Annotated in this window: 34 protein-coding genes and 1 tRNA gene (1 of these 35 only partly in view); 24 read left to right on the plus strand and 11 right to left on the minus strand. The window is 68.6% G+C overall.

Annotation, left to right across the window (positions count from 1 at the left end):
- The 4 genes in view from AC1RVY_RS03565 to AC1RVY_RS03580 are tightly spaced (at most 34 nt apart) and all read left to right on the plus strand, a layout consistent with a single transcriptional unit that may run on beyond the window.
- A protein-coding gene (locus AC1RVY_RS03565; protein ID WP_255590813.1) for an NAD(P)/FAD-dependent oxidoreductase crosses the window boundary here: on the plus strand, positions 1-1,089 show its 3' portion. The gene continues 60 nt to the left of window position 1, outside the view; only the last 1,089 of its 1,149 coding nucleotides appear in the window; its start codon lies beyond the left edge, outside the window; the stop codon is at positions 1,087-1,089.
- Positions 1,086-2,063 (plus strand): tRNA glutamyl-Q(34) synthetase GluQRS, encoded by a 978-nt coding sequence (gluQRS, locus tag AC1RVY_RS03570; protein ID WP_492805325.1) that lies wholly within the window; start codon positions 1,086-1,088, stop codon positions 2,061-2,063. Before AC1RVY_RS03565 ends, gluQRS begins: the two co-directional genes overlap by 4 nt.
- On the plus strand, positions 2,060-2,827 hold the full coding sequence (gene trmB, locus AC1RVY_RS03575; protein ID WP_492805326.1) for a tRNA (guanosine(46)-N7)-methyltransferase TrmB: 768 nt from the start codon (positions 2,060-2,062) through the stop codon (positions 2,825-2,827). Before gluQRS ends, trmB begins: the two co-directional genes overlap by 4 nt.
- A 34-nt stretch (positions 2,828-2,861) precedes the next feature.
- Positions 2,862-3,914, plus strand: a complete 1,053-nt coding sequence (locus AC1RVY_RS03580) for a GGDEF domain-containing protein (protein ID WP_218295166.1) — start codon at positions 2,862-2,864, stop codon at positions 3,912-3,914.
- Between the two features lie 93 nt (positions 3,915-4,007).
- Here the strand turns inward: AC1RVY_RS03580 and AC1RVY_RS03585 are convergent, their stop codons facing one another.
- Both AC1RVY_RS03585 and alaS read right to left on the minus strand, forming a co-directional pair.
- Positions 4,008-6,986 carry an HD domain-containing phosphohydrolase gene (locus tag AC1RVY_RS03585; protein ID WP_492805328.1) on the minus strand — a complete coding sequence of 993 codons (2,979 nt, stop codon included), beginning with the start codon at positions 6,984-6,986 and terminating at the stop codon, positions 4,008-4,010.
- A gap of 98 nt (positions 6,987-7,084) precedes the next feature.
- Positions 7,085-9,718, minus strand: a complete 2,634-nt coding sequence (gene alaS / locus AC1RVY_RS03590) for an alanine--tRNA ligase (protein ID WP_218338689.1) — start codon at positions 9,716-9,718, stop codon at positions 7,085-7,087.
- A 483-nt stretch (positions 9,719-10,201) separates the two neighbouring features.
- On the opposite strand from alaS, the gene AC1RVY_RS03595 reads away from it, so the two are divergent.
- The 11 genes from AC1RVY_RS03595 (at position 10,202) to AC1RVY_RS03645 (ending at position 21,023) form a co-directional block, all read left to right on the plus strand.
- Positions 10,202-11,116 (plus strand): dihydrodipicolinate synthase family protein, encoded by a 915-nt coding sequence (locus AC1RVY_RS03595; RefSeq protein WP_492805330.1) that lies wholly within the window; start codon positions 10,202-10,204, stop codon positions 11,114-11,116.
- Positions 11,117-11,198: 82 nt separating this feature from the next.
- Positions 11,199-12,341, plus strand: a complete 1,143-nt coding sequence (locus AC1RVY_RS03600) for a branched-chain amino acid ABC transporter substrate-binding protein (RefSeq protein WP_492805331.1) — start codon at positions 11,199-11,201, stop codon at positions 12,339-12,341.
- A gap of 85 nt (positions 12,342-12,426) precedes the next feature.
- Positions 12,427-13,365: a 4-hydroxyproline epimerase gene (locus AC1RVY_RS03605; RefSeq protein ID WP_492805377.1), complete on the plus strand. Its 939-nt coding sequence runs from the start codon at positions 12,427-12,429 to the stop codon at positions 13,363-13,365.
- A gap of 36 nt (positions 13,366-13,401) precedes the next feature.
- A complete protein-coding gene (locus AC1RVY_RS03610; protein ID WP_492255305.1) occupies positions 13,402-14,523 on the plus strand; it encodes an NAD(P)/FAD-dependent oxidoreductase in 1,122 nt (373 codons plus the stop codon).
- Complete coding sequence (locus AC1RVY_RS03615; protein ID WP_492245322.1) at positions 14,520-14,795, plus strand: 2Fe-2S iron-sulfur cluster-binding protein; 276 nt, start codon at positions 14,520-14,522, stop codon at positions 14,793-14,795. The genes AC1RVY_RS03610 and AC1RVY_RS03615 overlap by 4 nt, the downstream gene beginning before the upstream one ends.
- Positions 14,792-16,093: an FAD-dependent oxidoreductase gene (locus AC1RVY_RS03620; protein ID WP_492805333.1), complete on the plus strand. Its 1,302-nt coding sequence runs from the start codon at positions 14,792-14,794 to the stop codon at positions 16,091-16,093. The genes AC1RVY_RS03615 and AC1RVY_RS03620 overlap by 4 nt, the downstream gene beginning before the upstream one ends.
- On the plus strand, positions 16,090-17,136 hold the full coding sequence (locus AC1RVY_RS03625; RefSeq protein ID WP_218295174.1) for an Ldh family oxidoreductase: 1,047 nt from the start codon (positions 16,090-16,092) through the stop codon (positions 17,134-17,136). Before AC1RVY_RS03620 ends, AC1RVY_RS03625 begins: the two co-directional genes overlap by 4 nt.
- Positions 17,137-17,264: 128 nt before the next feature.
- Entirely contained in the window at positions 17,265-17,903 is a 639-nt protein-coding gene (locus tag AC1RVY_RS03630; protein ID WP_492805335.1) for a TRAP transporter small permease, read from the plus strand.
- Positions 17,904-17,919: 16 nt separating this feature from the next.
- Complete coding sequence (locus tag AC1RVY_RS03635; RefSeq protein WP_218295176.1) at positions 17,920-19,185, plus strand: TRAP transporter large permease; 1,266 nt, start codon at positions 17,920-17,922, stop codon at positions 19,183-19,185.
- A gap of 57 nt (positions 19,186-19,242) precedes the next feature.
- Positions 19,243-20,244 (plus strand): TRAP transporter substrate-binding protein, encoded by a 1,002-nt coding sequence (locus AC1RVY_RS03640; RefSeq protein ID WP_492805337.1) that lies wholly within the window; start codon positions 19,243-19,245, stop codon positions 20,242-20,244.
- Positions 20,245-20,348: 104 nt separating this feature from the next.
- Positions 20,349-21,023, plus strand: a complete 675-nt coding sequence (locus tag AC1RVY_RS03645; protein ID WP_218295178.1) for a GntR family transcriptional regulator — start codon at positions 20,349-20,351, stop codon at positions 21,021-21,023.
- Positions 21,024-21,128: 105 nt separating this feature from the next.
- Here AC1RVY_RS03645 and AC1RVY_RS03650 read toward each other — a convergent pair whose 3' ends face one another.
- Entirely contained in the window at positions 21,129-22,547 is a 1,419-nt protein-coding gene (locus AC1RVY_RS03650; RefSeq protein ID WP_218295179.1) for an aminotransferase-like domain-containing protein, read from the minus strand.
- Positions 22,548-22,735: 188 nt separating this feature from the next.
- Between AC1RVY_RS03650 and gabT the strand changes: the two genes are divergently transcribed.
- The 6 genes from gabT (at position 22,736) to AC1RVY_RS03680 (ending at position 30,101) form a co-directional block, all read left to right on the plus strand.
- The gene (gene gabT / locus AC1RVY_RS03655; protein WP_492805339.1) at positions 22,736-24,028 is read left to right on the plus strand and encodes a 4-aminobutyrate--2-oxoglutarate transaminase; all 1,293 of its coding nucleotides are present in this window, start codon (positions 22,736-22,738) and stop codon (positions 24,026-24,028) included.
- Positions 24,029-24,071: 43 nt separating this feature from the next.
- A complete protein-coding gene (locus AC1RVY_RS03660; protein WP_492805341.1) occupies positions 24,072-25,172 on the plus strand; it encodes an ABC transporter ATP-binding protein in 1,101 nt (366 codons plus the stop codon).
- 79 nt (positions 25,173-25,251) lie between these two features.
- Positions 25,252-26,283 carry an ABC transporter substrate-binding protein gene (locus AC1RVY_RS03665; protein ID WP_492805342.1) on the plus strand — a complete coding sequence of 344 codons (1,032 nt, stop codon included), beginning with the start codon at positions 25,252-25,254 and terminating at the stop codon, positions 26,281-26,283.
- A gap of 34 nt (positions 26,284-26,317) precedes the next feature.
- A complete protein-coding gene (locus AC1RVY_RS03670; protein ID WP_492805343.1) occupies positions 26,318-27,583 on the plus strand; it encodes an ABC transporter permease in 1,266 nt (421 codons plus the stop codon).
- A gap of 21 nt (positions 27,584-27,604) precedes the next feature.
- Positions 27,605-28,426 carry an ABC transporter permease gene (locus tag AC1RVY_RS03675; RefSeq protein ID WP_218338699.1) on the plus strand — a complete coding sequence of 274 codons (822 nt, stop codon included), beginning with the start codon at positions 27,605-27,607 and terminating at the stop codon, positions 28,424-28,426.
- A 184-nt stretch (positions 28,427-28,610) separates the two neighbouring features.
- Positions 28,611-30,101, plus strand: a complete 1,491-nt coding sequence (locus AC1RVY_RS03680; protein ID WP_492805345.1) for an NAD-dependent succinate-semialdehyde dehydrogenase — start codon at positions 28,611-28,613, stop codon at positions 30,099-30,101.
- Positions 30,102-30,184: 83 nt separating this feature from the next.
- Here AC1RVY_RS03680 and AC1RVY_RS03685 read toward each other — a convergent pair whose 3' ends face one another.
- From AC1RVY_RS03685 to AC1RVY_RS03695, 3 genes are all read right to left on the minus strand, one after another.
- Positions 30,185-31,411: a YeeE/YedE family protein gene (locus AC1RVY_RS03685; protein ID WP_492805346.1), complete on the minus strand. Its 1,227-nt coding sequence runs from the start codon at positions 31,409-31,411 to the stop codon at positions 30,185-30,187.
- Between the two features lie 173 nt (positions 31,412-31,584).
- Positions 31,585-32,547, minus strand: coding sequence for a sulfurtransferase (locus tag AC1RVY_RS03690; RefSeq protein ID WP_492805379.1), 963 nt, complete (start codon positions 32,545-32,547; stop codon positions 31,585-31,587).
- Between the two features lie 225 nt (positions 32,548-32,772).
- Positions 32,773-32,846: transfer RNA gene (locus tag AC1RVY_RS03695), tRNA-Gly, on the minus strand.
- Positions 32,847-33,062: 216 nt separating this feature from the next.
- Here AC1RVY_RS03695 and AC1RVY_RS03700 point away from each other — a divergent pair.
- A complete protein-coding gene (locus AC1RVY_RS03700) occupies positions 33,063-33,425 on the plus strand; it encodes a hypothetical protein (protein ID WP_492805348.1) in 363 nt (120 codons plus the stop codon).
- 29 nt (positions 33,426-33,454) lie between these two features.
- Here the strand turns inward: AC1RVY_RS03700 and AC1RVY_RS03705 are convergent, their stop codons facing one another.
- Positions 33,455-34,369 (minus strand): pseudouridine synthase, encoded by a 915-nt coding sequence (locus tag AC1RVY_RS03705; RefSeq protein WP_492805349.1) that lies wholly within the window; start codon positions 34,367-34,369, stop codon positions 33,455-33,457.
- 299 nt (positions 34,370-34,668) lie between these two features.
- Between AC1RVY_RS03705 and AC1RVY_RS03710 the strand changes: the two genes are divergently transcribed.
- Positions 34,669-37,041, plus strand: a complete 2,373-nt coding sequence (locus tag AC1RVY_RS03710) for an AsmA family protein (protein ID WP_492805351.1) — start codon at positions 34,669-34,671, stop codon at positions 37,039-37,041.
- A 53-nt stretch (positions 37,042-37,094) separates the two neighbouring features.
- On the opposite strand, the gene AC1RVY_RS03715 is transcribed toward AC1RVY_RS03710, so the two are convergent.
- From AC1RVY_RS03715 to imuA, 3 genes are read right to left on the minus strand one after another with little or no spacing between them, the layout of a single operon-like run.
- A complete protein-coding gene (locus AC1RVY_RS03715) occupies positions 37,095-40,394 on the minus strand; it encodes an error-prone DNA polymerase (protein ID WP_492805353.1) in 3,300 nt (1,099 codons plus the stop codon).
- Between the two features lie 20 nt (positions 40,395-40,414).
- Positions 40,415-41,938, minus strand: a complete 1,524-nt coding sequence (locus tag AC1RVY_RS03720) for a DNA polymerase Y subunit UmuC family protein (protein ID WP_492805354.1) — start codon at positions 41,936-41,938, stop codon at positions 40,415-40,417.
- Positions 41,901-42,779 (minus strand): translesion DNA synthesis-associated protein ImuA, encoded by an 879-nt coding sequence (imuA, locus tag AC1RVY_RS03725; RefSeq protein WP_492245923.1) that lies wholly within the window; start codon positions 42,777-42,779, stop codon positions 41,901-41,903. Before imuA ends, AC1RVY_RS03720 begins: the two co-directional genes overlap by 38 nt.
- Before the next feature lie 167 nt (positions 42,780-42,946).
- Here imuA and AC1RVY_RS03730 point away from each other — a divergent pair, with 167 nt between their 5' ends.
- Positions 42,947-43,567 carry an IPTL-CTERM sorting domain-containing protein gene (locus AC1RVY_RS03730; RefSeq protein WP_492805356.1) on the plus strand — a complete coding sequence of 207 codons (621 nt, stop codon included), beginning with the start codon at positions 42,947-42,949 and terminating at the stop codon, positions 43,565-43,567.
- 66 nt (positions 43,568-43,633) lie between these two features.
- On the opposite strand, the gene AC1RVY_RS03735 is transcribed toward AC1RVY_RS03730, so the two are convergent.
- The gene (locus AC1RVY_RS03735) at positions 43,634-44,944 is read right to left on the minus strand and encodes an HD-GYP domain-containing protein (RefSeq protein ID WP_218295190.1); all 1,311 of its coding nucleotides are present in this window, start codon (positions 44,942-44,944) and stop codon (positions 43,634-43,636) included.
- Between the last annotated feature and the right edge of the window lie 409 nt (positions 44,945-45,353).

Here is a 45,353-nt window from a genome sequence, read left to right on the forward strand (position 1 = left end):
TCCGCCTCCGTGCCGGCCACGGACGCGGCGCCCACCACGTATTCGGGGGCCGCGCAGCGGCACTTCGCCATCATCGGCGCCGGCATGGCGGGCATTGCCTGCGCCCGCACGCTGGTGCAGGCAGGGCACCGCGTGACGGTGTTCGAGAAATCGGCGCAGGCCGGCGGCCGCACCGCCACCATCGACAGCCCGTTCGGCAACTTTGACGCGGGCGCGCAGTACTTCACCGTGCGCGATCCGCGCTTCGCGCGCGCCATCGACACCGTGCCCGGCATCTGCAAGCGCTGGAGCGCCAATTCCGTGCAGGTGCTCGACGCCACCGGCCGCGTGGCCGCCGCCGGCCTGCCCCATCGCGAGGCGCACTGGGTGGCCAGCCCGGGCATGCAGTCGCTGGTGGCCACCTGGGCCGAGCCGCTGCGCCAGGCAGGCCAGCTGGTCACCGGCACGCGCGTGGTCCGCATCGAACGCGACTCCGTGAATGCCCCCGGCTGGCAGCTTCGCACCGAAGGCCCGGGCGGCACCCAGCGCGTCTACGCGGGTTTTGACGCCGTGCTGCTCGCGCAGCCGTCGGTGCCCGCCCAGGCGCTCCTGGCCAGCTCGGCGCTGGACACGCCGCTCACCGAAGCGCTTTCCACCGTCGCCATCGCCCCCTGCTGGACGCTCATGCTGGCCTACCCCCAGGCCGTGCGCCCCGGGCTCACCACGCTGGGCCCGCAATGGAACGCAGCGCGCAGCACCCACCACCGGATTGCCTGGCTGGCGCGCGAATCGTCCAAGCCCGGCCGCAACGTGATCGAGCGCTGGACGGTCCAGGCCAGCCCGGCCTGGTCCGCCGAGCACCTGGAAGACGACGAAGGCCGCGTGCAAGCCAAGCTCATCAAGGCGTTCGCCGAGGTCACCGGCATCCGGGCCGAACCCGCCCATGCCGACACGCGCCGCTGGCGCTACGCGCAAACCACGCACCCGCTGGGCCGCAGCCACCTGTGGGACGCGGGCATGGGCCTGGGCGCCTGCGGCGACTGGTGCCTGGGCCACCGGGTGGAGGATGCCTTCGTGTCGGGCCTGGAGCTGGCACTCGCGGTGGCATGACGGCGGGCGTGGCCGCGGGGCCCCGCTACACCGGCCGGTTCGCGCCCTCTCCCACGGGCCCGCTGCACGCGGGCTCGCTGGTGGCCGCACTGGCCAGCTGGCTCGACGCCCAGGCCCACGAGGGGCGCTGGCTGGTGCGCATCGAGGACGTGGACACGCCACGCTGCGTGGACGGCGCCGGTGAGTTCATCCTGCGGCAGCTGGCCACCTGCGGCCTGGTGCCCGATGCGCCGCCAGTCTGGCAATCCACCCGCGGCGCGCTGTACCAGCGGGCGCTGGACCAGTTGATCGCGCAGCACCATGCCTACCCCTGCGCCTGCTCGCGCAAGGACATCGAAGAAGCCCAGGCGGCCCTGGGCCATGCACGCGAGCGGCATGCGGCACTCCCCTACCCCGGCACCTGCCGCCACGGCCTGCACGGGCGCACCGGCCGCTCCTGGCGCTTCAATGCCACAGAGTTTCAGCCAGATCAGGCCCTGGCGCATACGGATCAATCGCGAGCAGCTACATATTCGATAGCATCGGGCATCCTCGACTGGCAGGACCGCCGCCTGGGCACACAGCGGCAGGACGTTGCCCATGCCGTGGGCGACTTCGTGCTGCGCCGGGCCGACGGGCTCTGGGCCTACCAGCTCGCGGTCGTCGTGGACGATGCGGACCAGGGCATGACCCATGTCGTGCGCGGCGAGGACCTGGCCGACAACACGCCCCGGCAGATCCTGCTGCAGCAGGCCCTGGGCGTGCCCACGCCCCGCTACCTGCACACGCCGCTGGTGTGCGGCGAGAACGGCGAAAAGCTGTCCAAGCAGAACGGGGCCCGGGCGCTGGAGCTGGCCGTCCCCCTGCAGGCACTGGCCGGGGCCGCGCAGGTGCTGGGCCTGCCGCCGCTGACAGATCCGAACACCCGTTGCATCTCGGATGCGCTGACCCTCTGGGTGGCAGCGTGGCGACGAAACTACAATGTCGCACCGTGACCGAACTGACCCACAACGCCTCCACCCCCGCCGCCGCGCCAGCCGCGCCCTCTGCGGCCTCCACGACAACTGGTGGAGCCCCCGCCGGCGTGAGCCATCCCAAGACCATCAAGAGCTTCGTGCGCCGCGCCGGCCGCACCACGACGGGCCAGGCCAAGGCCTTTGAAGACCTGGGGCCCCGCTTCATCCTGCCCTATGCGCCCGCGCCGCTGGATGCCACCGCGGCCTTTGGCCGCACGGCCCCGCTGGTGCTGGAGATCGGGTTCGGCATGGGCGAGGCCACGGCCCATATCGCCGGGGTCCGCCCGGACGACAACTTCCTGTGCTGCGAAGTGCACGAACCCGGCGTGGGCGCCCTGCTCAAGCGCATCGGCGAGCAGGGGCTGACCAACATCCGCATCCTGCAGCACGATGCCGTGGAGGTGATCGACCACATGCTGCCCGAAGGCAGCCTGGATGGCGTGCACATCTTCTTCCCCGACCCCTGGCACAAGAAGAAACACAACAAGCGCCGCCTGATCCAGGCGCCCCTGGTGGCCAAGCTGGCCGCGCGGCTGAAGCCCGGCGGCTACCTGCATTGCGCCACGGACTGGCAGCCCTATGCCGAGCAGATGCTGCAGGTACTGGCCGCCGAGCCCCGGCTCCAGAACACCGCCACGGGCTTCGCCCCGCAACCCGGCTACCGGCCCCTCACCAAGTTCGAGAACCGCGGCCTGCGGCTGGGGCACGGTGTGTGGGATGTTGTGTTCGTGCGACGCCATTGACAACATGACCGCGCCGGCCCACCGTACACCACCCATGAAGCCCATTCTTCAGAACCTGGTTGAGATGACCGGCCACCGCGACCACCTGCGGCTGGAGGTGTCGGTGCTGTCCACGCTGCAAAAGCTCAGCGGCATCGTTGAAGTCAGGGCCCTGGAGCTGTTCACGCATGCCGGCGTGCCCCACGTGCGTCCACGCACCTGGGTGGAAGAGGGGCACTTGGTGTCCACCGACTCGGAAGCCGCCGCAGACCCCCGGCGGGAAACGCTGGACCAGTATCCCGCCCTGCGCGAATGCGTCGCGAGCCACGGCGACAGCGCGCTGGCCTCGCCGCGCAAGGGCCGCCATGTGCTCTGGCTGCCGGTGTGGATGCACGACAAGGTCAACACCTGCCTGGAAATCACGCACTCCCGCCCGTTCTCGGCGCACAAGCTCGAAGTGCTCAAGGGCGTGTTCCAGGTCTACCAGAACTACCAGAGCCTGCTCGACTACAGCGAACGCGACGCGCTCACGGGCCTGTTCAACCGCAAGACCTTCGACGAACAGTTCTCGCGCCACGCCGTGAGCGGGCTGGCCAGCAGCCGTTCGGGGCCCCTGACCGAATCGTTCCCGCCTGAAGAAGGCTCATTGCCCGGCGAACCGGTGCAGCAGTGGCTGGCGGTGGTGGACATCGACCATTTCAAGCTGGTGAACGACCGCTTCGGCCACCTGTATGGCGACGAGGTGCTGATCCTCATTGCCAACATCCTGCGCAGTTCGTTCCGCAGCCATGACCGCATCTTCCGTTTTGGCGGCGAAGAGTTCGTGGTGCTGCTGCGCTCCACCACATTGAGCACGGCCCACCGGGTCTTCAACCGCTTTCGTCTGGCGGTGCAGGAGTACCCTTTTCCCCAGGTGGGCCAGGTCACCGTGAGCCTGGGCTTCGTGAGCACGGCCCGGGGCTCGCCGGTGGAAATACTGGGCCAGGCCGACCAGGCGCTTTACTACGCCAAGGAACATGGCCGCAACCAGGTCTGCTTCTACGATGAACTGGTGGCCACCGGCCATCTGTCCGCCAAGGTCGCCAACGACGACGTCGAGCTGTTCTAGCAAGCGGCCGGCTGTCTCGCGCGGCGTTCCCCGGCGGCAGCCATCGCGCCGCAGCCGCTCGAAGGAGGCAGCGCCCGTACCCGGCGCGCGCCGTCAGTCCAGCGACGCCACGAGGGCCGGCACATCCACCGCATCGCGCTGCGCGGCAGGCAGGAAGCGCTCGGCGTAGTCCAGCCACACCCCGCTGGACAGGAAGAAGCGGAACACCTCGGCATCGATATGGCGGTCACGCACCATGTGGGCCATGATCCGGAGCGACTCGGACAAGGTCTTGGGGGCCTTGTACGGACGGTCCGCCGCCGTCAGCGCCTCGAAGATGTCGGCCAGCGTCATCACGCGGTCCGCCAGTGTCAGCTGCGCCGCCTTGAGGCGCCGCGGGTACCCGGTGCCATCGAGCTTTTCATGGTGCGAGCCCGCGATGGACGGCACACGCGCCAGGTGCGGCGGAAACGGCAGGCCGCTGAGCATGACGATGGTCTGCACGATATGGTCGTTGATCTTGAAGCGGTCTTCCGCGGTCAGGGTTCCGCGCCGTATCGACAGATTGTGCAACTCGCCCAGATGCGCCTCCTGGGACGGCAGCGCCATGTCGAAGCCCCATTTGTTGGCCGGGTTGCCCGCCTCCACCGGCGGGCGCCGGGAACCCCAGGGCACGATGTGCTCGGCCCGGTCGGCCAGCAGGGGCTCGTTGGCGGGCAGGGGGCGCACCGGCACGTCCGCCAGGCGCCCCATCTCCGCCATCGACAGGCCCAGCCGGTCGTCGAAATGCCGCTGCCACACCTGGCGGGCAATCCCGGCGAGCCGCTGCACGTCCGCATCGGCCATGAATTCGCCCCCTACGTTGCATCGCGCCACGAAGGCGAACTCTTCCTGCAGCCGGTCGCGCCGCTGCAGCAGCTCGCGCTGCAGGCGCACCGGGTCCACGCCGGAGACATGCTGCTTCCAGTAGTCCAGCTCGGCATCGCGCCACAGCACCTCGAAGCGCATGCGCACCTCGTGGATGCGGTTGTACAGCGCCTCCAGCTTGGTGGCCTTGTCGATGATGTGCTCGGGGCTGGTGACCTTGCCGCAGTCGTGCAGCCAGGCGCCCAGACGGAACTCGTAGCGTTCGGCATCGGTCATCGCCACCTGCGCGAAAGGCCCCTCCTTCGCCTCGCACATGCGCTGCATGAGGGATTCGGCCAATTGCGGCACACGCTCGCAGTGGCCCCCCGTGTAGGGGCTTTTCGCATCGATGGCATCGGCCAGCAGGCGGATGACGGCGTCGAACAGCTTCTTTTGCCCCTCGATCAGGCCGCGCGTTTCAATCGCCACCGACAAGGTGCCGGACAGCTTCTCGACAAACGCCCGGAAATGGACATCCTCCTGCCGCGGGTCCGACAGGTAGCGCAGCACCAGCAGGCCCAGGGGTTGCCCATCGCGCGTGCGCAACTGCACGCGCAGCACGCGCTGGGGCATGGCGTCCCCATCGCCCTCCTCCTGGTCGCCGGGCTGCGGCTCGGCATGGTTGATGAAATGCACCATGGGCAGGTGGTCCGGGTACCGTGGCTGGTGCTCGGGGTCTTCGCAGTACCGCGCCGTGCGCAGCAGCCCCGCCCGCTGCTCCTCCACCAGGTACACCGCCCCGCCCGTGCAGCTGGTGGCACGCACCAGTTCGTAGAGCACGCTGGACAGCATGAGCTCCATGCGCGACTCGGCACTGATGTGGTGGGTGATGTGCAGAAACTCCTGGATGGTGTCCGACATGCGGTCCATCACCTGGCCCAGTTCGCGCACCTCGCGCACGGGCGACAGGCGGTGCGCTGGCCGCCGGAAATCGAACCGCGCCAGCGCCTGCGCCTGGGTGGCCAGCCCCGAAAGGCTGCGCCCCACGCGCCGCCCGGCCATCCATCCCACGGGCAGCATCAGCACGATGAGCCCCAGGGACAGCCATACCTGGCGCCACAGGTTCTGATTCACATCCGCCAGCAGTTCGGCGGTGGGGATCGCCATCAGGATGTGCAGCCCCTGCCAGCGCTGCGATTTCAGGGGAAGCACCGTGGCGAGCCACTCCTCGTCATCGGCCATGAAGCGGCGCGACGGCCCCTTCGCCGCCCCCCCGCCGCCCAGGGCCTGCAGGCTGGGCACACCCAGCTCCTTCAGCGTGCGCAGCTTGAGGCTGGTCTCCCCACCCTCGCGCAGCAGCACGCGCGACATGTCCGGATACGCCAGCACGCGCTGGGCCGGGTCCACCACGGCGATCTCGGTGCGGGGCATCAGCCGCAGGCTGCCAATCTCCCTCCCGAGGTCGGTGAGCGCCACGTCCAGGCCGATCACGGCGCGCCCGTCCTCGCTGGGCTGGCTCAGCGTGACCCCCACCTCCTGCGTGGTGAAGAACACATAGGGCGCGGTCAGTATCTGTGTGTTCTTGTCTGCCGCTTCGGCGTACCAGGGGCGCGAGCGGGGATCGTAGAGGTAGCCAGGGCGCACGGAGGATTCGAGCAGGCGCAGCTGCGCGTCGTAGTAGCTCCAGCGCCCCACCAGGCCTGTGGTGCCGCGCTCGCGGGCCATCGACTGGAGCAGGAACGCGGCCTGCGCCGGCGCGTCCAGCCGCGTGCGCAGCTGCGCATCGCGCAGCGGTCGCACCAGCAGGAACTGCCCGTCGGCATATCCGATGAAAACCGCCGACAGCAAGGGATTTTGCTCCAGCAGGCGCGCAAACACCGGCAGGCGGCGCAGCCGGGCCTGCAGGCTGGTCGCCGAGGCAATGGGATCGAACGCGAGCAGCCGGATCGTGGCATCGGCGGGGTCCACGATGTGGTGCACCCTTTCGCTGATCAGCTGGCTGATGTGCCGGGCGCTGTCGTCCGAGGCCGCGATGATCGCCTCCCGCGCGCTGGTACCCACCTGGTAGACCAGCACCACCGTGAGCAGCAGCATGGCGGACACCACCACCGAGGCGATCACCACCTCGAACGGAACGGTGATGCGCCGCCACCAGGGCAGTCCGTCAGCCCCCGGGGCTGAGGAGGGGCTGGAGCGGGCGCCATGGCCTGGCACGGGCTCTGGCGGGCTTTCGCGCAGGGTGTCCATGCGCACCAATGTAGGGGGAAAGGCGGTGGCCCGTCATCCCCTATTTCGCCGCTCGGCGGTGGCCGCCCGGACCACCGCTCCGCAGGGCGTCCAGGTCCTCAGATTTTCTGCGCCACCCAGCCGGCCACCGAGGCGAGCGCCGCGGGCAGGCTGGAGGCATCGGTGCCGCCCGCCATGGCCATGTCGGGCTTGCCGCCGCCCTTGCCGCCCACTTGCTGGGCCACGAAGTTGACCAGCTCGCCCGCCTTCAGGCGGCCCACGCTGTCGGCCGTGACGCCGGCGGCGATCTGCACCTTGTCGCCATCGACGGCGGCCAGCACGATCGCGGCGGTCTTGAGCTTGTCCTTGAGCTTGTCCATGGTGTCGCGCAGGGTCTTGGCGTCGGCGCCGGGCAAGGCAGCGGCCAGTACCTTGAGGCCCTTCACATCGACGGCCTGGTTCACCAGCTCGTCGCCTTGGTTGGACGCCAGCTTGCCCTTGAGCGCCGCCACTTCCTTCTCCAGCGCGCGCGCGTTGTCGAGTGCCTGGGCGATCCGGCCATTGAGTTCGCTCACGGGGGCCTTCAGCGTACCGGCGGCCTGGGTCACGGTGTCTTCAAGCTGCTGCAGGTAGGCGAGCGCGTTGGCGCCGGTCACGGCTTCGATACGGCGCACGCCCGCGGCCACGCCGCCTTCGGCGACCACCTTGAACAGGCCGATGTCGCCGGTGCGCTGCACGTGCGTGCCGCCGCACAGTTCGCGGCTGGTGCCGATGTCCAGCACGCGCACGGTTTCACCGTATTTCTCGCCGAACAGCATCACGGCACCGGTCTTCTGGGCCGACTCGATGTCCATCACGCGGGCCTGCGTGGGCTGGTTGGCCAGGATTTCCTCGTTCACGCGGCGCTCCACCTCGCGGATTTCCGCTGCGGTTACGGCGCCGTTGTGCGTGAAGTCGAAGCGGGTGCGGTCGGCATTGACCAGGCTGCCCTTTTGCTGCACGTGGCCGCCCAGCACTTCGCGCAGGGCCTTGTGCATGATGTGCGTCACCGAGTGGTTGCGCACCGTGGCCGCACGCACGGCCGTGTTCACCTGGGCCTGCACGGTGTCGCCCACGTTCAGGGTGCCCTCTTCGAGCGTGCCGTGGTGGCCATACACGTCGGCCTTGATCTTGAGCGTGTCGCCCACCGCGAAGCGGGCCGAGCCACTGGTGATGACGCCTTCGTCGCCCACCTGGCCGCCGCTTTCGGCATAGAACGGGGTCGTGTCGAGCACCACCACGCCGTTTTGACCACTCTTCAGGGCGGCAGCGCTTGTCCCGTCCACGTAGATAGCTACGATCTTTGCAGTTTCCGCCAGGTGTTCGTAGCCGGTGAACTGGTTGGCCGCGCCGGTGTACTCCAGCGCCTTGTCCATCTTGAACTTGCCAGCGGCGCGGGCCTGGGCCTTCTGTTTTTCCATGGCGACCTTGAAACCGGCCTCGTCCACCTCGACGTCGCGCTCGCGGCACACGTCGTTGGTCAGGTCCAGCGGGAAGCCGTAGGTGTCGTGCAGCTTGAAGGCCACGTCGCCGGGCAGCACCTTGGCGCCACCGCCCAGGGCTGCGTCCAGAATCTCCATGCCATTGGCCAGGGTCTCGAAGAAGCGCTCTTCCTCGGCCTTGAGCACGTCGGTGATGCGCTGCTCCTGCTCGCGCAGCTTGGGGTAGGCGTCGCCCATCAGGCGCACCAGCTCGCCCACCAGCTTGTGGAAAAACGGCGTCTTCTTGCCCAGCTTGTAGCCGTGGCGGATGGCGCGGCGCACGATGCGGCGCTGCACGTAGCCGCGGCCTTCGTTGCTGGGGATCACGCCGTCGCTCACCAGGAAGGCGGTGGCGCGGATGTGGTCGGCGATCACGCGCAGGCTCTTGTTGTTCAGGTCGGCCACGCCGGTCTCGCGGCCGGCGGCCTTGATCAGCGCGTCGAACAGGTCGATCTCGTAGTTGCTGTGCACGTGCTGCAGGATCGCGGCCAGGCGCTCCAGGCCCATGCCCGTGTCCACGCAGGGCGCGGGCAGCGGCGTGACCGAGCCGTCTTCGGCCATGTCGAACTGCATGAACACGTTGTTCCAGATCTCGATGAAGCGGTCGCCGTCTTCATCGGGGCTGCCGGGGGGGCCGCCGGGAATGTGGTCGCCGTGGTCGTAGAAGATCTCGCTGCAGGGGCCGCAGGGACCGGTGTCGGCCATCATCCAGAAGTTGTCGGACTTGTAGCGGCCGCCCTTGTTGTCGCCGATGCGGATCACGCGCTCTGGCGGCAGGCCGATTTCCTTGGTCCAGATGTCGTAGGCTTCGTCGTCCTCTTCGTACACGGTGGCCAACAGGCGCTCGGGCGGCAGCTTGTACACGGTGGTGAGAAGTTCCCAGGCCCATTTCAGCGACTCGCGCTTGAAGTAGTCGCCAAAGCTCCAGTTGCCCAGCATCTCGAAGAAGGTGTGGTGGCGCGCGGTGTAGCCCACGTTCTCCAGGTCATTGTGCTTGCCGCCGGCGCGCAGGCAGGCCTGCACCGACACGGCGCGGTTGTAGGGGCGCTTGTCGGTGCCCAGGAACACGTCCTTGAACTGCACCATGCCGGAGTTGGTGAACATCAGCGTGGGGTCGTTGCCCGGCACCAGCGAGCTCGAGGCCACGATGGTGTGGCCCTTGGAGGCAAAGAAATCCAGGAAGGACTTGCGGATGTCGGCAACCGAGAACGAAGGCGTGGTGTTGTGGGTCATGTGCGAAAAGGGGCAACAGGCCTGGATCAGTGAGGGGCCTCGCGCACGCGGCGCGGCCACCCGGTTTATGGGGAGAACCACGGATTCTATCGAGACGGCGGCCTGAACCGGCCTCCGGCCCTGGAGGCCCCTTCATTCAATGCCGCCCGGGCACGGGCTGCCTGCCGATAGGTCGACCGGGCAACCGGGCAACCGGGTGCGGGGACACCTCGGCCAGGCCCGGGCCCTGGGCGCACCTGCGCCGGGCATTCACCCACCCCGCGCACTGCGCTGGGGCCGCCCGCGCCCCGCTGCGGGGCATGCCGACGCCCGGGACACCCGCTTTGGGACCATCCAAGCGCAAATCCGGCTGGCACGCAAGATGCTAAATACCCTGACAAGATATTTTAAATATCTTCTTAATATATTTAAAGCAACGCTACTTCATCGTCACCACCCACCCCCGCCCTTTTCCCATCCTTCTTTTTCCTCAGGAGCCCATCCATGAACCATCCCCGCTGGCAAGGCATCTTCCCCGCCATCACCACCAAGTTCCACGCCGACGAGAGCATCGATGCCGAAGGCACGGCGCGCCACATCGACTTCCAGATCCGCAACGGCATCCACGGCCTGGTGACCTGCGGCTCGCTGGGTGAAGCCAGCACCCTCTCGCTGGAAGAAAAGCTGCAGGTCGCCAAGATCGCACTGGAAGCCGCCGACGGCCGCATCCCCGTGCTGGCGAATGTCTCGGAGACCAGCACCCGGGACGCCCTGCGCTACATCGACGGCGGCAACAAGCTCGGAGTGGCTGGCTACATGGTCATGCCCTCGGTGATCTACGTCGCCGACGCGCGCGAAGCCATGCTGAACGTGCGCACCATAGCCGAGGCCGCGCAGAAGCCGGTGATGGTCTACAACAACCCGGTGGCCTACCGCGTGGACCTCAAGCCCGAGCACTTCGCCGAGCTGGCGGACTGCAAGTGGATCGAAGCCATCAAGGAAAGCACCGACAACATCCGCCGCGTGACCGACCTGCGCATCGCGCTGGGCGACCGCTACCAGATCTTCCTGGGCGTGGACGACCTGGCCTACGAGGGCCTGGCGCTGGGCTGCGACGGCCTGCTGGCCGGCGTGGGCTGCGCCTTCCCGCGCGAGACCGTGGCGCTGTACGACCTGATGAAGGCCGGCCGCTTTGCCGAGGCACTCAAGCTCTACCAATGGATGACGCCCATGCTGCATCTCGACGTCTCCACCAAGCTCGTGCAGAACCTCAAGCTGATCGACCTGCTGGTGGGTGTGGGCACCGAGCACATGCGCCGCCCGCGCCTGCCCCTGATTGGCGAGGAGCGCGCCTTCATCGAGCGCATCGTCAGGAAGGCGCTGGACACACGCCCCGCCGAGTACCAGTCCGTGGCCTGAGACGGTACCGACCGACAGGCTGCCCCCCGGGCCGCAGGAGACAACAGCGGCCCTTCCCCTTCGCACACACAAGAGGTTTCCCATGACACGTGCATCTTTCGGATTTCGGACCCTGACGCCCGCCGCCATTGCGGCGCTGATGCTGGCCACACATGCCGGCGCCCAGGAACAGCTGGTCAAGATCGGCCACAGCGGCCCGCTCTCTGGCCCCAATGCCTTCGCGGGCAAGGACAACGAGAACGGCGTGCGCCTGGCCGTCGAGGAGCTCAACGCGAAGAAGATCGTGGTGGGGGGCAAGACCCTGAAGTTCGACCTCGTGTCCGAGGACGACCAGTGCGACGCCCGCACCGGAGTGAGCGTGGCGCAGAAGCTGGTGGACAGCGGCGTGAAGTTCGTCATGGGACCGTACTGCTCGGGCGTGGCCATTCCCGCCTCACGTGTCTACAGCGAAGGCGGGGCCATGGTCTCCACCGTGGGCACCAACCCCAAGGTCACCGAGAACGGCTACAAGAACCTGTTCCGCATCATCGCCAGCGACACCCAGATCGGCTCGAACATGGCCGTGTATGCCGCCCAGGTGCTCAAGGTCAAGCAGGTGGCGGTGATCGACGACCGCACCGCCTTCGGCCAGGGCGTGGCCGACCAGTTCACCAAGGAGGCGAAGAAGCAGGGCCTGACCGTGGTGGGCCAGGAGTTCACGACCGACAAGTCCACCGATTTCCTGTCCATCCTCACCAGCCTCAAGGGCAAGCAGCCGCAGGCCATCTTCTTTGGCGGCTACGCCCCGCAGGCCGCGCCCATGGCGCGGCAGATGAAGCAGCTGGGCCTCACGGCCAAGCTCTTGGGTGGCGACACGCTGTGCAGCCCCGAGGTCGGCAAGCTCGGTGGCGAAGCGGTGAACGACACCGTGTTCTGCGCCCAGGGCGGCACCATGCTCGACAAGGCCGCGAGCGGCCCGGCCTTCAAGGCGAAATACAAGGCGCGCTTCAAGCTGGATGCCGATGCCTACGCGGCTTCCTACTACGACCAGGTGATGTTCATGGCCGATGCCATGCAGAAAGCCCAGTCCGTGGAACCCGCCAAGGTCGGCGCGCAGATGCTCCAGGGCAGCCACCAGGGCGTGGCGGGCACCTATGCCTACGACGACAAGGGCAACCTCAAGCAGGCTCCCATCACGGTGCTCACGTTCAAGAACGCCGCCCCCGTGCCGCTGGCCAGCTATTGAAACTCCGCCGCGAAATCGTGGCGGCCCGCCGCTACGATGCCTGCACCTTTCTGCGATGTGACCGACCATGACCCACGACACCCGCATGCAACGCATACAGATCCTCGACTCCCACACCGGGGGTGAACCCACGCGGCTCGTGGTGGGCGGCTTTCCCGACCTGGGCACCGGCAGCATGGCCGAGCGCCGCGCCCTGCTGGCCAGCCAGCACGATGCCTGGCGCGCGGCCACGGTGCTCGAGCCGCGCGGCAACGACGTGATCGTGGGCGCGCTGCTGTGCGCGCCGCAGAACCCGGCCAATGCGGCGGGCGTGATCTTCTTCAACAACACCGGCTACCTCGGCATGTGCGGCCACGGCACCATCGGCCTGGTGGCCTCGCTGGCCTACCTGGGCCGCATCGAGCCGGGCGAGCACGGCATCGAGACGCCCGTGGGCACGGTGATGACCACGCTGCACGAGGACGGCTCGGTCAGCGTGCGCAACGTGCCGGCCTACCGGCTGCACCAGGGCCTGTCGCTCACGGTGCCTGGCATCGGCACCGTCACGGGCGACGTGGCCTGGGGCGGCAACTGGTTCTTTCTGATGAGCGGGCACGGCCAGCGCGTGGCCAGCGACAACCTGCAGGCGCTGACCGACTACACCAGCGCCATCCAGCAGGCCCTGAAGGACCAGGGCGTCCGCGGCGACAACGGCGGCGAGATCGACCACATCGAGCTCTTTGCCGACGACGACGTGGCCGACAGCCGCAACTTCGTGCTCTGCCCGGGCCGCGCCTACGACCGCTCGCCCTGCGGCACCGGCACCAGCGCCAAGCTGGCCTGCCTGGCGGCCGACGGCACGCTGCAGCCCGGCCAAGCGTGGCGCCAGGCCAGCATCATCGGCAGCAGCTTCGAGGCGCGCTACGAACCCGACACCCAGGCCGGCAGGATCATCCCCACGCTGCGCGGCACGGCCCACATGAGCGCCGAGGCCACGCTGCTGATCGAGGCCAGCGACCCCTTCGGCTGGGGCATCCGGCTCTAAGCCCCCCTTTTCAGGCACACCCACCCGGCAGGCACCATGCGACACGCGGACGTCATCGTCATCGGAGCAGGCATCGTCGGCGCGGCCTGCGCCCATGTCCTCGCAGGCCGTGGCCTGCATGTGCTGGTGCTGGACGCCCGGCTGGGCGGCGCCACGGCGGCCGGCATGGGCCACCTGGTGGTGATGGACGACAACCCCGCCGAGCTGGCGCTGAGCCAGGCATCCCTGGCGCTCTGGCATGCGTGGGGACCACGGATGACGGCCGACCAGCCTGGCTGCGCCTACACCAACTGCGGCACGCTCTGGCTGGCCGCCAACGACGCCGAGATGGCCGGCGCCGAAGAAAAAGCCCAGCGCCTGCAGCGCCACGGCCTGCCCTGTGAACTGCTGGACGCCGCCACCCTGCGGCGCCTGGAACCCGCCCTGCGCCCCGGACTGCGGGGCGCACTGAAGGTGCCCGGCGACAGCGTGGTGTATGCCCCCAATGCCGCCCAGTGGCTGCTGCAGCAGGCACCGCGCCAGATCCGCGTCGAGCAGGCCGAGGCATGCCGCATCGAGGGCGGCCGGGTGCAGCTGGTGGACGGCAGCTGGCGCGAAGCCCAGGCCGTGGTGCTGGCCGCCGGCATCCATGCCACGCGCTTGTGCCCCGAGCTCCCCATCCGGCCCAAGAAGGGCCACCTGCTCATCACCGACCGCTACCCCGGCGTGGTGCGGCACCAGCTGGTGGAGCTGGGCTACATCAGCAACGCCCACCAGACCGACGGCACCTCCGTGGCGTTCAACCTGCAGCCCCGGCCCACCGGGCAACTGCTGCTGGGCTCATCGCGCCAGTTCGACACCACCGACCCGGCCATCGACCAGGACGTGCTGGCCCGGATGCTGCGCCGCGCCTTGGACTACATGCCCGGCCTGGCCGGGCTGAACGCCATCCGCACCTGGACGGGATTTCGCGCCACCACGCCCGACAGCCTGCCCATCATCGGGCGCCACCCCACCCGCGACCAGCTCTGGCTGGCCGTGGGCCACGAAGGCCTGGGCGTGACCACCGCCCCCGCCACCGCCGAGTTACTGGCGGCGCAGCTGACCGGTGGCCCCCTGCCCCTGGACCCCGCCCCCTTCGCGGCGCAGCGCTTCAGCCTGGAAGGCCTGGCGGCATGAGCACATCCACTCCCCTGGTACACGCCGTCATCGACGGCACCACCATCGAGCTGGCACCGGGCCACAGCGTCGCGGCGGCCCTGGCCCTGCTGCCTCCGGGCTGCGCCCGCACGTCGGTCACCGGCGAGCGCCGTGCGCCTTTCTGCGGCATGGGCATCTGCCACGAGTGCCGGGTGCTTGTGGACGGCCGCCAGCGCCTGGCCTGCCAGACCCTGTGCACCGACGGCATGGTGATCGACACACGCGGCCAGCCGCAGGCAGGCATGCCATGACCCCCCACCAGCGCTGCGATCTGCTGATCATCGGCGCCGGTCCCGCCGGCATGGCGGCCGCCCTGGCGGCGGCGCCCCGGGGCCTTGCCATCACCCTCGTGGACGACAACATCCATCCCGGCGGACAGATCTGGCGCGACGGCCCCGGCAGCACCCTGCCCCCGCTCGCTCGCCAGCACCGCGAGGCGCTGGAGCGCTACCCGAACATCCGCCTGCTGTGCGGCACGCGCGTGGTGGGGCTGGGTGGCCCCTCGGCGCCGCAAGATGCCCCCGCCTTGCTGCTGGAAGACGCCGAACAGGGCTGGATCCAGCACAGCCACCGCCTGGTGCTGTGCAACGGAGCACGGGAGCTGCTGCTGCCCTTTCCCGGCTGGACGCTACCCGGCGTGACCGGCGCCGGCGGACTGCAGGCGCTGATCAAGGCCGGCTTGCCGGTGCAGGGCCAGCGCATCGTGGTGGCCGGCACCGGTCCCCTGCTGCTGGCCTGCGCCGACACCGCCCGCAAGGCCGGCGCCCAGGTCATCCGCATTGCCGAACAGGCTTCCTGGCGGGCCCTGGCCGCCTTCGCGCTGCAGCTGCCGCGCTGGCCCGCCAAGGCGCTGCAGGCAACGACCCTGTTCAACCACCACTGGCGCGCCTCCAGCCACGTGCTGCATGCACAGGGCCAGGGCCGGCTGGAGGCCGTGCGGATCCAGCGCGGCACGCGCCAGGAAACCCTGGCCTGCGACCGGCTTGCCTGCGGCTTTGGGCTGGTGCCCAACACCCAGATGGGCCAACTGCTGGGCTGCGCGCTCAACGATCGCCAAGGCCTGCAGGTGGACAGCCTCATGGCCACCAGCGTGCCCCATGTGTATGCCGCAGGGGAATGCACCGGCTTTGGCGGCAGCGAACGCGCGCTGGCACAGGGCGCCATCGCGGGGCATGCCGCCGCGGGCGACACGGCCCGGGCCCAGGCCCGCCAAGCCGCCCTGGCCCGCTGGCAAGGTTTCGCGGACCTGCTGCGCACCCAGTTCGAGCTCGGCGAGGCGGTGCGCCAGCTGGCCGCCCCGGACACCCTCGTCTGCCGCTGCGAAGACGTGCCCTTGCGCGAGCTGGCCTCCCGCAGCAGCTGGATCGACGCCAAGCTGCACACGCGCTGCGGCATGGGCGCCTGCCAGGGCCGCGTGTGTGGTGCCGCCACCCATGCGCTGTTCGGCTGGACGCCCGCCCCACCCCGCCATCTGCTGGCGCCCGCGCGCATCGGCACGCTGGCGCAATGCCCCATCCCGGTGGACGAATCCACCGGCATCCGCCCATGAACGACACCACTCCCCTTCCCGCCCCCGCCAGCTCCGCGATGGTGCACGTCCCCCTGGACGACCTGATGGCCCTGGCGCGTGCCGTGCTGCTGCGTCTGGGCCTGGGCGAAGCCCACGCGGGCGCCATGGCCCGCGTCATCGTGGCCGGGCAGCGTGATGCCTGCCAGTCGCACGGCGTCTACCGGCTCACCAGCTGTGCCCACACGGTGCGCACCGGCAAGGTGGAGCTGCAGGCCCTGCCAGTGCTGCAGGCGGGCGCCGGCCCGGTGGTGCGGGTGGACGCCCAGGGGGCGTTTTCACCCCTGGCTTTCGAACAAGGCCTGCCCGCGCTGGTGGAGGCCACCCGCCGCCACGGCATGGGTGCGCTGGTCATCAACCGCTGCGTGCACTTCTCGGCACTGTGGCCCGAGATCGAGGCCCTCACCGCCCACGGCCTGGCGGCCCTGGCACTCACGCCCAGCCACGCCTGGGTGGCGCCGGCCGGCGGGCACCAGCCCGTCTTCGGCACCAACCCCATCGCCTTCGGCTGGCCACGCCCGGGGCCCCACCCCTATGTGTTCGACTTCGCCACCAGCGCCATCGCGCGCGGCGACCTGGAGCTGCACCGCCGCGCGGGCCAGCCCCTGCCCGAGGGCTGCGGGGTGGACGGCCAGGGCCGGCCTTCCACCGATCCGGTGGCCGTGGCCCGGGGCGCCATGCGCACCTTTGGCGGGCACAAGGGCTCGGCCCTGGCCACCATGGTCGAGCTCATGGCCGGCACGCTGATCGGCGACTGGACCAGCCGCGAATCCATCGCCCACGACGCGGGCGCCGGCGCCACGCCCCTGCATGGCGAACTGGTGCTGGCCTTCGACCCCGCCCAGTTTGCGGGCGGCGATGCGGCCCCCCACCAGGCGCGTGCCGAGGCGATGTTCGATGCCATCACCGGCCAGGGCGCCCGGCTGCCCTCGCAGCGCCGCTTCGCCGCCCGGGCGCTCAGCCTGGCCGAGGGCGCGGCGGTGCCGCGCGCCCTCTACGAAGAGATCCTCGCGATGGCAGGCTGAACCCGGCAGCGCGGGCGCGCCGACCGGTACGCGCGCCACCCGCGGGCATTCATCTTGCTTCTACATATATCAAGAAGATATTTAAACCGGCGCCCCATTCCCGACACCCAGACCACGGAGTCCACCCCATGTCCACCGCCACCGCCTCTCCCACCCCACCCGGCGGGCCCGCGCCCGCAGCGCCGGCCCGCGCGGTCCTCGCCCTGTCCAGCCTGGTGCTGCGCGCGGAGCGCAACTGCCTCACCGGCCTGATGACCTTGCTGGTGGCGCTGATCCTGCTGAACGTGGCCACCCGCTACACCGGCTTTCCCATTTACTGGATCGACGAAGCGGCGGTCTACACCGTGGTCTGGCTGACCTTCGTGGGGGCCTCGGTGATGACACGGCTGCGCATGGACTTCGCGGTGGGCATGCTGACCGAGAAGCTCTCCGAGAAATGGGCCAAGGCGGCCAAGGTCATCGCCACCACGGGGGTGCTGCTGTTTGGCATCGCCATGCTGGTGATGTGCTGGCTGTGGATGGACCCGGTGGGCATCGCCCGCTACGGCTTCGACGCCAAGGAATTCGGTGCCGAGACCTTCAACTTCCTCTATACCGAGCGCACCCAGACCCTGAACTGGCCCACCTGGGTGCTGCAGCTGATCCTGCCGCTGTTTTCCCTCACCTTCACGCTGCACGCGCTGGCCAACCTCATCGAGGACATGGGCCTGGCACCGCGCCGCAGCCACCCTGGTTTCGACGTCGTCAGCGCCGACGCCGTGAACTGACCCCGGAGCCCGCCCCATGTTCACTTCCCTCTTCTTCTGCGCGGCCCTCATGGTGGGCGTGCCCATCGGCGTGTGCCTGTGCATCTCGGGCATCGCGTACATCTTCAGCACCGGCAACACCGTGCTGTTCCAGTCCTTTCCCATGCAGATGTTCGCGGGGGTGGACAGCTATGGGCTCATCGCCATTCCGCTGTTCATCCTGATCGGCGAGATTATGAACAGCGGCGGCATCACGCGCCGCCTGGTGGACATGTCGATGGCCTTCGTCGGCTCCGTCAAGGGGGGCTTGGCCTACGTGAACATCCTGGCCAACATGCTGGTCTCGTCCATCATCGGCTCGGCCACGGCCCAGGTGGCCATCATGTCCCAGGTGATGGTGCCCGAGATGGAAAAGCAGGGCTACGACAAGACCTTCGCCGCCGGCCTCACGGTCTACGGCGGCATGCTGGGGCCGATCATTCCACCTTCGGTGATGTTCGTGGTCTACAGCGTGCTGGCACAGGTGGCCGTGGGCGACATGCTCATCGCGGGCATCCTGCCGGGCATCCTGCTCACCATCCTGTTCTTCATCATCATCGCGCTGATGGGTTTCATCTACGACTACCCGCGCAGCGAAAGGCGCACGCTGGCGCAGCGGGCCCGCACCGTGGTGACATCCAGCCCCACCCTGCTGATCCCGATCGTGATCGTGGGCTCCATCCTGGGCGGCTTGGCCAATCCGACCGAAGCGGCCGCCGTGGGCGCCCTGGCCGCGGCGCTGGTGGGGCGGTATGTGACCAAGGAATTCCGGCTCGGCTCCATGCCCGCCATCCTGTTGCGCTCGGCCATCTACTCGGCCATCGTGCTGTTCCTGGTGGCCGCCGCCGCGGTGTTTTCCTGGCTGCTGATCTACGGCAAGGTGCCGCAGATGGTGGCGGCCTGGATCCAGACCGTGGCGCACGACCCGATCACCTTCCTGCTGCTGGTCAACGTCATCCTGCTGGTCATCGGCACCGTGATCGACGGCATCCCCGGGCTGATCATGACCGTGCCCATCCTGCTGCCCATCGCCACCGACATCTACCACATCGACCCGCGCCACTTCGGCGTGGTGGTGGTGATCAACCTGGTGCTGGGCCTGATGTCGCCGCCCGTGGGGCTGAGCTTCTTCGTCGCGGCCGCCGTCACCGGCGCCAAGCCCGGCAAGATGTTCATCGTCACCCTGCCCTTCTTCCTCATCAGCTGCGTGGCGCTGGTGATGCTCTCCCTGTTCCCCAGCCTGTCGCTTGCCCTGATCAAGTAAGCGGCTCCATCCCTTCGCCCTCTTCGCATTGCCTCGCACAACCTCCAGGAGTTCACCATGACCATTTCCCGCCGCCACTTCATCCAGTCCACCGCCGCGGCAGCCGCCGCAGCGGCCCCGCTGGGCTTTCCGTCCGTCGTGCTCGCCGCCGATGCCAAGGAATTCCGCCTGGGCCTGATCACCCCGGCGGGGCACTCATGGAACCGCGCCGCGCTGCAGTTCGGCGAAGCGCTGAAGAAAGAGACCGATGGCCGCCTGAGCGTGACCGTGTTCCACTCGGGCCAGCTGGGCAACGAGACGGCCATGATGCAGCAGCTGCAATCCGGCGCCCTGGACATGGGCTGGATCCAGGCCGCAGAGCTGGGCTCGCGGGTGGCGAGCGTGGCGGCCATCAACGCGCCCTACCTGGTGCGCTCGACCCCCGCGGTAGCCAAGCTGGTGCGCACCCCCGCCGCGCTGAAGCTGCTGGAGGTGCTGCCGCGCGAGACCGGCACCATCGGGCTGGGCTGGGGCATCACCGGCATGCGCGCGGTGTTCGCCACCAAGGACATCGCGGCGCCGACCGACCTCAAGGGCATGAAGCTGCGCATCAACCCCACCCCCGTGTACCGCGACTTCTACCAGTTGCTGGGCGCCGCCCCGACGCCCATTCCCACGCCCGCCGTGTTCGACGCCATGAGCAACGGCCAGGTGGATGGGCTGGAAGCCGACATCGAGTTCTCGTGGAACCAGCGCTTCGACAAGGTTTCCAAGACCCTGCTGCAGATGAACGCCCTCTTCATGCCCTTTGCCCCGCTGGTGTCGGGCCGCATCTGGCAGGGCCTGGATGCCAAGGACAAGGAGCTGATCCGCAAGCTGGTGGCCCAGACGCTGGACGCCCAGATCAACGACATCGTCACCACGGAAGCCGGCCTGATCGAGAAGTTCAAGGGCTCGGGCATCGCGTTCAAGAGCGCCTCCAGCTACAACCCCGACGGCATCATCCAGGAGTTCGACAAGCTGTGGCTGCCCAAGGCTCCTCAGATCGCCGAGCTGCGCAAGGCGGGCGCGGGCCTGTAGGAAGGGTGCGGGCGGGAGCGCTCCCCGTGCCACGGACCGCCAACAGGTTCTAAGATGCGGCACCGCGCCCCCGCGGCCAGGACAACGAACGCCATTCCCCCAGCATGAAACCGAGCAGCGCATCCCTCCCGCGAGACCCCGCCCCCAAACGGCGCGCGGCCGACGTGGCCTACGACGCCATCGAAGCCATGATCTCCACGCTGCAGCTGCAGCCCGGCAGTCCGGTGGTCGAGGCCGAGATCGCCGAAAGCACCGGCCTGGGCCGCACCCCGGTGCGCGAGGCGCTGCTGCGCATGGTCTCCATCGGACTCATCGCGCAGCAGCCCCGGCGCGGGCTGCTGGTGTCGCACATCGACCTGGCCGACCACCTGGACGTGATCCAGACACGCCGCGTGCTGGAACGCCTGGTTGCCTCGTGCGCGGCACGCCGCGCCACCGCGCCGCAGCGCCAGGCCATCGTGCGCTGCGCGGAAAAGATGGTGGACGCCGCCGCGCGCGGCCATCTGGACGACTACATGCTGGCCGACCACGAGCTGGACGTGGTGACGCACCAGGCCAGCCAGAACCACTCGGCCGTCAAATGCGTGTCGCCGCTCATCGTGCAGTGCCGCCGGTTCTGGTACGCCTACCAGCACGAGGGCGAGGTGTCCGAGGGCGCGCGCGCCCACATGCACCTGGCCCAGGGCATCGCCACGGGCGACGAAGCGAGGGCCGTGGCCGGTGCGGAGCAGCTCATGGACTACCTGGAGCGGTTCGCGCGGCGCATCATCGACCAGTAAGACAGGGCACAGAGCACCGATTTGCTATAAATAGGATAGCCTCCAGCGCTTTACCACTCTGCGCCTGGGGCCTGAAAGGCACTGAATCCAGCAGCCTGCCGCCAGCTACTCCGCCACCTGCTGCCCCAGCAGGATGCGCTGCTCCAGGAAGCGCCACATGCGCTCGTCCTGGCTGAACGACACGTTGAAGCGCAGCCAGCCCGTGGGGCGCGGCTCCACCAGGAACAACTGGCCCGGGCCGAGCATGATGCCCGCGCCCGTGGCCTCCTTCGACAGCTCCGCGCTGTCGGGCAGATCGGGGTGGCGGGCCCACAGGTACATGCCCGCCTCGGGCTCATGGAAGAGCTCGAAGCCCAGGTTCAGCAACCGCCGCCCCACCACGCCGTGCGCCTCGGCCAGGCGCTCGCGCAGGGACTTGAGGTGCTTGCGCCAGCGGCCATCCGTCACCACGCCGAAGGTGATGCGCTCGGTGATCTCGGACGATGTGAGCCCCGAGATCATCTTGAGCTGCACCAGCTCGTCCAGCAGGTCGCCCCGCGCCGCCACGAAGCCCGTGCGCAGGTTCGGCGAGATGGTCTTGGAGAAGCTGCCCAGGTAGATCACCCGGCGCAGCTGGTCCAGGCTGGCGAGCGAGGGGCGCACGCCGGTGTCCATATCGGCATAGATGTCGTTCTCGACCAGCATGAAACCATGCTGCTCGGCCAACTGCAGCAGGCGGTGCAGATGCGCCACCGAGGCCACCGAGCAGGTCGGGCTCTGCAGGCGCGGCTGCGTGAAGAACACCGTGGGCTTGTGCGCGGCCAGCAGGGCTTCCAGCGCGAGCAGGTCATAGCCCCCCGCCGTGCGCGGCACCCCTACCGGGTGCGCGCCCGCGAAGCGCAGCATGAACAGCAGGTTGGGATAGCCGGGGTCATCCACCAGCACCACATCGCCGGGTTTGACGAGGCGCCGCGCCACGAGGTCGAGCGCCTGGCTGGAGCCCTGCGTGAGCAGCACCTGGTCGGCGTCCACCGCCAGATGGTGCTCGGCCAGCGACTCGGCCACCACCATGCGCAGCGCCATGTGGCCATGCGGCAGGCCATAGCCGTCGAGCTCGGGGCCGTCGGAAGAGAGCTGGCGCATGCTGCGGCGCACGGCATCGCCGAACAGCCAGTCGTGCGGCAGCCAGCCGCAACCCGGTTTCATGGGCAGGTTGCGGTTTTCAAAGATCTGCTTGAGGTACCAGCGTGCGTCAAAACGGGGCACCGGCCGCTCCTGAGGCCCGGCGCCGGGCACGGCGCCTTCTTCGCTGCGGCGCTTCACGAAGAAACCCGCATTGGCGCGCGACACCAGCCAGCCTTGCGCCACCAGGCGGTCGTAGGCCTCGACCACGGTGAACACGCTCACGCCATGGGCGGCGGCAAAGGCACGGATGGAGGGCAGTTTGCTGCCGGGCTTGAGCACCTGCCCGGCGATGAGACCCCGAAGACCATCGACGATCTGGCTGACCAGGGGAGTCTGGAGGTCCGGGCTGAGAGTGAGCATCAGGAGAGCCAAAAAGGGGGCGAATTGTGCACCGACTTGGCGCACACCAGATCAGGGATTGCCTGTACAGGATTCTAGACCTGCACAGTGCGCGCAAAACCGCACTCCGCTGTACATGGACGGTGCGCGGCGCGGCTTCCAGAATTCGCCCATTCCTTCATTCCGTGTTCACACCACCGCCCACCGCCATGCAGCAAGACCGCCACTTCACCAACGCCGCCCTCCTCGCCCGCCGCCATGCCGCCGTGGCCCGGGGCGTCGGCCAGGCCCACGACATCTTCGTCCAGAAGGCCCGCAACGCCGAACTGTGGGATGTGGAAGGCCGCCGCTTCATCGACTTCGCCGGCGGCATCGCCGTGCTCAACACCGGCCACCTGCACGCGGGTGTGATCGCCGCCGTGAAGGCGCAGCTCGACCTGTACACCCACACCTGCTTCCAGGTGGTGGCGTACGAGCCCTACGTGGAAGTGTGCGAGCGCCTGAACACCCTGGCCCCGGGTGCGTTTGCCAAGAAGAGCCTGCTGCTCACCACCGGCGCCGAGGCCGTGGAAAACGCCATCAAGATCGCCCGCGCCTACACCAAACGCCCCGGCGTGATCGCCTTCACGGGCGGCTACCACGGCCGCACCAACCTCACGCTGGGCCTGACCGGCAAAGTGGTGCCGTACAAGACGGGGTTTGGCCCCTTCCCCGGCGAGGTGTACCACGCCCTCTTCCCCAACGCACTGCATGGCATCAGCGTGGAGCAGGCGCTGCACTCGGTGGAGCTGATCTTCAAGAACGACATCGAGCCCGAGCGTGTGGCGGCCTTCATTCTTGAGCCCGTGCAGGGCGAAGGCGGCTTCTACGTGGCGCCACCCGAATTCATCACCGGACTCAAGGCCCTGGCAGACCGCCATGGCATCCTGCTGATCGCCGACGAAGTGCAGACCGGCGCAGGCCGCACCGGCACCTGGTTTGCGTGCGAGCAGTGGCCCGTGGCGCCGGACCTCATCACCACCGCGAAATCGCTGGCGGGCGGCTTTCCGCTGTCGGGGGTGGTGGGCCGCGCCGACGTCATCGACGCCCCGGCGGCCGGTGGCCTGGGCGGCACCTACGCGGGCAGCCCCGTCGCCTGCGCCGCAGCGCTGGCCGTGATCGAAGCCTTTGAGAAAGAAAACCTGCTGGCCCGCAGCCAGGACATGGGCGCGCTGCTGGTCAGGGCGCTGAAAGGCATGGCCGCCAAAGTACCCGCCATCGGCGACGTGCGCGGGCTGGGCGCGATGGTGGCCATCGAGCTGTTCGAGAACGGCGATGTCCACCGCCCCGACGCCGCGCTGACCAAGAAAGTCGTCGCCGAGGCCGCCCAGCGCGGGCTCATCCTGCTGTCGTGCGGAACCTACGGCAACGTGATCCGCATCCTGGTGCCGCTGACCGCCTCCAACGAGCTGCTCGACGAGGGCCTGGCCATCCTGGCCGACAGCTTTGCCGCGCTGGGCTGACATGCGGCCCGGCCTTCATTCTGCTTACAAGGTGCCCCCAACCATGAACCCATCGGCAGAGCCCCTGGTCCGCTTCAGCGGCGTGCAAAAGACGTACGACGGAGAACAACTGGTGGTGCGCGCGCTGGACCTGGACATCCAGCGCGGCGAGTTCCTGAGCCTGCTGGGGCCCTCGGGCTCGGGCAAGACCACCACGCTGATGATGCTGGCGGGGTTTGAGTCCCCCACCGCGGGCGACATCCTGCTCGATGGCAAGCAGATCACGCGCACGCCACCCCACAAGCGCAACTTCGGCATGGTGTTCCAGAACTACGCGCTGTTCCCGCACCTCACCGTGGGGCAGAACGTGGCCTACCCGCTCACCGTGCGCAAGGTGCCCAGGGCCGAGCAGGTCGACCGCGTGAAGAAGGCCCTGGACATGGTGCGCCTGACCGGCATGGCCGACCGCCTGCCCGCGCGCCTGTCGGGCGGTCAGCAGCAGCGCGTTGCGCTGGCGCGCGCCCTGGTGTTCAACCCCCAGCTCGTGCTCATGGACGAACCCCTGGGTGCCCTGGACAAGCAGCTGCGCGAACACATGCAGATCGAACTGAAGGAGCTGCACCGCCAGCTGGGCGTGACCTTCGTGTACGTGACCCACGACCAGGGCGAGGCGCTGACCATGAGCGACCGCGTGGCCGTGTTCAACGAAGGCGTCATCCAGCAGCTGGCCAGCGTGGAGGCGCTGTATGAAACCCCCGCCAACCGCTTCGTGGCCGGTTTCGTGGGCGACAGCACGGTGCTCACCGGCACCCTGCAGGGCGCGGGCGCCGAGACGGCCATCCAGCTGCCGGGCGGCCACCTGCTGCCCGGTGTCAACGTGAACCAGACCGCCCGGGGTGCCCCCGTGCAGGCCTGCGTGCGGCCCGAGCGCATCGTGCTGCACCCGCACTCGCACTACCCCAGGGGCTCGGCCGTCCCGGCGACCGTGGCGCGCACCATTTACTACGGCGACCACCAGCGCCTGATGTGCGACCTGGGCCACGGCCAGGAGCAGGCCGTGGTGAAACTGCCCCTGAACCCTACCGGCACGGGCATGCATCCGCAGCCGGGCGATGCCGTGCTGCTGGAGTTTCCACCGGCCTCCACGCGCATCTATGCCGTTTGAGCACTGTCCCCGCCACACCCCGTTTCCGAGCCCTGTCCCCGAGTCCCCGTTCCTCCACAACCCAAGGAAAAACTGCACCATGAAAAAAAGCCTCATCGCCTGCGCCTCCCTGGCCGCCTGCCTGGCACTGCCCAGCTTCGCGCAGCAGCAACTCACCGTCGTGAACTTCGGTGGCGCCAACGCCAACGCGCAGAAGAAGGCGTTCTATGAGCCCTACGAAAAGCTGGGCCACAAGATCGTGGCCGTGGAATACAACGGCGAGCAGGCCAAGGTCAAGGCCATGGTCGAGGCCAGGAAGGTTACCTGGGACGTGGTGGAGCTGGAATCGCCAGACGCCGCACGCGGCTGCGACGAGGGCCTGTATGAAAAGCTCGACTACAGCAAGATCGTGAGCAAGGCCGACCTGCTGCCCGCCGCCGTGTCCGACTGCGCCGTGGGCATCTTCGTGTGGTCCACCGTCATGGCCTACAACGGCGACAGGCTCAAGACCGCCCCCACCAGCTGGGCCGACTTCTGGGACACCAGGAAGATCCCCGGCAAGCGCGGCATGCGCAAGGGCGCGCGCTACAACCTCGAATTCGCGCTGATGGCCGATGGCGTGAAGCCCGCCGACGTGTACAAGGTGCTCGCCACCAAGGACGGCGCCGACCGCGCCTTCAAGAAGCTGACCGAACTCAAGCCCCACATCCAATGGTGGGAAGCCGGTGCCCAGGCACCGCAGTTCCTCGTGGCGGGCGACGTGGTGCTGACCACCGTGTTCAACGGCCGCATCGACGCGGCCAACCGCGAGGGCCGCAACCTCAAGATCTACTGGCCCGGCGGCATCTATGACCTGGATTTCTGGGCCATCCCCAAGGGCACGCCGAACAAGGACGCTGCGGTCAAGTTCATTGCCCACACCCTGCAGACCACCAGCCAGGCCGCCTACGCGCAGAACATCGCCTACGGCCCGGCCAACACCACGGCCCTCGCCAAGCTGGACAGGAAGGTGCTGGACGACCTGCCCACATCGGCCGCCAACGCCAAGGAAGCCATCCAGTTCGGCGTGAGCTTCTGGGCCGACCAGGGCGAAGCGCTGGAGAAACGCTTCGCCGCCTGGGCCACCCAGTAAGTCAGTAACCCGTACCCTCGGAGCACAAGACACCATGCAAGCCTCTTCTGCCATCGCCCCCGCCGCGCTTGCGCTGGACGCCCACGCACCCGGCGCACTGCGCAAGGCGCTGTCGCGTGCCGAAGCGCGGCGCAAATGGCGGGCCTTTGCCCTGACCCTGCCCTTGCTGGCGTTCTTGCTGCTCACGCTGCTCGTCCCCATTGCCGCGCTGCTGCAGCGCGGGGTGGAGAACCCCGAGGTGGCCAACACGCTGCCCGCCACCATCGAGGCCTTGCATGGCTGGGACCGCCATGAGGCACCGGGCCCCGCTGCCTACGCCGCGCTCATGAAGGACCTGGCGCGCCTGCCCGACAGCTCTGACGCTGGCGCGCTGGCGCGCAGGCTGAACTCGGAAGTGCCCGGCGCGCGCTCGATGGTGATGGGCGCCTTCCGCGCCCTGCCCATGCAGGGCGCACCCGAATCCATCCGCGACCAGTTGCTCGGCAAGGACGCGCGCTGGGGCGAAGCACCTTTCTGGCGCGCCATCGCCAAGAACGGCGCGCGCTGGACACCCGACTACCTGCTCGCCTCGGTGGACCTGCAGCGCGATGCGCTGGGCCATGTCGAGCGCATGCCCGAGGAGCAGCGCGCGTTTGGCGGCATTTTGCTGCGCACCTTTCACATCAGCTTTGTGGTGACGCTGTTCTGCCTGCTGCTGGGCTACCCGCTGGCCTGGTGGCTGGCCTCGCTGCCCGCGCGCCAGGCCAATGTGCTGATGATCCTGGTGCTGGTGCCGTTCTGGACCTCGATCCTGGTGCGGGTGGCCGCCTGGATCGTGCTGCTGCAGTCCGAAGGCCTGGTCAATCGCGGTTTGATGGGCCTGGGCCTCATCGAGCAGCCACTGGCGCTGCTGTTCAACCGCACGGGCGTGGTGATTGCGATGGTGCACATCCTGCTGCCGTTCATGGTGCTGCCGCTGTACAGCGTGATGAAAAGCGTGCCCCCCACCTACCTGCGCGCGGCGGTGTCGCTGGGCAGCTCGCCCATCGCCGCGTTCTTTCGCGTGTATGTGCCGCAAACCTACCCGGGTGTGGGCGCGGGTGCGCTGCTGGTGTTCATCCTGGCCATCGGCTACTACGTCACCCCCGCGCTGCTGGGCGGCGCCGACGACCAGATGCTGAGCTACTACATCGCCCGCTACACCAACGTGGAAGTGAACTGGGGCATGGCCTGTGCGCTGGGCGCCCTGCTGCTGGCCGCCACGCTGCTGCTGTACGGCGTGTACCGCCGCATTGGCAAGGCAGAACTGAGCCTGGGCTAAACACTTCTGAAGACCCTCACCATGCGCCATTTGCTCCCCCAATTCCCCCTGTACGCCACCTGGGCCGACAAGCTCGGCTGGTGGGCCGTGCGCGCCCTGTGCGTGGCCGTGCTGGTGTTTCTGCTGGCCCCCATCCTGGTGATGGTGCCGTTGTCGTTCTCCGAGAGTTCGTTCCTGGCCTACCCCATCCACGGCTGGTCGCTCAAGTGGTACCGCCACCTGTTCGATTCGCCCGAGTGGGCCCGCGCCACGCGCAACAGCTTCATCGTGGCGCCCGCGGCCACGCTGATCGCCACGGCCCTGGGCACCCTGGCGGCGGTGGGGCTGTCACGGGCGGATTTCCGCTTCAAGGGCCTGCTCATGGGCATCCTGATCGCGCCCATGGTGGTGCCCATCATTGTGGTGGGCGTGGCCACCTACCTGTACTTCGCGCCGCTGGGCCTGGCGGACAGCTATGCCGGCCTGATCATCGTGCACGCGGCGCTGGGGGCGCCGTTCGTGCTGACCACCGTGCTGGCCACGCTCGCGGGCTTCAACCACAACCTGGTGCGCGCGTCGCTGAGCCTGGGGGAAACGCCTTTCAACACCTTCTTTCGCGTCACGCTGCCGGTGATCGCGCCGGGGGTGATCTCGGGGGCGCTGTTCGCGTTCGCCACGTCGTTCGACGAAGTGGTGGTCACGCTCTTTCTGGCCGGCGCCGACCAGTCCACGCTGCCACGCCAGATGTTCAACGGCATCCGCGAGAACATCTCGCCCACCATCGCCGCCGTGGCCACGCTGCTCATCCTCTTCACCACCAGCCTGCTCCTGGCGCTGGAGTGGCTGCGCACGCGCAGGGGCTGAGCCACGGTGAAAACGGCCTGCATCCCAGCCTTCCTGAAAAACTGAAACACTGGCGACAGTGGGCCATTTCACCCGTGATAGCCTGCCCGCTGCGCCAGTTTCAGGCACCCGCCGCCCTGCCCGCCTTTGCCGGCGGCGAGCCTTTGCCTACCGCTCATCAACCCACTGCATCTGGAGAAACCTCATGGACATGAAGACCTCGCCCCTCGCCTTGCTCAACGACCCCAGCCTGCTCAAGACCGACGGCCTCGTCAACGGCCGGTGGGTGGCGGGCGGCAGCCGCTTCGACGTGAACGACCCGGCCACCGGCCTCAAACTGGCCGACGTGGCCAATCTGGGCCCCGCCGATGCCGAAGCCGCGATTGCCGCCGCCAATGCCGCCTGGGGCCCCTGGAAGACCAAGACCGCCAAGGAGCGCAGCATCATCCTGCGCAAGTGGTTCGACCTGCTGATGGCCAACCAGGACGACCTGGGCCGCATCATGACCGCCGAACAAGGCAAGCCGCTGGCCGAAGCCAAGGGCGAGGTCGCCTATGGCGCCAGCTTTGTGGAATGGTTCGCCGAAGAGGCCAAGCGCGTGAACGGCGAGGTGCTGCCGCAGTTCGACAACAGCCGCCGCCTGATGGTGCTCAAGCAGCCCATCGGCGTGTGCGCCGCGATCACGCCCTGGAACTTTCCGCTGGCCATGATCACGCGCAAGGTGGCGCCCGCCCTGGCCGCCGGCTGCCCCGTGGTCATCAAGCCCGCCGAGCTCACGCCGCTCACGGCCCTGGCCGCCGCCGAGCTGGCCCTGCGTGCGGGCATCCCGGCTGGCGTGTTCAACATCCTGCCCGCCGACAGCGACAACTCGATCGCCATCGGCAAGGTGCTGTGCGCGAGCGACGTGGTGCGCCACATCAGCTTCACCGGCAGCACCGAGGTGGGCCGCATCCTGATGGCGCAGTCGGCCCCCACGGTCAAGAAGATGTCGCTGGAACTGGGCGGCAACGCGCCCTTCCTGGTGTTCGACGATGCGGACATCGACAGCGCCGTGGAAGGCGCGTTCGCCAGCAAGTACCGCAACGCGGGCCAGACCTGCGTGTGCACCAACCGCTTCTACGTGCAGGAAGGCGTGTACGACGAGTTCGTGGCCAAGTTCGCCGCCAAGGTCAAGACAGCCAAGGTGGGCAACGGCTTCGAGGCCGGCGTGAACCAGGGCCCGCTGATCGAGGAAGCCGCGCTGGCCAAGGTGCAGCGCCACGTGGACGATGCCATTGCCAAGGGCGGCCAGGTGGTGGCCGGCGGCCAGCGCCTGACCAGCCTGGGCTCGGGCCAGTTCTTCGAGCCCACGGTGGTGGCCAACGCCACGGCCGACATGCTGTGCGCGCGCGAGGAAACCTTTGGCCCCTTTGCTCCGGTCTTCAAGTTCAAGACCGAGCAGGAGGCCATCGACGCGGCCAACCACACCGAGTTCGGCCTGGCCAGCTACTTCTACAGCCGCGACGTGGGCCGCATCTTCCGTGTGACCGAGGCGCTGGAATACGGCATGGTCGGCGCCAACGTGGGCATTCTGGCCACCGAGCACGTGCCCTTTGGCGGTGTCAAGCAGTCGGGCCTGGGCCGCGAAGGCTCGCACCACGGCATGGACGACTATGTGGAGATCAAGTACCTGTGCCTGGGCGATATCCAGAAGTGACCGGCCCCGGGCCGGGTACCTTTTTGATATGTTTTTGATAGCTGCCCGCGCTTTCTGGATAAGCGCTGGCGGCCAAAAATGCACTAATTCGCCCCCCATCCCTGGCGCCACGGGGCGGCCTTCGCGCGCAGGCCCGCCCATACCGCGAAGAACACCGCCGCCCCAAACACCCAGCCTGACAGCGCTCCGGCCATGCCGCCCGACAGCAGCGTGCCCATGGTGCAGCCCAGCCCCGTCATCGCGCCCCAGCCCAGCAACACGCCGCCCGACAGCCCCCGCGCGGCATCGCGCCAGGTGGGCCAGCGGGGGGCCAGCTGGCGGCTGGCCAGCGCCGCGACAAAGGACCCCGCCACCAGCCCTGCCAGCAGCAAGGCATTGGGCGTGAGCCAGGTGGCTTGCGGCAAGGTGGCGCAGCCCGCGAAGCCGTCGAGCCCATCGAGCCGATCGGGAATCCACCCCTGCCCTTGCGCCCACTGGCGCGCCGCGCTGCCCAGCGTGGCCGTCACGCCCAGGGGCCGCATGCGCACGATGGCAAACGTGCCGATCAGCCCCACGGCCAGGCCACCCACCCAGTAGTGCCAGCGCCCGGTCCACAGGTTGCGCCACACGGTGACCAGGCCGGGCACGGGCTTCACCACCCCGGGTGCATCGCCCGCCGCGCCCTCGTGCGCAAAGCCACGCCACAGCCAGGCGCCCACCAGCGCCAGAGCGCTCCATTGCACCAGCAGCGCGCCCCCATACCCCAGGTGCGCGGGCAGCCACACCACGGGCGCATCGGCCACGCTCCAGCTGTACAGCGCATTCCAGGTCCTGAAGCCCGCGATGAAACCCAGCGCGGAGCCCAGCAGAGCGAAGGGCGACACCGCCGAGCCCTCGGCGAGCCGGTACCAGTGCGCGCTGATGCAGGAGCCCGAGACCACCATCCCCGCGCCAAACGAAAGCCCCGCCGCCACCAGCACCCAGCTCACCGGGCCGATGTGCATGTCCGGCGGCAGCTTGCCCGGCTGCGGCACGGGCAGCCAGCCGCCCAGCACCACGGTATGGCCCAACACGCCCACGGCCAGCGCCAGCACGATGGCCAGCAGCCCGCGCGGGTTGCGGTCTTCGAACCAGTCGCGCGCGTGGCAGTAAAAACAAAAGCGCGAACGCTGCAGCACGACGCCAAGCACCGCGCCACAGGCCAGCGCAAACACCAGCGTGCGCCCGCCCGCCTGGCCCTGCAGCCACGGGACGGCCGCCAGCAGGGCGGCCAGCAGCGCCAGCGCGATATAGGAGGAAGTGGCTGGAACAGTGCGCAATGGAAGGCTCATGGGTCGTCGATGGTTCGCTGTGTGGCCCGCGCGGCCATCGCGGGCACCGAGAAAAAAAGCCCGCACGAAGCGGGCTGTAAAGGAGACCCCTACCAAAAAATCGTGGCCTTTCGCCGTCTCCCGATCGCCGCTTCATTCACCCCCTCAATCGCGGGCGCGGAACGGCCCGCGGCTCATTTGGCCGCCCAGACGGTGCCCGCCGGATTCGTGATGGGAACGCCCACCGAGTTGCCATATTCCGTCCAGGAGCCGTCGTAGTTCTTCACGCTGTAGCCGAGGATTCTGGACAGCGCGAACCAGGTGTGGCTGGAGCGCTCGCCGATGCGGCAGTAGGTGATGATGGGCCGGCTGCCGTCCACGCCCGCGCTGGCATAGAGCTTCCTGAGCTCGTCGGCGGACTTGAAGGTACCGTCCTCCCTCACCGCCTGCCCCCATGGCACGTTGGCCGCGCCTGGAATGTGGCCCGCGCGGATGCTGAGCTCCGGCACACCGGCAGGCGCGAAGATCTTGCCGGTGTATTCATCCGCCGAGCGGATATCCACCAGCTTCGCATTGCTCTTGCCCTCGGCGGCGGCCAGCGCGTCCGCCAGGCGTGCGCGCAGCTGGGTATTGACCTGGCCCACCCTGTAGCTGCTGGCGGCGAACTCGGGCACGCGGTTGTTCAGGGGCAGGTTCTCGGCCTCCCACTTCTTGCGCCCGCCGTCGAGCAGCTTGACGTTCTTCACGCCGTAGATGTCGAACACCCAGGCCCCCCAGGCCGCAAACCAGTTGTTGGTGTCGCCATACAGCACCACGGTGGTCTCGGGCGACACGCCAGCCCTGGACAGCAGCGCCTCGAAGCCTTCCTTGCCCACGATGTCGCGCCGCACGCGGTCGTTGAGGTCCTGATGCCACGAGAAATTGACCGCCCCAGGCACATGGCCCCGCTCGTACAGGCCCGGGTTCACGCTCACCTCGACGATGCGCACCTGCTGGTTGTCGAGGTTCTGCGCGAGCCATTCGGTGGTCACCAGGGGGCCTGCGGGAATGGGAGTGGCGGCCAACGCAGCTCCAGCAGCCACCAGCGCAGCACATCCCAGCGCCGAGGCGCCAAGCCATGTGCGCGCCAGGTGCGCGAAGGTGATGCCCGGTGTCATGTTCATGCTCGTCCTTCCGTGTCATTCATTGAGGGACGGGCGCCTGCGGTGCCCGATGAACGGAATCTAGAGGGGACAAGCGCCATGGCCAACCAAGCAAAACAGCTATGGATATGCGGATTGCGCGATTGGAATTGCCAACGCCACGGCGCACCGCACCCGAAGGCCGTGGAAGAAGAAAAGAAAGAAAAAAGGGGGAGGACCTCAGCCGCAAGGAGCCGGGGTTGGAGCGGGTGAAGGGAATCGAACCCTCGTATGAAGCTTGGGAAGCTGCCGTTCTACCATTGAACTACACCCGCCTTCTGTAGTTCGTTGATTTGCAACGATTTTCACAGCTAGGCCGTCGAAGACACCCGAGCTCTTGCCGCTTCGGGGTTTCAACCTGGCCTGTATTGTAGCGATGCCGCGCCCCGCCCAGCGCAGCCCGGGCCAAATCAGCGGCTTGCGTCGGGTGTGCGATCGATGGCAGCACAATGGAGCCTTCACAAATTACCAGCGAAAGAAGGAAAAACCCCATGCAACTGAGCGACGACCGCACGCAGGCGACTCTTGCAATCAACAAAACTCTGACGGCCGCGGAGATGGAAAATCTGATCCGGGAGCTGGCCATGTTGCGCTCGCAGATGACGCCGGAAGTGACGCCGGCGCCCAATGACAGCAACGGAGGCGGCGTGCCGGTGATGTCGCAGGACAACCCCACGCTGGCCATTCAATACCCCCTTGAAGACGCGCATGTCACCGTGTACCTGCGCAGCATCGGGTTGGGCTGGACTGCCTGGCGCCTGCACCCCGACACCCAAAAGGCCCTGGCCGAATTCTTCAATTCGAGGCTCCCGAAGAGCAACCCCGGAAAAGGCAAGCCGATTCCCTTCCGTTGATCGCGGATCAGTGCGGCCTGCCCTCGCCCTCAGGGCAGGCCCAGCCGCTGCCCGCTCTCGAACACCCGCCGCGCACCCGACAGCGGGTCCACGAACTCCAGCGAGCGCGCCAGAAGCTGCAGCGGCCGTGAATAGTCGCCCTCGGGCGGATCGTTGACGACCGGGTAGAACGGGTCGTTGCGCAGCGGCAGCCCCAGGGCCGCCATGTGCACCCGCAGCTGGTGGCGCTTGCCCGTGACCGGCGACAGGCGGTAGCGCGCCCACCCGCTCGCGCCTGCCACGTCCAGCACCTCGATGCGCGTGTGGCTGTTGGGCTCGCCAGGGACTTCCTGCATGCGAAAGAACTGCGGGCTTTCCTCCAGCCGGCTGATGTGCTCCCGCGGAAAGGCGATATCCGCGCGCCAGGGGGCGATCGCGTCGTAGTGCTTGGTGATCTGGCGGTCGCGGAACAGCGCCTGGTAGGCCCCGCGCGTGCGCTGGTGCACCGACAGCAGCACCAGGCCCGCGGTGTCCCGGTCGATGCGGTGCAGGGGCGAAAGCTCCGGCAGGCCCAGCTGGCGCTTGAGCCGCACGAGCAGCGTGTTGTGAAGATAGCGGCCGGACGGTGTCACGGGCATGAAATGCGGCTTGTCGGCCACCACGAGGTGCTCGTCCTGGTAAAGCACCGTTTCCGTGAAGGGCAGCGCGGGCTCCCCGGGCAGGCTGCGGTAGTAGTACAGCCTGAGGCCGCCTTCAAACAGGCGAGCGGGCGCCACGGGGTCGCCGCGCTCATCCACCACGTCGCCCGCCTGCATGCGCCGCTGCCACTCCTCACGGGCCACCGCCGGGAGCCGCCGCGCCAGGAAGTCGAGCATGCTGCCCTGCCCCTGGCTGGGCAGCACCACGCAGCTGGGCCCCACGCCATCGCGCACGGCAGGGGCATGGGTATGGCGGGGGTTGTGCATGGTGAGCACATTTTATGAACCCTCTCCTTCGATGCCGCACAACCCGTCTGCACCCGAGAAGGCAGCCCCCTTGACCTTGCGCGGACCCGCCGGGGCCCACGGGCATGCGGGGTTCTTGCCCCTGTAGGACAAGGGCGGCAGTTGCGCCCGTGCTGCTGCGATACGCGCCGATGCGGGCTAGCATGAACGCCAAAAGGCCCCGTGGACGCGCACACCGCTCCCCTGGGCCGGATGCGCTTACCGCTGAAAACACGCCCAACAGCCCCACTCCACCCCCACGCTGCCCGCCGACTGCCTTCATGCCATCCACACCTGCCGCGCCTTCCACCGACATGCCTAGCCCCGCCGTGGCCCAGGCCCGCCAGCGGCCTGCATCCGGCATCGGGAGGCGTCTTGTGGTGTGGACCTTGTGGGCCGTCGGGCTGGTGGCGATGGTGCTGGTGCTGCTGGGGGTCCTGCTCGCCTGGATCGACTGGAACCGCGCGAAGCCCTGGGTCAATGAAAAAGTGAGCGAAGCCACGGGCCGGCACTTTGCGATCGAAGGTGACTTGTCCGCGCAATGGCGCTGGCCCCAGCCCCTGGAAGAAGGGTGGCAGCGCTGGGTGCCGGGCGTCACGGTGAAGGCCGAACGCCTGGTGATGGACAACCCCTCCGGATTCACGCCCCCCTTCCAGCGTGCCAATGGCAAAGCGGTTTCAAAAGGCGCAGCCGGCCCGGCCGAGACGGCCGGCAAGACCGACGGCAGCCCAGCCACCATGGCCCGCATCGGCAGCGCGACCGCCACCGTGCGCCTGCTGCCCCTGCTGGGGCGGCATCTTTCCATCGACACCGTGGCGCTCACCGGCCCCCAGGTGGCGCTGGCCCGCACGGCCAGCGGTGCGAGCAACTGGACCTTCGAGCGCAAGGACGGGCCCAGGAGCGGATGGAGCTTCGACGTGGACCGGCTGGTGGTCCACCAGGGCGTCCTGGCCTATGCCGACGGCATGAAGGACCTGGACCTGCAGGCCCGCATTGACACCACCGAGCCGGTGCTCCCCGGCGGGCCGGCGGCCACGCCATCCGGCACCTCCGCCGCCGCATCGGCCCCGGCGCAGCCCGCGCTGGCGCGGGCGTCCTCATCCGCGAGCGCCGCTGCCTCCGGGGCAGCGCCCGCTGCGCGGGCGGCGTCCGAAACGCCCCGTGCGGCGGCAGGGCCGGTGCCCTATGGTCTGCGCTTCGAACTGCAGGGCCGGTATGCCAAGGCCCAGGTCAGGGGCCAGGGGCGAGCAGGCCAGGTCATCAGCCTGCGCAACAAGGTGGTGAACTACCCCCTTCAGATCGACGCCAGCGCCGGCAGCGTGTCGCTGTCGGCGCAAGGAATTCTGGCCAACCCGGGCGCATTGTCCGGCCTGGACTTCCAGGTCCGGCTCAAGGGCGGCAGCATGGCCGACCTGTACGACCTGACCGGGCTGGTGCTGCCCAACACCCCGCCCTTCGAGACCACCGGTCGGCTGACCGGGAGCCTGGAGCCCGAACGGGCGGTCTGGGAATACAACGGCTTCCGAGGCAAGGTGGGCCAGAGCGATCTTCAGGGGTCGCTCAAGTACACGTCGGGCAAGCCGCGCCCACGGCTCACCGGGACGATGGCGTCCAACCAGCTGCGCCTGGCGGACCTGGGGCCGACCATCGGAACCACCAAGCCCGACAACACGCACCGTGGCCGCGACCAGCGTGGCAAGGTGCTGCCGGACTCCAAGTTCGCGGCCGAGCGCTGGAATGCCATGGACATGGACATCGTGTTCAAGGGCCGCCACATCATCCGCCCCGAGAGCCTGCCGCTGGAAGACCTGAGCGTGCGGGCGGTGATGGAAAACGCGCAGCTCAAGCTCGCGCCCCTCACGTTTGGCGTGGCGCAGGGCAAGATCGAATCGCAGGTGAGCATCGACGGGCGCGCCGCGCCCTTGAAGGCGCAGATACGCGGCACCGTGCAGGGCTTGCAGCTTTCGGCGCTGTTCCCCAAGGTACAGCTCATGCAGAAGAGTTTTGGCCACATGGACGGCGCCATCGCACTGGAGAGCCGCGGCAACAGCCTGGCCGGACTGCTGGGCCAGGGCACGGGCGAGATGCGCCTGTACGTGCGGGACGGCACGCTGAGCAAGCAGATGCTGGACCTGGCCGCGCTGAACGTGGGCAGCATCATCGTGGGCAAGCTCTTTGGTGAAAACAAGGAAGTGCACCTGCGCTGCGCGGTGGCCGATTTCACGGTGGTGGACGGCCTGGCGACCACGCGCGTGGTGAAGATGAGCACCGAAGACGCGATCGTCGAGGCCACCGGCACCATCGACCTGGGCACCGAGGAGATGAACCTGCGCATCAAGCCCGAGTCGCTGCAATGGAAGTTCTTCTCGCTGCGCTCGCCCTTGTACGTGAAAGGCACGTTCGGCGACCCGAAGGTCGGCGTGGAAGCCGGCCCGCTGCTGCTGCGCGCGGGCGCGGCGGTGGTGGCAGCGGCCGTGGCTCCCGCCGCGTTGGCGCTGGTGCCCATCACCGTGCCCGCGGCCGACGACGACACGCATTGCAAGCCCCTGCTGGATCTCGCCAGGGAACCCGTCAGGCCCGGCGCCCAGGGGGCCGCCGGCACCGCCTCGCAACCCGCGCGGCAGGCCGCCAGCAAAGCATCGCCCGCGCGCTGACCTGACCGGACGGCGCCCGGTCAATTGCGGGTCAGGGGGGCCACCCTCCTTCATCAATGGAAATCGCGGCTCCCCTGCAGCGCATGGGCCATGCGGCCGAGCAGCGGGGTCAGGTCCTTGAAACGCTGGGCCACCAGGTGGCGCACCACCGTGGGTGCCGGCGCCTGCGGGGACGATGGCGGAATGGAACCCGGGGCGGGCGCGCCGTCGCCTTCCGGCACGCTGCACTGCCACATGCCTTCCACCGCCAGCAACTGCGAGCGCAGCAGCGCATTGCGCCAGGTGTCCACCAGCGCGGGCCACACGATCACATTCACGGGGCCGGTCTCGTCTTCGAGCGTGACGAACATCGTGCCCTTGGCCGTGCCGGGGCGCTGGCGCACGGTGACGATGCCACAGGCGCGCACCTTGCGGCCATGGGGCACGGCATTCAATTGCAGCGCGCTCAGCAGGCGCCAGCGGTCCAGGCGCGGGCGCAGCAGGGCCAGCGGGTGGCGGCGCAGGGTGAGGCCGGTGGCGGCGTAGTCGAACAGGATTTCCTCCCCTTCGGGCGCGGCTGGCAAGGCAAGCGGCGCTTCGTGCACGGGCACATCGCGCAGCAACGCGGGTGCGGGGTGCTGCGCGGCAGCGTCCCACATCTGCTGGCGCCGGTGGCCCGAAAGACTGGCCAGGGCATCGGCAGCGGCCAGGGCCTGCAGGTCCTGCGGGCTCAGGCGGGCCCGCAGGGCCAGGTCTTCGGTATTGGCAAAGGCAGGGCCCGTGACGCGGACTTGCACCAGGCGTTTGGCAGCCTCTTCCTGCAGGCTGCCCACCAGCCGCAGGCCGAGGCGCACAGCAGGCTGCGGTAGCAGTGGCGCGGGCAGCCCCTTGGCAGGCCGCAAGTATTCGGCCGGACCTTCCAGCGTGCAATCGTGGTGGCTGAGGGTCACGTCGACGGGCAGCACGCGCACGCCGTGGCGGCGCGCGTCCTGCACCAGTTGTGAGGCGGTGTAAAAGCCCATGGGCAGCGAGTTGAGCAGCGCGGCCAGAAAACACGCGGGCTCGTGGCATTTGAGCCAGCTGCTGGCATAGGCCAGCAAGGCAAAGCTGTGGGCGTGGCTTTCGGGAAAGCCGTATTCGCCAAAGCCCAGCATCTGCTGGAAGATGCGGTCGGCGAATTCGGCGGCATAACCACGGGCGACCATGCCGTCTTTCAACGGCTTTTCAAACCGGTGCACGCCCCCTTTGCGCTTCCAGGCCGCCATTGATCGGCGCAGGTCGTCGGCTTGGCCCGGCGTGAAACCGGCGGCATCGATGGAGATCTGCATCACCTGTTCCTGGAAGATGGGCACACCCAGCGTGCGTTCGAGCGCGTTGCGCAGCTCCGGGTACTCCAACGGAAAAGGCTCCGTGCTGCCCGCACTGCGCATCTGCCGCTCGACCTCTCGCGCCTTCAGATACGGATGCACCATGCCACCCTGGATGGGCCCGGGCCGCACGATGGCCACCTCCACCACCAGGTCGTAGAACTTGCGCGGCCGCAGGCGCGGCAGCATGCTCATCTGCGCGCGGCTTTCGATCTGGAACACGCCCACGGTGTCGGCGGCGCAGATCATGTCGTAGGTGGCAGGGTCTTCGCGCGGAATGCCCTTGAGATCCCAGCGCTCACCCCGCAAGGCATCGCGCAAATCCAGGCAGCGGCGCAAGGCACTGAGCATGCCCAGGGCCAGCACATCGACCTTGAGCAAGCCCATGGTGTCCAGGTCGTCCTTGTCCCACTGGATGACGGAACGATTCTCCATGCTCGCCGGCTCCACCGGCACCAGGCGCGTGAGCTTGCCCTGCGTGAGCACAAAACCGCCCACATGCTGGCTCAGGTGGCGCGGAAAGCCTTTCAGGTCCGCCGCCAGTTCCAGCCACAGCTTGGCCGTGTGCCGGTGCAGCGGTGCGCCCAGGCTTTCCGCCAGTTCCTGCAGCCGGTCGGTGGCGAACTGTTCGTCAAACCAGTGGTGGTCCTTGGCGAAGGCATCGACCAAGGCCGGCGCCACGCCCAGTGCCTTGCCCACATCGCGCAGGGCACTGCGCGTGCGGTAGGTGGTGACCACGGCAGCAATGGCGGCGCGCTCGCGGCCGTATTTTTCGTAGATGTACTGGATGACCTCCTCGCGCCGGTCGTGCTCGAAGTCCACGTCGATGTCGGGCGGCTCCTTGCGCTCCTTGCTGATGAAGCGCTCGAACAGCAGGTTGGTGTTCTCGGGCGGGACGGCCGTGATGCCCAGCATGTAGCAGACCACCGAGTTCGCCGCCGAACCGCGCCCCTGGCACAGGATCCCCTGGCTGCGCGCGTAGCGCACGATGTCATGCACCGTGAGGAAGTACATCTCGTACTGGCAGTGCGCGATCAGATCCAGCTCTTTGCGGATCTGCACCCGCACCTTCTCTGGCGCGCCTTGCGGGTATTCGCCCTGCACGCCCACATCCACCAGCCAGGCCAGGGCCTGCGCGGGCGTCATGCCGGCAGGCACGGTCTCCAGCGGGTACTGGTACTTGATTTCATCCAGGCGGAAAGTGCAGCGCCCCGCCACCGTGAGCGTGGCGTCCAGCAGTTCGGGCGGGTAGATGCCCGCCAGCCGCACGCGCCGGCGCAGGTGGCGCTCGGCATTGGGCTGCAGCGCAAAACCACATTCGCCCACGCTGCAGCCCAGGCGCACGGCGGTGATCACGTCCTGCAGCGGCTTGCGCGAACGGGCGTGCATGTGCACATCGCCCGCTGCCACCAGTGGCAAGCCCAGCGCCGCGCCCGCACGCTGCAGCGTGGCCAGCCACAGGCTGTCGTCCGGGGCCAGGTGCAGCTCGACCGCCAGCCAGAGGTGGCCGTCAAAATATGAGTCAAATTGGCCTCTGGCGCTTGACAGACAAGCGCTGACAGCTATCAAATCAGAAGCATCAAAGCCATGCCGGCAGGGGGACAGCAACAATTCGCACCCCTTCAAAGCCGCCCATGGGCTGGCCGCGCCCACGTGGTACTGCCCCTTGGGCGCGGCCGCGCGGGCGGCGGTGATGAACTCGCACAGGTTGCCCCAGCCCTCGGCATCCCGCGCCAGCACCACCACCCGCAGATCGCCCCACACAAATTCGCTGCCCACGATGAGGTGCAAGCCGCATTCCAGGGCCGCCTCCCAGGCCCGCACCACGCCCGCGACGGAGCATTCGTCGGTCAGTGCCAGCGCCCGGTAGCCCAGCTCCAGCGCACGCGCCACGAGTTCCTGCGGGTGCGATGCCCCGCGCTGAAAGCTGAAGTTGGACAGGCAATGCAGCTCGGCGTAGTCCGGCAACCCGGCCACAGCAGCATTCCCTGGCATGGGCGAAGACATGGTGAAACTCCCTGGCGCCATCATCCGAAGATTCCATGCAGGAACCAGCGGTGGGGGCGCGCCGCGGCCTGCGCGCCCTCCGGCACGGATGCCAGGCGCTCGCGAAACACCCACACCAGCCCCGCCACATCGTTGTGCGCGACGAAGTAGTCGCGCAAGGCCAGGCCGGCGCAGGGATGGGCCGGGTCTGCATCGTCGCTGCCGGCCCCGGACCACCAGCCCGCCTCGAAGCGGTGGGGACCGGCCAGCAGGCGCAGCAGGCCGTGGTGGCACGGGCGGTTGCCCTGCACGGCCAGGCGCCGTGGCGGGTTCAGCAGCCAGGTGGGCTGCAGCAGCCCGCCGGGCGTGGCGTCCAGGGCCGCGTCGGAAGCGCTGGCGGATGCACCCCGGGCCGCGGGGCGGGGGGGCGCCGCCACGCGCAGCACCTCGGCCGCCGGGCGCCACTGCTGCATGCGCTCGGGGCGGTGGTCGGCCTGCAGCACCGGCGCCTGCACATGCTCGGCCCCCAGCCGGGCGGACAGGCGCTCGAGCAGCTGGTGCAAGGCCTCGCCTTGCACGCCACCCGGCAGGCCCGGGTCGCTGTCCCCACGGCCATCCGGCGGCAGGAGGCTGGCGCTGCGGTGCGCCAGCGGGGCCGCATCCAGCAGGCGCAGCGTGATCTGGTTCGCTGGCGCGGCCAGCGTGGTCCGCGCCAGGTTTTCCGCCAGGAGCCGCCGCAGATGCGCCATGTCCTGCGTGGCCTGCGCCGTGCGCACCTGCAGCGCCTGCACGGGCGCGATCACCACGCCGTCGATGCGCCGCAGGTCGTGGCGCCACGCCAGCTCCAGCCCCAGCACACCTTGCTGGCGTGCCTGCAGCCAGCCATGGAGGGCCGCGATGCCACGGTGGGCGCTCCAGAGCAGCGCGTCGGCCGACGCCGCCAGCGCGGGCAGCTCCAGGGTCAGCGCGAACTGTTCGGGCAGTTCCAGCCACGCATGCGCTTCGGGGGCATCGCCAAAGGCCTGGTCCAGGGCCCGCAGCACCCCCGCGCCAAAACGCCGCGAGACCCCCGGGCGCGGCAGCGCACGCAGCGCCCCCCAGGTGCGGCAGCCCATGCGCTCCAGGCTGGCCACATGCGGGCGCAAGGCGGTCAGCGTATGCAAGGGCAGCCCTGGCGGCCCCTGCGCAGGCGGCGCCCGGCCCGCCAGGGCCAGCCTCAGAAAGCCGTGCGCCACCAGCGCCGTGGGGCCGCAGCCCCACGGCGGCTGCGCACAGGGCCTGCTTCCTTCAGAAAAAACAGGCTCTCCTTGCCCGCCCGAGGTGGAAGCCGCCACGGCCCAGGCCTGCAGCACCTGCGCCAGCAAGACATCGCGCCCGCCCCAAAGCCGTTCGGTGGAGGACACTTCCAGCAGCACGGCCTCATCGTCCACCAGCGCCACGCGCGGTGTAAAACGCAGCGCCCACCAGCCCGCCGACGGCTCCATCGCCACGGCGGCTCCTGCCAGCGCCGTGAAACCGCCCTCCCCCTCATCCGGCCGTGGCCATGGCAGCGCGATCCAGTGCATGCCCCCTCCCCCCTGGCGATGCGGGCGCGGGCGCCCGACGCGGCACGGCGCCCCCGGCGGGGAGTGCAACGGCCAATGCGCCCCGGCCTTCCTCCATCATGCCCACCGCCGCGGCCTGGGCAGCACGCCGCCGTTCGGCCTGCGCCGCCAGCACCTGCGCCAGCAGAAGGTGGCATCCGGGCAATGGCAGCCCCTGCGCCAGGGGCGGCCCCCGGCGCTTGAGAATGTGCACCTGCATCCCGGGGAACACGGGCGTGCCCGCGGGCATGGGCATGCCCTGGACTTGCAGCCGCAGCAAGGCTGGCGACGCCTGGGGGGCCGCGCTGACGGGCCGAAACACCCACAGCAGCTGCTGTTGCTGGGCCGCGGCCAGCTGCAGCCGGCGCAAGGCCGCCGGCTGTGCCTGCGGCAGCCAGGCCATGACGGCCAGCACATCCCGGCACCGCAGCGCCTGCTCGGCGGCCCACAGCGCCGACATGGCCGTATCCGCCCGCACCAGGCCCAGCCGCCCGGGGGGCAGCCCCTGGGCCTGGAGCGCCGGGCCAAAAGGCTCGCACGGGGGCGCCACCACGACCACGGCCCCATGCCGCGCGGCCGTGGCCTGGGCCAGGGCGGGCAGCACCAGCTGCCATTCATGCAGGCCCGCCAAAGGCTGCAACACCTCGCTCAGCGCCCCGACAGGCCACCCTCCACCCGGTAGCTGCGCATCCAGCAGCGCATACCCCGTGGGTTGCGCCTGGTGCTGGCCCGTGCCCACCAGCCCGTCCGCGTGCCAGACGCCAGGCACGGCAAATGGCAGATCGGAGGCGACAACCCGCAGGGAGTGGCGTTGCGCAGGCATGGTGGGAAGAGAGGGTCCGAAAACACGAATACTGTAAATATAACCAGTATTTTGCCAACAGCATGAAAACCTCGGAAAGGCCCGGGAAGGCCCTGCCATTCAGAGCTGTGCGGCACACGCCGCGCTCCCTACAATGGACCGCAAAAGGAAACAGAGGGAGTCGTTCAATGAAGGCAATCCAGTCGGCAGCAGTCGCCCTGCTGCTTCTCCTGTCGGGCAACACGTTCGCCGCCTATGCGGTCTACGTTTTCGAAAGTAGCGGCAATGTGGTCGCCAGCGGCAGCGGCCGCATGAACATGGCAGCCCTCACCCCGGCCGGCAACGGGCCTCTTTTCTCCGTGGTCATCCCCTCGGCTGCGCTGATTTTCACCGGCACGGCCGGGACGGTGGAGGCCTACATGGGCGTCTCCGGGCCTCCCATGCTGGGGGCGGGAGGCCCTGTCCTCGCCGATACATCGTCGGGCGACATGGTGGGACTGGACGGCATGATGGCACCGGGGTTTGTCTTCGCCCCCCTGGGCTACGTCTCCGGATCGGCGCTCGCTTCCTCGGCCACGTGGACGGGGACCTCGCTGGCCAGCCTGGGGCTCACGCCAGGCTCCTACACCTGGACCTGGGGCGCGGGCCCCACCGCCGATTCGTTCACGGTCCACGTGGGCATCGCGCCACCCGCCGCCCCGGCCTCCATTCCAACGCTGTCCGAATGGGGCCTGGCGATCCTCTCGGCCCTCATGGCGGGATGGGCGATGCGCCATCGCCTCCCGCGGCGCCGCAACAAGGCGGCCTGAAAACACGTTGACTCACGGGCCCCGGCAAGGCGCTTGCGCGCCCCCGAAAAGATCCTGAGCAGGTTCTCAGAGCTTTCGGAGGGCCCAATCACACCAATCCGCCACCGCCCCATCCGCGGGCGTGGCGCGCTGCGCCAGTTGCGGCCAACGGCGGTGGCTGGCATTCAGGATGCTCTGGAGCTGCCACAGCGCCTCGCGCCCCACCAGGGCCACTTCGGCCATGCCCATGGTGTCGCCCCGCAGCTGCGCCATGAACTCGCCCTGCTGCTGGGGGTGCGAACCAGCTTCCGTCAGGGCTTTCTGAAGGGCCAGCAGGCGGGCATCGACAAATGCGAGGGCGCTCCCCGGCAGCGTCTTCGCGCTGGTTCCGGGGGGCAATGCGGCCTTGAGCTGGTCCCAGCAGGCAAAGGCCTCAGCGAGAAGGTCCATCTGGCGCGGGGCATCGTTGCCCAGGGGCATGAGCGCGGAGTCGCGGGCGACCTCCTCCTGCAGCAGGGGCAGGAGATGCGCCACCAGCGCCGATGGGAACTTGCGATGGTTCAGCCGCAGCACCAGTGACAGGCGCTGCGCGGGCATGTCGTCGTATTTCTCGTAGAACGCAGCCACCACTTCGGCCAGCAGCAGGATGCGGCCCAGCACCGAGATATCCGCCCCCGCCAGCCCGCGCGGATAGCCGCTGCCGTCCATGCGCTCGTGGTGTTCCAGCACCGCCACCTCCACCGGCCGGGGGTAGGCCTGGGTGTCGCGGATCATGAGCATGGCGGTGATGGGGTGCGCCACCAGGTGCTTGCGCTGCACGCCAACGACCTTGTGGTCGGGATCGCTCCAGGCCGGGTCCATGTGCAGCACGCCCAGGTCGTGCAGCAAGGCTGCGGCGGCGAGGTTGGCGCAGTCGCGCTCGCCCAGCTCGCTCTTGATGGCCAGAAACACGGCCACGGTCATCATCTGCAGGCTGTGCTGGAAAAGTTCAGGCCGCTGCTCGCGCATCACGGTGAGTTTGCAGGCCATGGAGGGAGGCAAGGGCAGCGAGCGCAGCGGCGCCAGCAGCCGGGCAGCCGAACCCAGCGTTTCGGCCAGCAGCCGGGGCAGCACCTCCCGCTCCACCAAGGCCTGCCCCGCAGCCAGCAAGGCAGGCACATCCACGGGATTGTCGATGGACAGGTGCCGGTCAATCGGCTCGCGCAGCTTGTGCTGCACCAGGCGGTCGTACAGGCGGCCATCGATGCGGGCCCCCTTCTCGACCAGCTTGATGCCGTTGTCGGTGTAGATGGCGGCGTCAGCGACCACCATGCGCCGATCGGCCATGTCGGTCAACGCGCGCAGGTAGTGGGGGCTGTCCGCGGTGTCGATGCCCGCAGGTACAAGAGAGTCTGTCATGCAAGAACACAAAGGGTTACCTTGGACTATATGACGTTCCCTCCCTGTGTATCGCCCCGGCCGCCTTGGGCATGCGGTACCTTGATGCAAATCAAGCGCCTGGCGGCAGTACGCGGATGCCGGGCGCAATCCTGGGGGCGCGACGTGGGCGGAACTCGCGCCAGCCGTCCTTGGCATGGGCATTGCCCCAGTTTCCCATCGTTCCTGAAAAACGCCCTACTCGCCAGGATTCGAGGCGCCAAAACCCCATTGCTGCCACAAAAATGTGGGTAAACCCTGCCTGCCCACACCCTCATTGTTTCCAATACCGGAACAGTTAGTTTGCGACCCGATGGTTTTTCTTCGCGTCCCATCCACGTACAGTTCATCCCATCGATGAGCCGAACCCGCAAGGCGACTCACCGAACCC

This window comes from Acidovorax sp. GW821-FHT11A03, assembly GCF_058809075.1.

Coding starts and splice junctions, on each gene's coding strand:
- AC1RVY_RS03680 (WP_492805345.1), top strand. CDS start 28,611: ATGGACATGAAGACCTCGCCCCTCGCCTTGCTCAACGACCCCAGCCTG.
- AC1RVY_RS03730 (WP_492805356.1), top strand. CDS start 42,947: ATGAAGGCAATCCAGTCGGCAGCAGTCGCCCTGCTGCTTCTCCTGTCG.
- AC1RVY_RS03735 (WP_218295190.1), bottom strand. CDS start 44,944: ATGACAGACTCTCTTGTACCTGCGGGCATCGACACCGCGGACAGCCCC.
- AC1RVY_RS03710 (WP_492805351.1), top strand. CDS start 34,669: ATGCCATCCACACCTGCCGCGCCTTCCACCGACATGCCTAGCCCCGCC.
- AC1RVY_RS03615 (WP_492245322.1), top strand. CDS start 14,520: ATGAGCACATCCACTCCCCTGGTACACGCCGTCATCGACGGCACCACC.
- AC1RVY_RS03690 (WP_492805379.1), bottom strand. CDS start 32,547: ATGACACCGGGCATCACCTTCGCGCACCTGGCGCGCACATGGCTTGGC.
- AC1RVY_RS03630 (WP_492805335.1), top strand. CDS start 17,265: ATGTCCACCGCCACCGCCTCTCCCACCCCACCCGGCGGGCCCGCGCCC.
- AC1RVY_RS03715 (WP_492805353.1), bottom strand. CDS start 40,394: ATGTCTTCGCCCATGCCAGGGAATGCTGCTGTGGCCGGGTTGCCGGAC.
- AC1RVY_RS03640 (WP_492805337.1), top strand. CDS start 19,243: ATGACCATTTCCCGCCGCCACTTCATCCAGTCCACCGCCGCGGCAGCC.
- AC1RVY_RS03645 (WP_218295178.1), top strand. CDS start 20,349: ATGAAACCGAGCAGCGCATCCCTCCCGCGAGACCCCGCCCCCAAACGG.
- AC1RVY_RS03620 (WP_492805333.1), top strand. CDS start 14,792: ATGACCCCCCACCAGCGCTGCGATCTGCTGATCATCGGCGCCGGTCCC.
- AC1RVY_RS03660 (WP_492805341.1), top strand. CDS start 24,072: ATGAACCCATCGGCAGAGCCCCTGGTCCGCTTCAGCGGCGTGCAAAAG.
- AC1RVY_RS03685 (WP_492805346.1), bottom strand. CDS start 31,411: ATGAGCCTTCCATTGCGCACTGTTCCAGCCACTTCCTCCTATATCGCG.
- AC1RVY_RS03675 (WP_218338699.1), top strand. CDS start 27,605: ATGCGCCATTTGCTCCCCCAATTCCCCCTGTACGCCACCTGGGCCGAC.
- AC1RVY_RS03585 (WP_492805328.1), bottom strand. CDS start 6,986: ATGGACACCCTGCGCGAAAGCCCGCCAGAGCCCGTGCCAGGCCATGGC.
- AC1RVY_RS03580 (WP_218295166.1), top strand. CDS start 2,862: ATGAAGCCCATTCTTCAGAACCTGGTTGAGATGACCGGCCACCGCGAC.
- AC1RVY_RS03700 (WP_492805348.1), top strand. CDS start 33,063: ATGCAACTGAGCGACGACCGCACGCAGGCGACTCTTGCAATCAACAAA.
- AC1RVY_RS03635 (WP_218295176.1), top strand. CDS start 17,920: ATGTTCACTTCCCTCTTCTTCTGCGCGGCCCTCATGGTGGGCGTGCCC.
- gabT (WP_492805339.1), top strand. CDS start 22,736: ATGCAGCAAGACCGCCACTTCACCAACGCCGCCCTCCTCGCCCGCCGC.
- AC1RVY_RS03595 (WP_492805330.1), top strand. CDS start 10,202: ATGAACCATCCCCGCTGGCAAGGCATCTTCCCCGCCATCACCACCAAG.
- AC1RVY_RS03605 (WP_492805377.1), top strand. CDS start 12,427: ATGCAACGCATACAGATCCTCGACTCCCACACCGGGGGTGAACCCACG.
- AC1RVY_RS03670 (WP_492805343.1), top strand. CDS start 26,318: ATGCAAGCCTCTTCTGCCATCGCCCCCGCCGCGCTTGCGCTGGACGCC.
- AC1RVY_RS03610 (WP_492255305.1), top strand. CDS start 13,402: ATGCGACACGCGGACGTCATCGTCATCGGAGCAGGCATCGTCGGCGCG.
- gluQRS (WP_492805325.1), top strand. CDS start 1,086: ATGACGGCGGGCGTGGCCGCGGGGCCCCGCTACACCGGCCGGTTCGCG.
- AC1RVY_RS03720 (WP_492805354.1), bottom strand. CDS start 41,938: ATGCACTGGATCGCGCTGCCATGGCCACGGCCGGATGAGGGGGAGGGC.
- AC1RVY_RS03600 (WP_492805331.1), top strand. CDS start 11,199: ATGACACGTGCATCTTTCGGATTTCGGACCCTGACGCCCGCCGCCATT.
- AC1RVY_RS03625 (WP_218295174.1), top strand. CDS start 16,090: ATGAACGACACCACTCCCCTTCCCGCCCCCGCCAGCTCCGCGATGGTG.
- AC1RVY_RS03705 (WP_492805349.1), bottom strand. CDS start 34,369: ATGCACAACCCCCGCCATACCCATGCCCCTGCCGTGCGCGATGGCGTG.
- AC1RVY_RS03650 (WP_218295179.1), bottom strand. CDS start 22,547: ATGCTCACTCTCAGCCCGGACCTCCAGACTCCCCTGGTCAGCCAGATC.
- imuA (WP_492245923.1), bottom strand. CDS start 42,779: ATGCCTGCGCAACGCCACTCCCTGCGGGTTGTCGCCTCCGATCTGCCA.
- AC1RVY_RS03665 (WP_492805342.1), top strand. CDS start 25,252: ATGAAAAAAAGCCTCATCGCCTGCGCCTCCCTGGCCGCCTGCCTGGCA.
- alaS (WP_218338689.1), bottom strand. CDS start 9,718: ATGACCCACAACACCACGCCTTCGTTCTCGGTTGCCGACATCCGCAAG.